This is a genomic window from Branchiibius cervicis (genome assembly GCF_042661605.1).
In the GTDB taxonomy this organism is placed as follows: domain Bacteria; phylum Actinomycetota; class Actinomycetes; order Actinomycetales; family Dermatophilaceae; genus Branchiibius; species Branchiibius cervicis.
In genome coordinates this window covers 1,245,410-1,300,754 of record NZ_JBHSWJ010000002.1, presented here as the reverse complement: position 1 = coordinate 1,300,754, position 55,345 = coordinate 1,245,410, and the positions used below count along the sequence as shown (strand labels likewise).

Genomic DNA, 55,345 nt, shown 5'->3' with positions numbered 1-55,345 from the left:
AACCCAGGTCGCCGAGATGGCTTCTCCGGTACAGCCGTACGTCCCGTCTGACTGCCCGAACACCAATTGGACGATGTACGGCGAGGTGGTGCTCGTGCCGCCGATGATCTTTGGCGTCACCTGCGCGGCGGCGCTCTTGCTCGCAGCCTGGTGGATCTGCAGAACCCGGCCGCCCGGTGCTGTCGTCTGGGTTGGTGCAGCGTGGGCCGATGCCATGACTCCGCTGGACAGGGTCGCTGCCGCGAGGAGGGTCAGGGCTGTTTTCGGCATGGTCTTCATCGTCAGATCGCTCCGTATCGCGTTGCGTAACAAGGGGTGCCTCCCTTGCTATCCGCGCCACACATCGGAAAGCAATGTTCTTGACCAAAGGTTGACAGGGACCTATGCACCTATTGGCGGCCCGCAGACCTTTCCGTCGTTGGTAAGCCTCAGCCCTTGGTCGCTGCTTTCGCAGCCTTCTTGAACTCCCGCACCTTCTGCAGCGACGCCTCGTCAACGACGTCAGCGACCGAACGGAAACTGCCGGGCTCGGCGTACGGGCCGATGACTTCGCGCCAACCGTCAGGTTGCACACCCAGCTGCTTGCCCAGCAGTGCAGCGAAGATGCGGGCTTTCTGATCGCCGAACCCAGGAAGTGCCTTGAGCCGCTTCAACAGCTCCGCCGCCGAAGACGCCGTGGTCCAGATCGAGGCCGCATCGCCGCCGTATTCATCTCGCACCACCACGGCCAGCTGCTGCACCCGGCCGGCCATCGAACGCCCGTACCGGTGGATTGACGGCGGGGTCGCACACAGATCGGCAAATGCGTCGGGATCGGCCGCGGCGATCTTCTCCGGTGACAATGTGCCGAAGCGCTGCTTGATCTTGAACGGCCCCCCGAACGCCCGCTCCATGGGGAACTGCTGGTCCAGCAGCATGCCCACCAGGAGTCCGAAGGGATCGCTTGACAGCACTTCGTCGGCGGCCGGGTCCTGGGCAATCTGCAAAGCCATATCGATCAGCCTAGGACTTGGTCAACGATCCCTCGAGCATCGCTGACGTCGGGCCGGTCGCTGGTAGCGGGAGCATTCGTTGTACCGGTAGCGCAGGCACTGCGGCTCCTCACGTCTGGCGCATTTCTGCTGCTCTCTGCTGCTCGCCACCGGACGGTCGCACCAGACACGTCACAGCGGGGCGCCTCGTTGACCTGCGACAGCACCTGAGACGGAACGAGCAGGCTGGTCGACCAGGATCCAATGCTATCGGATGAGCAGGGAAGCTCTAGCAATGACAACCCGCCGGGCGTTATGTTCCGGTATGAGCAGACGACAGGGAGCCTCGGGCGCTGCGGACATCGCTGCCGTGGGCGATGGCGCGCTACCGCGGCGCAACCCGTTCGACGATCTTCCCCACCTGGGCACGAGCAGCCTGACCGTTCAGCCCGACCCGCGCGCGATCGCCCCTCCCCGGGATCGCACCGACAGGCACTGTCCAGGACGTCACAGCCCGTTCCCGACGTCGATGTGTCCGCTTGCGTGCCGATGATGAGTACTGCGACCGCCGCGAAAGGACGCCTGGTCATGTTGGCCGTTGCCGCAATCACCAGTATTCCGGTGGTGGTGTACTTCGCCATCATGCTGGTGTCCGGCGCGCACGACACGATCAGCGGCTGGTTGCAGTGAACAGTACGCGCACTAACACCGAGTACTCCGGCGCCGCGGCCGAGGTGGCGCGAACGCCGACGCAGCCGCTGCGTCAATGAAGACGGGCACCTGGGCGACCTGCAAAGCCATATTGTCCTGCGCAAGAACGCGGTTGACTGCTGTTCGATACGCTTCACGTCGATCCTGGTAGCGGCCGAGTACCGCTACGACACTGTGCGGATCCAGTGGTCCGGTGGGATCCCGGGACGGCCCGGGACGGGTCGCCGTTCCTCGAACCAACGCTCCGGCCCGAAGGCCGCGTTGGCGACCTGTCGCCAGAACTCCGCTGCGACGATGTTTTCGTGCTGGAAGGTAATCGTCCACTGTCCCGGGTATCGACCAATCACATTCAGCGCAAAACGTTTCCCGACTCGATCGCGGCGTGCGGCGGGTGCCACCCAGAACGCACCGATGGACCTGACCTCGGTGTCGAATCCCTCCACCAGCGCAAACGCGACAGGAGAGTCCTCCCCGGTGTTGGGGTGGGGACGCCACACCAGGTACACGGCCGTGTCCGGGTGAGGCAACCGGTCCACCTTTCTGGCCTGGTAGCGGCCATCGGAGTACGGGAGTGCTCCGACGATCCCGGCCATGTCTGCGCGATAGGCCTGCCACAACCATCTGATCAGCTCCCATTCGTGATCGCCGATCGGACGTACGTCGAGTCGCTCGCTGTTCCCCACAAGCGTTCATTGTGCCGACACTGCTGCCACCGTCCGTCGCAGCACGCTCCTGGACGGCGTCGGATGTGGACGCACCACTCTGAGACACTGGCGCCGCACGGACAGCCGGAGCGGGAGGTAGCGAATGCGTGCGCTGGTGATGGAAGAGTTCCGCGGGCCTCTGGCGATCAAGGAACTCGCTACTCCAGACGTACCGGCGGGCGCGGTGCTCATCGACGTGGTGGCTACCGGTTTGTGCCGCAGCGACTGGCACGCATGGTCCGGACACGACGATGACGTCGTCCTGCCGCATGTGCCCGGCCACGAGTTCGCCGGCGTCGTCAGCGCAGTCGGCGACGGCGTCTCACGGTGGCACGTCGGCGACCGTGTCACCTCTCCGTTCGTCGAGGGTTGCGGCGACTGCGAATGGTGCCGGTCGGGCAACGCCCAGGTCTGCCCGCGCCAGCAGCAACCGGGATTCACCCACGCCGGGTCGTTCGCCGAGCAGGTCGTCATCCATGCCGCCGACACCAACCTGATCGCGATCCCGGAAAACGTCGGCTTCGAGGCGGCAGCGCTCCTCGGTTGCCGCTTCGCGACCGCCTACCGGGCTTTGACCGCCCGAGCCCGCCTGCACCCGCACGAGTGGGTCACCGTGGTGGGCGCCGGAGGCGTCGGCCTGTCCCTCGTCATGATCGCGAAAGCACTCGGTGGGCGGGTTGTGGCCGTGGACCGCTCCCCCGCCCCGCTCGCCACCGCGACCGGTCTTGGGGCCGACGCTGTCATCCAGACCGATGCCGCCGACACTCCAACTGATATCGCGGCCAGGATCCACGACCTGACCGCCGGAGGCAGCCACGTGTCCGTCGACGCGGTGGGGTCGCCAGTCACGGCCGCGACCGCCGTACTCGGTCTGCGCCGCCGTGGTCGGCACGTGCAGGTGGGGTTGCTGCCCAGCGACGACGGCACCAGCCCTCTGCCGATGGCGCGGGTCATCGCGTGGGAACTGGACGTGCTGGGCAGTCACGGGATGGCCGCGGCCGATTATCCGCCGATGCTGCAGATGGTCGCCGCCGGCACGCTCGATCCGGCCGCGCTCATCGCGGGCACGATCGGCCTCGCCGAGGCGGCCTCAGCCTTGCCCGCCATGGCCGCGACGGCCGGCGCGGGTACGACGATCATCGACCCACGCCGGTGAGGCGGCCACCTCACGCGCCGCCTTCCCGTTCAGTTTCAACCCGCCGGGAACCGCTCCCACGCCCGGTGCATCGCCAACCCCGCCAGAACGCCGTCCGTGACCTCATCCGCAGTGCCGACGCTGACGCCGGGCGCATCAGTCGACACACCAGCCACTTCCAGCGCCGTCGGGTCCCCCACTGCCGCGATGGCCTTGCAGTGCCGCCACGTCTCCTGCAGTAGTTTCACGACGCGCGGATCAACCGGTGCCGCGGGTGCCGCGCCGGCCTTCGCGTCCACGCTCGGCTGGGCGTCAGGTGCCGGACCGGGAGCGCCGACGACGACCAACGCGTCGAACTCGATCGACGCAGCGGTGGCGAAGGTCCGCTGCACCGTCGTCTGCGCGACGGTTCCACCGTGAGCAGCAACCACAAGAGGGGTGACCCCGGCGTTGTCGAACGCTGCCAGCACCGTAGATACGTCCTTGGCCGGACTGTCCTCGCCGATCACCACGCCCACCTGACGTCCGTCGAGCGGCCACCTGCCACCGACCTGGGACAGTGCCGGGCTGACTTCCTGATCGGCCGGTGGCACCGTCGCTTCCGGAGCGTCCAACCCCAGACTCTGTGCGACCCGGGCGCACAGCCCAGCGTCGACGTTGGCCAGCGCCGCCAACTGCCGGACTCGGATCGGCTCCTCGAAACACTTGGCCAGCTCGAAGGAGTACGCCGCGACGATGTGGTCCTGCTCGACCGGAGTCATCGAGCGGTAGAACAACGACACCTGCGAGAAGTGGTCGTCGAAGCTCGTGGGTGCCCGCCGCTCCTTGACCGACTCCGCGACCGTCTCCGGCACCTCGATGAACGCCCCATCCTTTGCGCCGGCGGTGAACGGGCAACCCCCGTCAAGAGAGTTGGGCCGGTAGGGCGCCACCCCGCCGTGCACTGCACTCTGGTGGAAGCCGTCGCGCAACATGTCGTTGATCGGCACGTGCGCCCGGTTGATCGGCAACTGGTTCCAGTTAGGTCCGCCGAGCCGGGTCAGTTGCGTGTCCAGGTAGGAGAAGAGTCGGGCCTGGAGCAGCGGGTCGTTGGTGACGTCGATTCCAGGCACCAGGTTCGCCGGGTTGAACGCGACCTGTTCGGTCTCAGCGAAGTAGTTGGTCGGGTTGCGATCGAGCGTCATGGTGCCGATCACCTGCACCGGCACCTGTTCTTCGGGTACGAACTTGGTGGGATCCAGCAGGTCGATGCCCTCGTAGTAGCCGTCCTGGTCGTCCGGCATCACCTGCACGCCGAGATCCCACTGAGGGTAGGCGCCGGCCTCGATGGCATCGGCCAGATCCCGCCGGTGGTAGTCCGGATCGGCACCGCTGGCGAGCTGCGCTTCTTCCCACGTCACGGAGTGCACTCCCAGCCGCGGCTTCCAATGGAACTTGACGAGACTGGTATCACCCTTGGCGTTGGCCAGCCGGAACGTGTGGACGCCGAAGCCCTCCATCGTGCGGAAGGACCGCGGCAGTCCCCGATCGGACATGTTCCAGATCGTGTGCGCCTGGGCCTCGGTGTGCAGCGACACGAAATCCCAGAAGGTGTCGTGCGCACTCTGTGCCTGCGGGATCTCCCGGTCCGGGTGCGGCTTGCCCGCGTGGATCACATCGGGGAACTTGATGCCGTCCTGGATGAAGAAGACGGGAATGTTGTTGCCGACCAGGTCGTAGTTGCCCTCGTCGGTATAGAAGCGTGTCGCGAATCCTCTTGTGTCCCTAGCCAAGTCAGCTGAGCCTCGCGAGCCCAGCACGGTGGAGAAGCGCACGAAGACCGGTGTCGATGCTCCCCTGCGAAGGAATCGCGCTGCGCAGATGTTGCGAGCCGCCCCGTTGGCGACGAAGGTTCCGTGGGCTGCGGCTCCCCGGGCGTGGACGACTCGTTCGGGGATCCGCTCATGATCGAAGTGGCTGACCTTCTCGCGCAAATGGTGGTCCTGCAGCAGCGCCGGGCCACGAGCCCCGGCGCGCAGTGAGTGGTCACTGTCGCGCAGCCGCGTGCCGTGAGCTGTCGTCAGGTACTTCCCCTGCTGGGCGACGGCCTCCGGTGCGACACCGGTCGGCACTCCGGTCGCAGTGACGGTGTCCGGACCGGCTTGATCAGGCTTGGGCGGAAGAGGACCGCGCGGTCGAGCAGGCTCGCTCAGCGCGGGTCGTTCCGAAGCCGGGGCGCCCGGTGCCAATGGTCGGTCGTTCTTCTTGCGAGTTGCCATGATGATCCCTCTCTCGATGCTGACGACGACCGAATGGTCATGCGTCACTGATGAGTTCGCGCGCGACGTACGCCGCGAAGCCACTCGGGGTGCGACCTGCCCGGCGAGCGGACGTGACCACCGGGCTGGCGCCGGTGGCCTGCACAACGAGTCCTGCCGCCCGGGCCCGACGGGTCAGATCGACGTCCTCGTGAACCGGCAACGGCCGGAATCCCCGGTGCGAGCGAGCGTGCGGCGGTTGAACCCCAGGTTGGCGCCGAACACGTGCTGATGCCCATCACCCAGATCGTGGCGAGCCCGCCACCCGGCCAGTTCGACCTCCGTCAGATCTTCCGGGGCAGGTCGCACGCTGCCCAGCAGCAGGTCGGTCCCGTCCCGCGCTGCGGCCAGCTGTGTCATCAACCAGTCCGGCGGCACGGCTGAATCGGCATCGGTGTTGGCAAACCAGTCGGCCCCGGGCACGACGTCGAGCAGATGCCGCAGCCCGCATTGCCGGGCTACACCGACGCACGATGCCTGCACCGCAAGGGCGTTCACCGAAGGGTGGGCCGCGACGATCTCAGCGCTGTCGTCTCGACAGGAATCCAGGACGACCAGGACGTGCACCACCACGGACGGGTCCACCAGGCGCAATCGCACTCTCGCTTCGGCCAGGGCCGTCAGGCACCGTGATAGCAAGCGTGCCTCGTCCTTGGCTGGAACGATGACTCCGATGGTCGTCATCGGCCGCTCCCGGCCGGATCCGCAGCCGGCCCGAAAACCTCGAGCAGCACGTCGTCGTCGGCATCGCTGATCGCGACCGGCAGATCGAGCAGGTCCCGCGCCGCCTGATGGACAGCCGCAGCATCCAACGCCCAGCCGTCAATCGGGTGCCGCCAGTCGCATACGACGACCCAACCACCCTCGCAGAGGCTCTCCCGGACACGAATCAACAGGTGCCTCAGCGCATCCGGCTGCAAGAAGTAACAGATCTCCGACAGCACCACGAGGTCGAACCGGCCGGTGGGCCACCACTGCGGCACCATGCGTTGCTCGATGCGGACAGTGGGCATCGCGCGAGTGCGCTCACGGGCGGCCCGGACCGCTGTCGCGCTGACGTCGACCGCCAACACCTCATCGCACCGATCCGCCAGTGCGGCGGTCAGTTCGCCTACCGAGCAGCCCGGCTCGAAGGCCCGTCGGAACCGACCGGACGGCAACACGGCCAGCGTGCGAGCCCGCTTGTCGGCCTCGAAACGACTGCTGGTGACCGACCAGGGGTCCGCGGCGACGCGATGCAGCCGTTCGAATACGGACTCCCGCCAGGTGTCGCCACTGTCGACGAACGTCTCGAAGGGCCGCTCGAAATGCGCGAGCATCGCGGGGGTGAGCAGCACCTCGTCACCGGGCAGATCCGACAACGGTTCGACCTGTGTGTGATGTTCGCCGAGAGCCGCCCGCTTGGCCAGGCGCGCGGTCACGTCCAGGCTCAGCGTGCGCACCTGCTCCCACGGCAGGTCGGTGTCCTCGGCCCAATGCCAGGCCCACACCGGGTACTCGCCCAACACCGCGCCGGTGCGTTCGGCGCACCGTGCGGCCACCCGCCCGGCGGCCTCGTGGTCCGGGTGCCCGTCGGCCCGCCAGGGCGCGAGCAGCACGCACCCGGCCCCGAGTGGGTCGACGAGTTGCTCCAGAGCCGTGTTGAGTTCGTCCTCGTGTCGGGCGAGTTCACCGTCGGGTAACTGCAGGCGTCGCAGCTCGGCGCTCGGTGCGACACGGTCGAGCGCGCGACGTACCTCTGCAACGCGCAACCGCACCAAACGTTCGGGTGAGTGTGTCGGCGACGCGGGATGCGAAGCTTCGCCGTCGGTGGCAAGGAGGACCACGACGGGGATCCCCGCGGCGTACGCACTGGCCATGGCCCCGCCCGCACCGAGGGTTTCATCGTCAGGGTGGGCCGCTACGACGACCACCGCGCGCACCCCGTGACCGGCGGTGAGTGCAACAGGGCGCGTCAGTGCCCAGCCGGGCGCGTCCGACCAGACGGCCTCGGAGCGCCCGGTGTCGCGGTGATCGAAGAGCGGGGCGCTCATGCCAGCGCCGCGCCGAGCGCTGCGAGGTCGCGTTCAGCGTGGTCCTGGCAGATGTAGACCGACAGGTCTGCCACCCGCCGGGCGTGCTCCTCTTCGAACGTCAGCGGTGCCGGCCCGGTGGCCCGGGCGACCCGGCCCAGGACGTCGTCGCAGACGGCCCGCACGATCGCGCGCACCCGGCGTGCTGTTACCTCGTCGCGATCCCGCGCTGAGCCGTCGTCGACGATCGCCGCCGCCTCCCGCAGACTGCAGCCGGCCGCGTACAGGGCGGCGTCGGCCCCGCCGAGATGCAGCAGCGCGATCTGATCCGGATCCCGTCCGCCCCGGGGGCGAAGACGCTGTGCGACGCCCGCCGCCCCGCCGTACCAGCAGGCTGCGACCCCGATCGCGCCCCACCAGAAGCCCGGACGCCGCAGATACCATCCATCCTCACCGATCGGGTAAGCCCGAACCTGCTCGAAACGCACTGGCGCAGAGACGATTTCGGTGAGTCCACGAGAAACCCACGGGACGTCGAGCACCTGTGTTTCGGACAGCGAGACGGCGAACAAGCGACGAGTGGAGTCGTCGACCCAGGCAGTCACCAGCGCATGTGAGATCTGGCCGGCCAGCGAGCACCACGGCTTGATGCCGTCGACGACCCATCCGCCATTGTCGGGGTAGGCGCTCAATCGACCCGCGGGTCCCTCCGCGGCGTAGACCCCCAGGTGCTGTGTTCCGATGCCCCGACGTCGGCCGGTGAAAGGCCGGCCTGGTCGAGGATCGACAGGGCATCGACGTGCGGTTCCAGGGCACGGGCGGCGGTCAGGTCGTAGGCCGCGACACGGCTGAGCGCGTCCCACAGGCCCAGGGTGTCCCCGCCGCCGGGGAGAGGCAGTGACACTTCCCGCGCGAGACGCAGCGCCCAGGGGACGATGGGCCGGGCCACGGGCACGCTCGGTTCGAAGCCGAAAGTGTTCGGCTGTTCGGCTTCCTGGAGAGCTCCTATCTGTTGCGTCACCTGGCGAGCATGGCAGTGCACGCCCGGTCCTCGAGGCGCCGCGCCCCCTAAGGGACATCACCCCGCGGGGTGAAGTCAACGCGCTGTGAGCCGTTCGCCGTTCAGCCGTACGTCCCCGGGGCCGGGTCCTTCACCTCATCCCGGCAGGGGCGGTCAGGCGTCGATCCGCTCCCGCTCCAGCGAGTCCGCCGACTCGACCAGGAAGTCCCGACGCGGCTCGACCTTCGACCCCATCAGCAGGTCGAAGATCTCCTCGGCCCGGGCGGCATCCTTCAGCGACACCCGCCGCAGGGTCCGATGGCGGGGATCCATCGTGGTGTCCGCCAACTGGTGAGCATCCATCTCGCCCAGCCCCTTGTAGCGCTGCGGTGTCTTGATCGAGCGGCCCTTGCGCTCCAGGTCGCGGATGGTGGTGCGCATCTGCTGCTCGGTGTAGGTGTAGATCACCTCGCCCTTGGCCCGGCCCTGCGCAACGGTCTCGATCCGGTGCAGCGGTGGCATGGCGGCGAAGACCCGGCCCTGCTCGACCATCGGCCGCATGTACCGGAAGAACAACGTGAGCAGCAGCGTGCGGATGTGCGCGCCGTCCACGTCGGCGTCGCTCATCAGGATGACCTTGCCGTAGCGGGCCATCTCCGGATCGAAGGTGCGCCCCGAGCCGGCGCCGATGACCTGGATGATCGAGGCACACTCGGCGTTCTTGAGCATGTCGGCGATGCTCGCCTTCTGCACGTTCAGGATCTTGCCCCGGATCGGCAGCAGCGCCTGATACTCGGAATTGCGGGCTGCGAGACCGGTGCCCAGCGCCGAGTCGCCCTCCACGATGAACAGCTCGGTGCGGGACACGTCGGTGGACCGGCAGTCCTTGAGTTTTGGTGGCAGAGAGGAGGATTCGAGCGCCGTCTTGCGGCGCTGGGTCTCCTTGTGCATGCGCGCGCTGATGCGCGCCTTCATCTCCGAGACCACCTTCTCCAGCACCAGCGACGACTGCGCCTTGTCGTCCCGCTTCGTGGAGGTCAGGCGGGCGGTGAGCTCACGCTCGACGACGCGGGCGACGATCTGTCGCACGGCCGGCGTACCCAGCACCTCCTTGGTCTGTCCCTCGAACTGCGGCTCGGCCAGACGCACGGTGACCACGGCGGTCACCCCGGCGAGGATGTCGTCCTTCTCCACCTTGTCGCCGCCCACCTTCAGGCGCCGCGAGTTGACCTCGAGTTGCTTGCGGAACACCTTCATCAGGGCCTGCTCGAAGCCCGTCTGGTGGGTGCCGCCCTTGGGCGTGGCGATGATGTTCACAAACGAGCGCATCGTGGTTTCGTAGCCGGTCCCCCACCGCAGGGCGATCGACACGCCGCACTCGCGCTCGACCTCCTGGGAGACCATGTGCCCCTTGCCGTCCAGCACCGGCACCGTCTCGGTGAACGTCTCCGACCCGTCGAGCCGCCACACGTCCGTCACGGCCGGATCGGGAGCCAGGAACTCGGTGAACTCGCTGATCCCTCCGTCGTGCTGGAAGCGCTCCTCGACCGGCTCGTCGCCGCGCTCGTCACGCACCGTGATGGTCAGCCCCGGGATCAGGAACGAGGTCTGCCGGGCTCGCCCGAGCAGACCCTCCCAGTCGTAGGTGGCGTTCTTGACGAAGATCTGCGGGTCGGCCCAGTAGCGGATCCGGGTCCCCGAGGTGCCGCGCTTGGCCTTGCCGATCACCCGCAACTCGCTGTTGTTGACGTACGGCGTGAACGGGGCCTGCGGGGACGGCTCACCCTGATCGTCGTACACCCCCGGCTCGCCACGCCGGAAACTCATGGCGTAGGTCTTGCCCGCCCGGTCCACCTCGACGTCGAGACGGGCTGCGAGCGCGTTGACCACCGAGGCGCCCACTCCGTGCAGACCACCGGACGCGGCGTACGCGCCCCCGCCGAACTTCCCGCCGGCGTGCAATTTGGTGAAGATGACCTCCACCCCCGACAGGCCGGTCCTGGGCTCGATGTCGACCGGCAGACCGCGGGCGTTGTCGCGCACCTCGACACTGCCGTCGTGATGCAACACGACCCTGATGTCGTCGCCGAAGCCGCCGAGCGCCTCATCGACAGAGTTGTCGATGATCTCCCACACGCAGTGCATCAAACCGCGTTCGTCGGTCGAGCCGATGTACATTCCGGGGCGCTTGCGGACCGCCTCCAGCCCCTCCAGCACTTGCAGATGCCGGGCGGTGTAGTCCTGGGCCGAAGATGCTGTGGTGGTCACGACCGCAGGGTAAACCCTCCCCGGGGCGGTCCTGTGCACGCCACACAGCGCTACGGACCTGGATGTGTTGGGATGAGGTATGCCGCCAGTGACCTACGACACATTCTCCGGAACCACTGTCCCAACGTGCGTTCCGGGAAGGGTTTGGCGTGATTCACTGTTGGCACCAGCAGGAGATATTGGGCTTTCGAGGAGAGGAAGACCGTCATGACGACTGCACTCGCCCCTACTTTGTCTGTCGCGGACCGTTGCGACCGCTGCGGAGCACAGGCATTCATCCGCGCCCGCCTTGCTGGCGACACTGAACTTCTGTTCTGCGCCCACCACGGGCGTGAGCACCTTCCGAAGCTGCAGGCCGTAGCCGAAGAGGTCATCGACGAAACCGATCGCCTGGTGGAGCCCAAGGAGGGCTGACCGGCGTCGGTGTCATGAAGCGGGACGGACCTTTCGGTCCGTCCCGCTTCGTTGTCGGGACTGTGCTTGGCTAACCGGATGCAGCCCCTCACCGTCCTGTCCGGACTCATGATCGCCGTCGGTATCGTCGGGTTGATCGTGCCGGTATTGCCGGGTCTGGCGCTGAGCCTGCTCGGCGTCCTGCTGTGGGCCTGGTCGACCGGCGGCGCTGCGTGGTGGTTCTTCGCCGCCGCGTGCGTCGTGGCGGTGATCGGCTGGATCGTGCAGTACACCGTCCCCGGCAAACGGATGGCCGCCGCAGGCGTGCCGGGCCGGGTGCTGCTCTTGGGTGCGGTATGCGGGATCGTCGGCTTCTTCGTGATCCCGGTGGTGGGTCTGTTCATCGGCTTCGTGCTCGGAGTACTGCTGGCCGAGCTCGGTCGCACCCGCACCATTGCCGACGCGTGGACCTCGACCAAACATGCGCTGAGAGCGGTCGTGACCAGCGTGGCCATCGAACTCACGGCCGCCGTCGTCGTAGCTCTGATCTGGGTAGCCGGGCTCCTGACGACCCGGTGAGCGATCAGCTGGCCGGCTCGCGGTCCTTGATGCCGGTATAGGTGAAGACCAGGGCGATCAGCGCGACAATGACCAGCAGCATCAGCCCGAAGCCATAGCCGGAGAACACCATGCCGAAGGTGGCGCCCATGATCAGCGGCGGGAAGTAGCCGCCCAAGCCGCCGGCGGCACCGACCAGACCGGTGACCGTACCCACCTCGGCCGCCGGGGCCTGTTTGCCGACGAACGCGAACACCCCGCCGGTGCCCAGCCCGAGGAAGAAGGCCAGCAACACGAAGGCGAGACCGGCCGGCCACTCCAACGGCGGCTGGAAGGCCACCACCGCGGCGAAAATGGCCGTGCCCAGCATGGAGATCGCCACCACCTGGCGCGGCCCGATCCGGTCCGACAGCACGCCTCCGATCGGCCGGGCGACCACCGCGGCGATCGCGAAACCCGCCGTCCGTGTGCCCGCGTCGGTCAGGTTGAAGTCGTAGATGTCCTTGAGGTAGGTCGGTAGGTAGGTGGAGAACGCCACGAAACCGCCGAAGGCCACGGCGTACAGGAACGACATCTGCCAGGTGACCGGCAGCTTCAACGCGGCCTTGAGTTTGGGACCCACCGGAGCGTTGTTGGGCTTCCACAGCGGCGAGTCGCGCATGGCCACCCAGCACAGGATCGCCGTCAGGACCAGCGCGACCGCGAAGATCACATGGGTAGGCACGTAGCCGAACGCCTTCACCATCCGCGGGGTGAAGAACGCCGACAACGCCGTACCGCCCATGCCGGCACCGAAGATCCCGGTGGCGAATCCACGCCGGTCCTTGGTGTACCACTGGTTCACGAAGGGGACGCCGATCGCGAACGTCGTGCCCGCGATGCCCAGGAAGAACCCGACGATCAGCATCATCGGGAACGACTTGGCCTGACCGGCCACCGCGACCAGCAACACGAACGGGACCACCAGCAACGTGACCACGGGGAACATCAGCCGGCCGCCGTACCGGTCGGTCAACGCACCCACCGGGATCCGGCCGACCGACCCGACCAGCACCGGCGTGGCCACCAGAAGTGCCTTCTGGGTGCCCGACAGGTGCATCTCCTCGGTGTAGCGCACTCCCAAAGGACCGATGATGTTCCAGGCCCAGAAGGTGACGGCGAAGGCGAAGGTGGCCAGCGCAAGATTCTTACCCTGCCCGGCCAGCGATGCCTCCGCCGGTTGTTCAGCTGCGCTCATCGGACTCTCCCTCTCGACGGTGACGGTGGGTGGGGATCAGCGGGACCGGTCGCGGTCCGGGGTGCCGACCGGGCTCCAGCCGGGCCGGGCCGAGCGCGCACCGGTGACCTCCTGGTCGCGCGAGCGGTAGACGATGTAGGGCCGGAACAGGTAGTGCAGCGGCGCGGTGAAGGCGTGCACGAGGCGGGTGAACGGCCAGACCGCGAACAGCAACATCCCCACCAGTGCGTGGATGTGGAACTGGATCGGCGCGGCGGCCATCGCGTCCACGTCCGGATGCAGGTAGAGCACCGAGCGGAACCACGGCGAAACCGTCTCCCGGTAGTTGTGCGCGGTGCTGCCGGCACCGACACTGACCAGGGTCGTCCACAACCCGAGCACGATGGCCGCGACCAGCAGGACATACATCAGCTTGTCGTTGCGGGTCGTGGCCATGAAGACCGGCCCGGTGGTGCGGCGGCGATAGATCAGGATGCCGATTCCGACCAGGGTGCAGACGCCGGCGATCATGCCGAAGAACAAGGCGTTGAAGTGGTACATCCCCTCACTGACCCCGAGCGCCTCGGTCCACGATTCCGGGATGAGCAAACCCCCGACGTGACCGAAGAACACCAGCAGGATGCCGAAGTGGAACAGCGGCGACCCGATGCGCAGCAGCCGGGATTCGTACAGCTGGCTGGATCGGGTGGTCCAGCCGAACTTGTCGTAGCGGTACCGCCAGATGGTCCCGCCCACGAGACTGACGATGCACAGGTAGGGCAGCACACCCCACAGCAGCACGTCCATCAGCGACTCCCTCCGGCCACGGCGTGCAACGGCAACTCGGTGCGCCCGTACGGCGCCAGGCCGACCGGTTCGACGCCGGGCGGCCCGTCCAGACCGGCCATCGCCATCACCTCGGCGCGACTCTGCGGGGACTTCCCGGGGAGCGTCGCGCACACGCTCGCTACTGCGTCGGCGTACGGCGAGGCGTGCTCCAGCAGGGCAATCCGCAGCAGCTCAAGGCTGGCTCGGTATGAGGACAACAACTCGCGACCGGCGATCGGATCGGCGATGGCCGCGAACTCCAGGACCATCGGCAGGTAGTCGGGTAGCTCACCGTGGGTGTCCACCAGGAAGCCGCTGCGCCGGTAGACGCTCTTGAACTGGCCCAACACCTCCCCACGCCGACGGGTGTCGCCGTCGGTCCAGTAGGACAGGTAGAGCGCATGTTTGCGCGACAGGTCGAAGGTGTCGACGTACGTCTGACGCAGCTCCTCCAGATCCCGGCCGGCCAGGTGGTCCAGTACGCCGAGGAGCAAGTCCCCGCGACCGTGCGACTGCTCGCCCAAGGCCTGCCGCAACTGCGGAAGGGACTGCAGTAGTGCAGGATTCGGGTATTCCAGCACGCGGCTGGCGACCAGGTACACGACGCGGTCGTCGCGTTGGCCCTTCCCTCGCAGCAGCCTCATCGCGCCTCCCGTTGCGGGAAGACGCCGTCCGGCGGCGTGCCGTTGCCGTCCCAGTTGAGCAGGTTCACCCGGCCGGTCAGGTGGCCCGAGGAGTCCGTCCGCGCGGCAGCATCGGCAGTCTGCCGCTCCTTGAGCGCGTTGAACGTCTCGACGGCCACCGGCGCCGGGCGACCACTGGCCTCACCGAACGGTCCTGACTCGTACATCCCCGGACCTTCGTCGTAGTCCAGCGAACAGCCCAGTTCCTCCAGCTCATGGGCGCGTTCGACGTGAGCGGTGGGCACGACGTACCGCTCGTCGTATTTGGCCACGGCCATCAGGCGGTACATCTCGTACAGCGATTCCTCGCTCATCCCGACCGCAGCCGGGATGCTCGGGTCACCGTCGCGCCCCATGCTCACGTCCCGCATGTAGGAGCGCATCGCTGCGAGTTTGCTGAGCACGCCGGTGATGATGTCGGTGCGGCCGGCAGTGAACAGTTCGGCCAGGTACGCGGCCGGAATGCGCAACGCCTCGATCGCTCCGAACAGGACGTCCTTGTCCTCCGCGTCGTGCCCCTGCCCGGCGAGCAGGTCCACCACCGGCGACAGGGGCGGCACGTACCAGACCATCGGCATCGTGCGGTACTCCGGGTGCAGAGGCAGCGCCACCTGGTACTTCTTGGCCAGCGCGTAGACCGGGGATCGACGGGCGGCGTCCATCCAGTCATCCGGGATGCCGTCGCGTCGGGCCGCCGCGATCACCTCCGGGTCCTCCGGGTCGAGCAACAGATCCAGTTGCGCCTGGTAGAGCTCGCCCTCGTCGGGAGTCGTCGCCGCGTCGGTCACCTTGTCCACGTCGTACAAGAACAAACCCAGATAGCGCAGCCGGCCCACGCAGGTCTCCGAGCACACCGTCGGCAGACCCACCTCGACGCGCGGGTAGCAGAACGTGCACTTCTCGGCCTTGCCGCTCTTGTGGTTGAAGTAGATCTTCTTGTACGGGCAGCCGGTGATGCACTGCCGCCAGCCCCGGCACCGGTCCTGGTCGACCAGCACGATGCCGTCCTCGGCCCGCTTGTAGATCGCCCCGGACGGGCACGAGGCCATGCACGACGGATTCAGGCAGTGTTCGCAGATGCGCGGAAGATAGAACATGAACGTCTTCTCCAGCTCGAACTGGACCGCCTGCTCCGACTCCTGGCGCAGCTTCTCCACCACCGGATCCAGGTGCCCCCAGCGGGTGCTGCCGCCCAGGTTGTCGTCCCAGTTGGCCGACCAGCTGATCTTGGTGTTCTGCCCCGTGATCAGCGACTTCGGCCGGGCCACCGGGAAGTCGTCACCCAGCGGTGCCTTGACCAACGTGTCGTAGTCGTAGGTCCACGGCTCGTAGTAGTCCGCCAGTTGCGGTTGCACGGGGCTGGCGAAGATGCTGAGCAACTTCTGCACCCGGCCGCCGGCCTTGAGCTTCAGGCTGCCCCTGTTGCTCAACGTCCAGCCGCCCCGCCAAGTGTCCTGGTCCTCGTAGCGAGGCGGATACCCTTGTCCCGGGCGGGTTTCCACGTTGTTGAACCACACGTACTCGGTACCCGCCCGGTTGGTCCAGGCCTGTTTGCAGGTCACCGAGCAGGTGTGACAGCCGATGCACTTGTCGAGGTTCATCACCATGCCCATCTGGGCCATGACGCGCATCAGTAGCTCACCTCCTGCGACCGCTTGCGGACCGTGGCGACGATGTCGCGTTGATTGCCGGTCGGGCCGAGATAGTTGAACGTGTAGGACAACTGGGCGTACCCGCCGATCAGGTGGGTGGGTTTGACCAACAGCCGGGTGACCGAGTTGTGCATCCCGCCGCGGCGGCCCGTCGCCTCCGATTTTGGTACGTCGATCGTGCGCTCCTGCGCGTGGTGCACGTAGACGACGTGCTCGGGCATCCGGTGACTGACCACGGCCCTGGCCACCAGCACGCCGTTGGCGTTGACCACCTCGACCCAGTCGTTGTCCTGGACCTCGATGCGTTCGGCGTCCGCGGGACTCATCCACACCGTCGGTCCGCCGCGCGACAGCGAGAGCATCAGCAGGTTGTCCTGGTACTCACTGTGGATCGACCACTTCGAGTGAGGCGTCAGGTAGCGCACGGTCACCTGCGCGGCGCCGTCCTGACCGACGCGCGGTTCGCCGAAGAGCCGGTGCATGTCCAGCGGTGGCCGGTAGACCGGCAGCGACTCCCCCATGTCCTGCATCCAGTCGTGGTCGAGGAAGAAGTGCATCCGACCGGTCAGGGTGTGGAACGGTTTGAGCCGCTCGATGTTCACCGTGAACGGCGCGTACCTGCGGCCGCCGGTCTCCGAGCCGGACCATTCCGGTGAGGTGATGACGGGCACGGGTTGTGCCTGGGTGTCGGCGAAGGTGATCCGCTTCTCCTCCGAACCCTCGGCCAGGTCGTGCAGCGTCTTGCCGACGCGCTTTTCCAGGGTCCGGAAGCCCTGGACCGCCAATTGACCGTTCGTGGTGCCGGAATACATCAGGATGGCCTCGGCCAGGTGGGAGTCGGTGTCGATCGCAGGCCGCCCGGCACCGGCTCCGCTGGGCATCACCCCGTTGATGCCGGCGAGTTTCCGAGACTGTTCGGAGACGTCGAACGTGACGTTCTTGACCGTGAAACCCAGCGAATCCGCCAGCGGCCCAACGGTGGCCAGCTTGTCCGCGATCGCGGTGTAATCCCGCTCGACGACTTGGAACACCGGCATGCCCTTGCCGGGGGTGCCCGGTTCGTTGGAGTCGCGCCAATCCACCACCCGCCCGCCGGGTTGGGAGACCTCGCCGGGTGTGTCGTGTTGCACGGGCACGCTCACCAGGTCCTTGACCACCCCGAGATGGGTTTCGGCCAGCTTCGAGAACCGTTGGGCCAGTAGATGGAAGAGCTCGAAGTCGGACTTGGCTTCCCATGGCGGATCGATCGCCGGAGTGAAGGCGTGCACGAAGGGGTGCATGTCGGTCGAGGACAGGTCGTGCTTCTCATACCAGGTCGCTGCTGGCAGCACGATGTCGGATAGGAGCGTGGTCGAGGTCATCCGGAAGTCGGCCGACAGCAGGAGATCCAACTTCCCGGTCGGCGCTTCGTCGTGCCAGCGGACGTCCTTGGGTCGCGGCGCGTTCGGGTTCTCCGAGCCCATCACGTTGTGATGAGTGCCCAACAGGTGCTTCAGGAAGTACTCGTTGCCCTTGGCCGAGGACCCCATCAGGTTCGAGCGCCACAACGTCAAGGTGCGCGGCCAGTTGCGCGGGTCGTCCACGTCCTCGATCGACGGCTGCAGGCTCCCGTCGTGGAGCGCGCCCGCGACGTACTCCCCCGGTGTGGCAGCGCTTCCGTCGTCGACCGCGCGCTGCGCGTCCTGCGCGACCTGGATCGGGTTGGTCGAGAACTGGGGATAGAAGGGCATCCAGCCCAGCCGGGCCGACTGCGCCAAGGCATCCGCAGTGTGCATCCCGCTCAAATGCCCTTGGGCCAGTGGTGAATTCAGCGAATCGGCGGAATAGCCGTCGTTGCGCCACTGGTCGGTGTGCATGTACCAGAAACCGGTGCCGATCATGGTGCGCGGCGGGCGGCTCCAGTCGAGCGCGTTCGCCAGCGAGATCCACCCGGTGATCGGACGACACTTCTCCTGCCCGACGTAGTGCGCCCAGCCACCGCCGTTGCGACCCATGCAGCCGGTCAGGATCAGCAGGGACAGGATGGCCCGGTAGATCGTGTCACCGTGGAACCACTGACAGATACCGGCGCCCATGATGATCATCGAACGGCCCTCGGACTGCTCGGAGTTCGTCGCGAACTCGCGAGCGATCCGGATGCATTGCTCGGCCGGGACACCGGTGATCTCCGCCTGCCAGGCGGGCGTGTACGGCGCGGCCACATCGTCGTAACCGGTCGGCCACTGACCGGGCAGACCGTCGCGCTGCACGCCGTACTGCGCGAGCATCAGATCGAACACCGTCGTGACCCGGTGACCGCCGACCATCCGGGTGGGCACACCGCGCCGCAGCACCGAACCGGAGCCGTCCGGGTCCACGAACGCCGGCAGCAACAACTCCACCGCTTCGCTGCCGTCACCCTGCATGGAGAGCGCGGGAGTGACACCCTCCAGATCCAGGTTCCACCTCCCGACTCCGGACTCGGCGTACCGGAAACCCATCGAACCGTTCGGTACGACCGGCTCGCCGGTGGCGTCGTCCAGAAGGACTGTCTTCCAGGCGTCTTCAGGCTCGGACGCACCCAGGTCAGCCGCGGTGAGGAACTTGCCCGCGACGTGGGATCCGGCGTACTCCCCTGGCCGGTCTCGACCCGGACCAGGAACGGCAGGTCGGTGTAGGTGCGCACATAATCGGTGAAGAAGTCGACGCTGCGGTCGACGAAGAACTCCTTCAGCAGCACGTGGCCCATCGCCATCGCCAGCGCTGCGTCCGTGCCCGCCTGGGCCGGCATCCACTCGTCGGCGAATTTGGTGTTGTCGGCATAGTCCGGGCTGACCGTGACGATCTTGGTTCCGCGGTAGCGGACCTCAGCCATCCAGTGCGCGTCGGGGGTGCGGGTGACCGGGACGTTGGACCCCCACATCATCAGGTACGTCGCGTCCCACCAATCGCCGGATTCCGGCACGTCCGTCTGGTCACCGAATACCTGGGGGCTGGCGACCGGCAGGTCGGCGTACCAGTCGTAGAAGCTGGTCATCACCCCGCCGAGGAGTTGGTAGAACCGGGTTCCGACGCAGTGCGAGACGATCGACTGGGCGGGGATCGGCGAGAACGCGGCGACCCGGTCCGGGCCGTACTCCTTGATCGTGTGCACGTGAGCCGCAGCGGCGATCTCGATGGCTTCGGCCCAGCTGCTGCGTACCAATCCGCCCTTACCGCGGGCCGATTGGTAGCGACGGCGCTTGTCCGGATCGGTGGTGATCTCGTGCCAGGCCGCCACCGGATCACCCAGCCGCTGGTTGGCCTCACGGAACATCTCCAGGAGCACCCCGCGCACGTAGGGGTAGCGGACTCTGGTCGGCGAGTAGGTGTACCACGAGAAGGCGGCGCCGCGCGGACACCCGCGGGGTTCGTACTCCGGTCGGTCCGGACCGACCGAGGGATAGTCGGTCTGCTGGGTCTCCCAGGTGATGATCCCGTCCTTGACGTAGACCTTCCATGAGCACGACCCCGTGCAGTTCACTCCGTGGGTGGACCGGACGACCTTGTCATGGCTCCAGCGATCCCGGTAGAACACGTCACCGGCGCGGCCGCCGTCGCGGAAAACGACTCTCTCGTCGTCGGTTTCGTTCCACTTGGTGAAGAATCGGCCAGCCTTGAGCAGCGCATCCGTCGCCGGCCCGTCGACTTTCCCGTAGCCGTCTTGTACCGACATCGAGCACCCCGTCCGCCCAGTGGTTGGATCTGCGCCTGCGTTCGACATCGTGGCACAAACCCGCACACCCTAAGGAGATGCTGCCTCGCTGAATCGGCTCTGGAACGAGGCGGTGGGTTGTCAGCCGGTGACTTCGGCAGTCGCCAACTCCTGCTTCCAGACCCGGAAGGCATCCTCACTTCGACCCTGGCGCCAATAGCCGGAGATGGACGCATCCGACCGCGGCACCCCCGCTCCTTGAGGACGTAGGGTCGGACGCCATGCATGATCGCCTGCGCCTCACCGTGCGCGAAAACCTGAACCCGGCCAGGAAGCCAGGGAAGGTCCTGCACGGCCATCACGAGTGCTGCGGGGTCCCCGACGTACTGCACGTCTTGGTCAACCCCCAACGCCAGCGCGGGCTCGTGGTCAGGGCCGGGCACGGCGAGCAGTAACCGCACGGTGGGCTCCGGACCCAGCTCCGCCAGGGCGGCGGCGATCGCCGGTACGGCGGACTCGTCCCCGACCAGCAGGTGCCAGTCCGCACTCGGGTCGGGGCGGTAGCCACCGCCCGGGCCATTGGCGTGCAGCGTCTGACCCGGTTGGGCCTGCGCCGCCCAGGGTCCCGCCACTCCCTCGTCACCGTGAATCACGAAGTCGACCGCGACGGTTCCGGCCGCGACGTCGGGGAACAGCGCCGTGTAGGTACGCACGTCCGGCAACTGCGCGGGCGGTACGCCGTCACGCCGCATTGCCCGCACGTCCACCGACTCAGGCAGCGGCTGGCCATCCTTGGCGAAGATCAGTTTCACGTACCGGTCAGTGTGCGAACTTCCGTCAAAGGCCGTCAGGTCGTCGCTGTAGAACCAGACCCGGCGCAACCCGGGGGTGAGGTCTTCAGTTCGGGTCACCGTCCATCGCATCGTCACGAAGGTAACCCTAAGTCCTTAGGCTGTGAATGCCCGGCTCGGTCCCGTCACCCGGCTCGGCCCCGTCACCAGGAGTCGTCGTGCCGTCGCTTGTCCCAGCGCTCCTCGAGGCGCTGCATGAAGCTGTCGGAACTGGCGGTCTTGGTCTTACCGAACCGGCGTTTGCTGGATCCCGTCGTGCGTTGGGTCGACCCGTCCACCGCTTCGAGCGTCTGGCGGGTGGGCGTGAGCGCGTAGGCGCCGCCCACGACCATGACGACGAAACCGAGAGCACCCAACCACACAAGCTGAGAGGCCACACCGAGCACGACAAGCCCGACGCCGACCAGCAGGACCAACGCTCCGAGCAGCAGGCGGCGGCGTTGTCGGAGGCGGTGCGGGACCGCGGCCATGCTCGAGACGAATTTCGGGTCCTCGGCGTAGAGCGCACGCTCCATCTGGTCGAGCAACCGTTGCTCGTGGTCGGAGAGCGGCACCGTGACCTCCCATGAAATGACGTCGCCCGGCGAAACGGGCGATGATGCAGTTGCTGCTACCTACTTCAAAGGATATGTCGCGCACCAGGAATCCGGTAGCCATACGGACCTACTTGTGTGCCAAGCCCGCTCAGCCCACCACAGGTCGCAGCAGCGGCGGCGGCGAGGTCACTGGCGGAAGACCCAGCCGAGCCGTCACGTCATCGAGGAACAACCCGACCTGTCGCACCAGGTCGTCCGCCTCGCGGGCGCTGACCTGGACCGAGCCCCGCTCGACGGCCGCGCGGCGACGGGCGGTGGCCGCAAAGAACTGGCACCACTCGGCCAGCTCGGGGGCCACCAGCGGAACGATGTCCCAGACACTGCGCAGCCGGGTGCGCCGCGCCGGTAGCGGCCGGGCGGCGAGCATCGCGGCCGCCGCGCGCAACGCCGCCAGATGGGCGGTGGCGAACCGGTCAGCGGCGCTGGTGGCATTACCGGCCGCCAGCAGACCCGTGCGGCAGCGATCCAAGAGATCCCCGACCTGCGGATCGGCCACCGGCGCCGGCACGGGGCGCGCGGTGGTGGTGGAAGTGGGACGCGAAACGGTTGCGGTCATCACGGCTCCTGACAGCGGACGCTCCCGAACGTTTGTTCGAGATGCCGGCTACGCTAGCCGCGGGGTCTGACAACCTCCCGACGACGCACGAAAGCGCAGGTCAGAGGCCGTCCAGCAGGCGGATCAGGACGCCGCCGGCACATCGGCCGTGCGGCGCAGGTTTCCGACGACCTCCAGGCTGGCCGTCGAACGGTTCATGGTGATGAAGTGCACGCCGGGCGCACCCTCCTGCAGCATCCGCTCCGCATGCTCGGTGCACACGGCGATCCCTTCGGCGCGAACCGCAGCCGGATCGTCCCGGACCGCCTCGAGCCGCTCCAGCACGGCTGGGGCCAGCGGCTGACCGTTCAGTTTCGTCATGCGCTCCAGCTGGCCGTACACCGTCACCGGTAGCAGACCCGGAACCAACTGGAAGTCCGGACGCCGGGCCGCGACCTCATCGCGCAGCCGCAGGTAGGCATCGACGTCGGTGACCATCTGGGTGATGGCGAATTCCGCCCCGGCGTCCGCCTTCCGGACCAGCACGTCCACGTCGTCGGCCAACGACGCCGACTCCGGGTGCCGGTCCGGGAAGGCGCCGACGCCCACGGTGAAGTCACCCAGGCCGCGGACCAACCCGACCAGCTGATCGGCATGGTCCAGACCGTCCGGGTGCGGCGTCCACGGGGTGCCCAGGCCTCCTGCCGGGTCCCCGCGCACGGCCAGCACGTTGCGGATTCCGGCGTCGGCGTACGACCCGATCACCGAGCGCAGCTGAGCCACACTCGCACCGACACAGGTCAGGTGGGCCATGGTCGTCAGCGTGGTCCGAGCCTCGATCTCCCCCGTGATGCGCACGGTGCGGTCGCGGGTACTCCCGCCGGCGCCGTACGTCACGGATACGAACGCGGCCACCGGCTCGACCCGCCGGATCGACTCCCAGAGCACCGCCTCAGCGCTGTCGTCCTTCGGCGGGAAGAACTCGAAACTGAACGATGGTTCGGTGCGACGCAGCAGGTGCGGGATCAGCGGGCGCGCCGAGGTCCCGGCGGGTCGATCATCGGCCATGACCGAAGTCTACGGACCCCTCCCCGCTGTCCATTGTTCGTCCGCGATTGGTGAGACACCTCCGGGCTTGCGAGAATGGGCTCGTGGCCGACCCGCTGGAAGCCCGCGAGCTACGCGCCCGCGTCCAAGAAACCCTGGATTCGTTCCGGATCCAGGAGCAGAAAGTGCTCGCGCCCCTCGGCGAGCCCGCCACGGCGCTCCTGGACGCCGTGTTCTCACTGCTGCGCGGCGGCAAGCGGTTGCGGGCGGCGTTCTGCTTCTGGGGCTACCTCGGGGCCGGCGGGCCGGACGGCCAACCGGTCGTGCGCGCAGCCAGCGCGATGGAGGTGTTCCAGGCCGCTGCGCTCCTGCACGACGACGTCATGGACGCCAGTGACATCCGCCGCGGACAGCCCACCGCTCACGTCGCCCTTGCTGCCGCCCACCGCGAGGCCGGCTGGTACGGCGACCCGGGCCGGTTCGGCGAAGCCGGCGCGATCCTGGCCGGTGACCTGTGCTTGAACTGGACCGATCAGTTGTTCGCGACCTGCGGGATGAGCGCGCAAGAGATCGCCCGCGGCCGGGTCTACCTCGACCAGATGCGCACCCAGCTGATGGGTGGGCAGTTCCTTGACATCGTCGAGTCTGCGCGTTCCTGGCAGGACCTGAGCACCCAGGAGCGGGTCGAGTCGGCCCGGACCGTGATCCGTTTCAAGAGCGCGGGCTACACGATCGCGCAGCCGTTGATGATCGGTGCTGCGAGCGCAGGTGCGGATGAGGCAACGATCCGGGCGCTCTCGGACTACGGCTACGCACTGGGCGAGGCGTTCCAACTGCGCGATGACCTGCTCGGTGTGTTCGGTGACCCCGCCACGACCGGCAAACCCGCCGGTGACGACATCCGCGAGGGCAAGCGGACGGTATTGGTCGCCTACCTACTCGACACCGCCAGCCCCAGCGAACTCGAGCGGTTCGACGCGTGTCTGGGCTCCCCCGACCTCACTGAGGACGACGTGCACTGGGTCCGAAAGCTGGCGATCGGCACCGCTGCGGTCGACCGGGTCGAGGAACTCATCCAGCAGCAGGCCGGCGCATCAGCCGTGGCGTTGGAGCGCGCCAGCCTGACCGACGAAGCCAGGGCCCGGCTGACCGAGCTGATCTCGGTGTGTACGGCGCGGGCGGCCTGACCGTCTTACAGCGCCAGTTCCATGGCGCGTTTGCGCACCTCGGCCTTCCGACCGGCCAGCAACATCCCCATGGGGCCACCCTCGATCGGTAGCGTCGGGTCCGTGGTGAACAACCACTCCAGCGCCTCGTCATCGGGCAGTCCGGAGTCGCGCAGCACCGTGATCGTCCCGGTCAATCCCGGCAGTAGCTGACCGTCGCGCACGAACACGGCCGGCACAGCCAGCGCCTGGTTGGGTCCGATGCGTGCGCTGAGAACCACTCGTTCGTCCACCAACTTGCGGCCCTGCCGCTGGGGCAGTCCCAACGCGTCCGCGAACTCCGGGACGGACAGCCAGTCGGTGATGAGAGTCTCGAGATCGGCCACGCCGCCAAGCGTAGACGCGCGATTGCGCCTGACGGCCTCAGGGCGCCGGAGTTCGTACACTCATCGAGTGACCACTGCGCCGCCCAACGCTGCCTTCTCCCTCGTGGGGCGCGTCGTGGACGGTCGCTATCGCGTCATCGCCCACCTGGCCGACGGCGGCATGGGCAGTGTGTTCGTCGCGGTCGACGAGCGACTCGACCGCGAGGTCGCACTGAAGATCATGCGCCCGGACCTGGCCCGCGACGCGGCCTTCGTCGCCAGATTCCGCCGCGAGGCCCGCAACGCCGCCCGCCTGTCGCACCCCGGGGTCGTCGCGGTCACCGACCAGGGCCAGGACGGCCCGTACGTGTTCATCGCGATGGAACTGGTGCGCGGCCGCACGCTGCGGGACGTCCTGCGCGCGGACGCTCCGTTGCAGATCGATCGCGCCCTCGGCATTCTCGAGCCGGTGCTCGCGGCGCTCGCCGCCGCCCACGCGGCCGGCATCGTGCACCGGGACGTGAAACCGGAGAACGTCCTGATCGCCGCCGACGGCACCGTCAAGGTCGCCGACTTCGGTCTGGCTCGCGCGGTCAGCACCCAGACGCTCACCGCGGACAGCGACATGCTGCTGGGTACCGCCGCCTACCTGGCCCCGGAGCAGGTCGAGTTCGGCACCGCGAGCGAGCAGACCGACGTCTACGCCGCCGGACTGCTGTTGTTCGAAATGCTCACGGGCCGCAAGGCGTTCCCGGGCGACGTGCCCATCCAGGTCGCCTACCAACACGTCCACGGCCGACTGCCGCTGCCCAGCGAGCACGCTGAGGGCGTCCCTGCCGCCCTGGACGACCTCGTCGAGTGGGCCGGTGCGAAAGACCCCACCGAGCGCCCCGCGGACGCCGACGAACTGCTGCGGACCGTGCGCGACGTACGCCGGGCCCTCCCGGCCGCCGCACTGTCGGCTACCCCGGTGGTGCATGAACCGCTCGCCCGGCCCGCGCCCCCGCGCCCGGACGGTGCCACCGACCGGTTACAGGCAGCCTCTACCAGGACCATCGGGCCACGGCCACCGGATCGGCCGGCGAGCACCCGTCGCAGTGGTGCGCGGCGCTGGTGGATCACCGCCCTCCTGGTGCTCGCACTGATCGGTGGTGCGGCGGGCTGGACCTTCACCGCGGGGCCGTTGGGCACGGTCGCGATCCCCGAGGTGGCCGGCAATACCCAGGGCGCGGCGGTGAGCAAGGTCGTCGATGCCGGATTCACCACCACGATCCGCCAGGAGTTCAGCGAGACGGTGCCGGCCGGTTCGGTGGTCTCGACCAGCCCTTCCGGTTCGACGCGCCGGGGCAGCGCGATCACCCTGACCGTCTCCAAGGGCAAGGAGCGGTTCAGCGTGCCCACGCTGAACGGGCTGACCCAGGACAAGGCCACTGCCGCGGCGGCCGCGCAGAACCTGAAGATCGGCACCATCACCCAGCAGTACGACGATTCCGTGCCCACCGGCCAGGTGATCAGCAGCTCCCCGGGCGCTGGGGCGTCGGTGAAACGCGACAGCACCGTCGACCTCGTGGTCAGTCAGGGGCCGCAACCGGTCGGCGTGCCCAACGTGACCGGTCAGCCGCAGAACGCCGCGGAGAAGTCATTGGCGGACGCCGGCCTGAAGGTGGCCTACGGGGCGGCCCAGAACAGCGACACCGTCGCCAGCGGCAGTGTGATCAGCCAGGACCCGCCCGACGGGCAGCAGGCCCACCACGGCGACACCGTGACCCTGGTCCTGTCCAAGGGGCCGAACGTGGTCACCATGCCCGATGTCACCGGCAAGGACACCGCGACCGCGACGCAGATGCTGCAGAACCTGGGCCTGAAGGTGACCGTCGACCGTTACTTCGGCGGCATCTTCGACACCGTCCGCAGCCAGAGCGAGGACGTCGGCAGCAAGGTGAAGGTGGGCACGACCATCCGTCTGGCGGTCGTGTAGGACCTCAGGCCAGGGCGCGCTTCTTGCGGTCGCTGAGCATCTCGGCCACCAGGTAGGCCATCTCCAGCGACTGCTGATGGTTCAGCCGCGGGTCGCAGGCCGTCTCGTAGCGCTTCTCAAGGTCGGCGTCCAGGATCTTCGCCGAACCGCCGACACACTCGGTGACGTCGTTGCCCGTCAGCTCGACGTGCAACCCGCCGGGAATGGTCCCCAACGCTTCGTGCACCTCGAAGAAACCGCGCACCTCATCGATGACCTGGTCGAACTCACGGGTCTTGTAGCCGGTCGAGCTCTCGTAGGTGTTGCCGTGCATCGGGTCGCACACCCACACCACCGGAGCACCGCTGGCGGTGACCTTCTCCACGATCCGTGGCAGTTTGTCGCGGATCTGCCCCGCGCCCATCCGGGTGATGAAGGTCAACCGGCCCGGCTCCCGGTCGGGGTCGAGGCGGTCGATCATGGTCAGGACCTCGTCGGTATCCGCGTTCGGGCCGAGCTTCACCCCGATCGGGTTGTGGATTCGCGCCGCGAAGTCCAGGTGCGCGCCGTCAAGCTGCCGGGTGCGTTCGCCGATCCACAAGAAATGCCCGGACACGTCGTACCGGTTGCCGGTGCGAGAGTCGATGCGAGTCAGCGGCTGCTCGTAGTCCAGCAGCAGCGCTTCGTGGGCCGCGAAGAATTCGACCGTGCGCAACTCATCGAAGTCCACCCCGCACGCGGCCATGAACTTCATCGCGCGATCGATCTCGGCGGCGGTCGTCTCGTAGCGGGCGTAGGCGGCGTTGGCGATGAAACCCCGGTTCCACTCGTGTACGCGGCGCAGATCGGCGAAACCGCCCGTGGTGAACGCACGTACGAGGTTCAGTGTCGCCGAGGAGGTGTGGTAGGCCCGCAGCAACCGGTTCGGGTCGGGTCGGCGCGCCTCGTCGGTGAAGGCGAAGTCGTTGACGATGTCACCGCGGAAGGCCGGCAGCGTGACCTCGCCCCGCGTCTCGGTGTCTTTGCTGCGGGGCTTGGCGAACTGCCCGGCCATCCGGCCCATCTTGATGACCGGGGTCGACCCGCCGTAGGTCAGGACGGCACTCATCTGCAGGATCGTCTTGATCCGGTCCCGGATGTTGTCGGCGGTGGCCTCGGCGAACCGCTCGGCGCAGTCGCCACCCTGTAGGACGAAGGCCTCACCGGCCGCGGCGCGAGCCAACTGGGTGCGCAGGTCATCGCATTCCCCGGCGAACACCAGGGGCGGCATCGTCGCCAGCTCGGCGCGGACCTGCTGCAACGCACCTTCGTCGGGCCAGGTGGGCTGCTGGGCAGCCGGCAAGGCCGGCCAGTCGAGGTGGCCGCCGACGGATCCGTCCGTCACCTGTTCAAACATGAAAGCCTCATCGCCGCGTACGTCCAGGGCACTTCTCACACCCAGCAGGGTACGGCGACCGCGGGCGGGCAGCGAATCCCCGCTACCGGTCGCTCAGAAGGTGGGACTGCCGCTCAGCCTTCGCGGACCGCTTCGACCGACACAGGAAGCGGTTCGCCGTCGGCTTCGCCGGTGGATTCGTCACCGGTACGCGCCGCATGGATCTTCTCGTTCAGGTTGGTCGCCACGGCCGCGGCACCCTCACCGATGTTCGTGGCCACGGTGGCGGCTCCCTCACCGATGTTGCGAGCCACTTGGGCGAGTTTGCTCTTGGCCTTGGCCGCGTAGATGTCCACGTACTCCTGCCCGGACAACAACATCAGCTGGTACATGATCTCGTCGGTGATGGACCGCAGCACGAAGCGGTCGTCCTCCATCCCGTAGTAGCGGGAGAAGTCCATCGGCTTGCCGAACCGGACCTGCGGGCGCACCAACCGGCCGAACACCTTCCCGGGCGGGGCGATCTCGTCGGTACCGATGACGGCCACCGGAATGACCGGGACCTGGGCGGCCAGCGCCATCCGGGCCACCCCGGTCTTGCCCTTGTAGAGACGCCCGTCGTGTGAGCGGGTGCCCTCGGGGAAGATGCCGAACAACTCTCCCCCGGCCAGGATCTGCAAGCCGGTGTTCAACGCACCGGCCGCGGCGTCGCCGCTGGACCGGTCGATCGGAACCTGCCCGGTGTTGGAGAAGAACCACTTCTGGAACTTTCCCTTGACGCCTTCGCCGACGAAATAGTCGGCCTTGGCCACGAAGGTGACCCGCCGAGAGATGACCAGAGGCATGAAGAGCCAGTCGGTGTACGACAGGTGGTTGCTGGCAAGGATCGCCGGGCCACGATCGGGGACGTGCTCGACGCCTTCCACCTCAGGCTTGAAGATCCATCGCAACCATGGACCCAGCAGCACGTGCTTGAGCAACCAGTACATCGGACCTCCTTGGACGACGAGTCGAACAATACCCAGCCGACGGTACGTCGAACGTTCGGTCGGTGACACAATGACGGCATGTCGCGAGCCGGTGCGCAGAAGGCAGCACGCCGATGAGCTCCGACCCGCGCGACGACGAGCAATCCGAGTTGGCTGCGCAGGCCGACTACGACCTGAAATTCGCGCAGATCGTAGCCGCGATGAACGCCGAGCAGGATGACGCCCCGGACACTGATGGTGAAGGTCCCGTCGTCCCGCCCGTGCAACTACCGACAGCGTGGCGGGTACCCGACTCCGGCTCCCACTCACTCCTGGACGACCGGTTCGAACCACCCGAGCTGGAGGATCTCCCCGAGGAGGACATGCAGTTGTGGGCGATCGTGGGTGCGCTGGTCGGCGCACCGTTGTGGATCGCCTACCTGTTGTTCTTCGACCCGTACGCCGGATGGCTGTGGTGGACGTTGGCCTGCCTGTTGTTCGGTACCGGTCTGGTGTTGTTGGTGATGCGCCAACCGTGGTCGCGCGACCCGGACGATGACGACGACGGCGCGGTGCTTTAGCCGGTCAGCCCAGCGGGGGCAGTCGCACGTCGATCACCACGGGGAGGTGATCGCTGGCCGTGGCCCGATCACCCGGCGTACCGCACGTGGCGGGGTCGGCCACCTCCACCGGCAACCCCGGACTCGACCAGAAGGCGTCGATCTGGCGGTTCGGCCCTGCCGCAGGGAAGGTGTCCCCCGGGTCCGGCGCCGTCAGCAGAAGCGTGCCCAGTTGCTGCCAGCTCGGCCCACCGGCCCGCTCGTTGACGTCGCCGCCGACGACAAGGGGCCCCTCGACGCGGCGCAACCGGTCGACCAGGGCGCGCGATTGCGCGGCCCGGTCGGCGGCAGGCAGACCGAGGTGGGTGCCGACCGCGGTCAGCGGTCGGTAGCCGGGCAGGGCGACCCGGACCGCGGCGTACCCGCGCGGCTCACTGAACCGGGGGTGGGCAGCGACTCCCGCCACGCCGCCAACTGGTCCACCCGCAGACTGGTCATCGCCGTCGTGCTCGTGCCACCGCGGGAGCCGCCGGACCAGGTCAGCCCGAAACCGGCCGCCAACGCCGCGATCCGGTGCGACGAGAACGGATGGCGTGGAACCTCTTGCAGCAGTAGCACATCCGGCGAGATGGCCAGGACCACCCGACGCAGGGCCGCTCGATCGTCCTTCAGGGCATGGATGTTGTAACTGGCCACCCGTACAACGCCCGCAGGACGAGTCATCGCACATTCCGTCGCGCGAGATCCGCGGCGCCGACCAGACCCGCCTCATTGCCCAGCGCAGCCGCGGTCAACCGAGCCTCGGGCCGGTACCCCCGGCCGGTCAGGTGCCTCCGGAACGACTGGTGGGCCGGCTCGATGAGCAGATCGCCCGCGGCGCTCACCCCGCCGCCGATCACGAAGAGCGCCGGATCGAACGCATTGGCGAGCCCGGCGATTCCGACCCCCAGCCACTCACCTACCTCCGCCAGCAACTCCGCGGCTGTCGGGTCACCGTCCCGAGCGGCTTGCGTGATCATCGGCCCGGTCAGTGCCGCGGGATCGTCACCGCATCGCGCCGCGAGATCGGCGGCGATGGGCGCCTTCGCTTCGACCAGTGAACGCGCCTCTCGCACAAGGGCGTTGCCGCTCGCATACCGCTCCCAGCAGCCCCGATTGCCGCATTCACAGCGGTGCCCGCCGGGGACGACCTGCATGTGGCCGAACTCCCCGGCGATGCCGAACTCGCCCCGGCGCAACGTGCCGTCGATCAGGACAGCACCACCGATGCCTGTGCCGAGGTTGACCATCACGACGTTCCGCTCCCCGGACGCGGCACCGAAACGGTGCTCCGCCCAGCAGGCGGTGTTGGCATCGTTGTCCACGAACACCGGGACCGGCAGCCGCGCGGAGAGTCGTTCACCCAGCGGTTCATCCCGCCAGGACAGGTGCGGTGCGAACACCACCCGGCCGGTCATGGAGGACACGAACCCCGCGGCACCGATCCCCACGGCGGTCACATCAGGCGTGAGCAGTTCCTCGACCGCCTCGACGATGACGTCCTCGACGACCTCGGGGCGGGTGGACCGGTGCGGCGTGTCCCGGCGCGCACGTGCGGTGACCTCACCATCGAGCGTCACCAGACCGGCTGCGACCTTGGTGCCGCCGATGTCGACGCCGATCGCCGTGACCGCGGTGGTCAACCCCGGGCCGCCTCTGGCGTGCCGTCGGGTGCCGGGAGTTCCGCGGCCAGTGCGGCCGCCCCGATCACGCCCGCGTCGTTACCGAGTTCGGCTTTGACGAACTTTGCCTCCGGGCGGTATCCGCGACCGGTCAGCTGGGCGGCGAAACCGGCATGGATCGGTTCCAGCAGGAGGTCGCCGGCGTCGGCGACGCCGCCACCGATGACGAAGAGTTCGGGGTCGAACAGCGCCGCCAGGGATGCGCAGGCCTCGCCGATCCAGCGACCGAGTTCGGACAGCAACTCCTGACTGGCGGGGTCACCCTCCTGGGCGGCCTGGGTCACCTGGGCGCCGATGAGGGTGCTCGGGTCGTCATGGCACAGTTCGGCAAGGCGCGCGGCGTAAGCGCTGCCGGAGATGACCATCTCGCGGGCCTCGCGCACCAGCGCGGTGCCGCTGCCGTAGGCCTCCAGGCAGCCTCGGTTGCCGCAACCGCAGCGGGTGCCGCCGGGTACGACGCGCATGTGGCCGATCTCCCCGGCAAGCCCGAACGCGCCGCGCAGCAACCGGCCACCGATGACGATCCCGCCCCCGACGCCCGTGCCGACGGTCACCATGATCATGTCGTCGATGTCCCGGCCGGCGCCATGCCGGAACTCCCCGAAAGCCGCTGCGTTGGCGTCGTTTTCGATCAGAACGGGAAGATCGGTGTAGGCGGCCAACCGGGCCTTGAGCGGCTCATCGCGCCACGCCAAGTTGGGTGCGAACAACACCGTCGAGCCGATCTTGTCGATGTAGCCGGCAGAGGCGACACCGGCACCGGTCAGCGGCTGCGGGCTTTGCTCGGCCAACCGCTGGATGAGGCCACCGACGGCCACGACGATGTTGTGCGGGTCCGTCGCGGGCGTTGCGACTCGCTCGTGCTGCACGATCCGGCCACTTTCATCGACCAGGCCTCCGGCGATCTTGGTGCCGCCGATGTCGATGCCGATACTCCAAGCCACGCTGCTGTTCCTTCTGGATCGGGGTCGCGCTGACCGGTCAGCGCGACTCGACGCGCTGCTTCAGACCGCGCAACGCGGTGTCGATGATCATCCGCTCGGCCTTGCGTCGCAACATGGTCACGACCGGGATGGTCACGGCGACCGAGAGCTCGTACACCACGTCGGTGCCCTCGGGCACCGAACGGACGGTGTACGAACCATCCATCGACTTCAGCAGGTTGGACCGCTCCAAAGACCAGCGCACGATCCCCTCGCCGTTCTCGTCGACCTGCCAGTCGTAGTTCAGAACGTAGGTGTCCTTGATGACCCCGGCGTCGAGCACGAATTCCACCTGCAGGGGCCAACCCCCTCATCTTCGGACAGGACGGTGGCGCGCTTCACCTGCTCGGCCCAAGCGGGGTACTCATCGAAGTCGGCGATCACGTCCAGGACGGTGGCACTGGGTGCTTCGATCACGACACTGGCTCGTGTGCTGTCGCTCATGGGCCAGACCCTACGCGCTCGGCCGCACTACGCCGAAGGTCGTCCGCTGGAACTGTTGGTAGGCGTCGCTGAGCGCTGCGATGGACGACCCGTAATGCGCCTCGAAGATCGTCGCTAGCTGTGCCGCCGATTGGCTGGTGGCGTCGATGACGAAGGCCGTGAACCTCGCCGCTGTCGAGTGCTGGACCAGGAAGGTGCACCAGACGAATGCGCTCTGGTACGCCGCTTGCAACGGCCCGTCGGTGAATGCGGCGTCCGCGGGTGGGCCGGAGGCCGGATGGCCGGCTCTGACCGCCTCAGCCGGTTGTGGGGCGATCACCGGCAACGACAACGAGGTGTCGTGATAGGCGGTCCACTCCGGCGGTCCTTCGACCAGCCATCGTGCCGAGGCGCTGGTCTGGCTGTGGAGTACGACGTGGGTCAGTTCGTGGGCGATGACCACGATCCGGCCCTCCCGGGTGGTTCCGGTCCACAGATCGGGTGCCAGGACGATCGTGCCGTCGGCGCGGGTGGTCGCGGCGACCGCCTGGGCGCTCCCGCCGCCGAGCGCCACGAACTGGTCGTGGGTTGCGCTCACCTGCACGCTGCGGGGGTTGTCAGGGAACCTCCGGCGGCAGCCACGGGCGCGGCCCACACCGACCGCACCCGGCTCATCGCCGCGTCGACCAGCGCGGGCACCTGCGTCCGGATCGTCTCGCTGACGCCCGGCTGGTTCTCGATCCGGATCCCCGCCGGCGACACCTCGATCCGCACGCCGTCGGACGCGAACGATGACCGGCGGCTGCCACGGGGGTCGGGTCATCGCCGGAGCGGGTGCAACCAGCCAGCGACGTCGCCGCAGCGGCCGCAGGAAGCAGGCTGATGGTGCGCAGCACCGACCGCCGGGAGACCATGCGCCGATCCAACCACCCGCAGTGGTGAGCGGCGCCGGTCAGCCGACGCCTCGGCGTACCCGCTCGTCGTGGACCCGGGCGTCCGCGGCTGCGGTGACGCTCACCAGCCCGTGTCCGACCAGCAGATCCACGGCCGCCCGTTCGCGTTCATCCAAGCGTTGCGGGACAGGTAACTGCCACAGGGCGGTCACCATGCACTCCGCGCAATGTGTCTGTCGCACAGGGCAATTACGGCACTCGACGAGCACTTCGCCCGGGTAACCTCTCGAGGACATCGCGATCCTCCTTTCCTTGACGGACACGACGCTAGGTGCAGCCACCGACAACCTCCGCTTCGCGTGTCGCGACGGGAGGTTGTCGGACCCGCCTCCTACGTTGACGACATGACCATCACCGCCAGTCGTGACTTCGTGCAGGGGACGTTCGAGGACCTTGGACGCCCTTTGTCGGACGTGACGTTCGTGGTGGTGGACCTGGAGACGACCGGGGGCGCGCGTCGACCGATGGCATCACCGAGATCGGCGCGGTGCGGGTGCGTGGCGGGCAGGTGCTCGGAGAGTTCCAGACATTGGTCAACCCCGGGCAGAGCATTCCAGCGTTCATCTCGGTCCTGACGGGGATCACCGACTCGATGGTCGCCGGCTCGCCGCGCATCGACCAGGCGCTCCCGGCGTTCCTCGAATTCGCCCACGACAGCGTGCTGGTCGCGCACAACGCACCCTTCGACGTGACCTTCCTCAAGACCGCAACGGCGGGTCTCGGACTGACCTGGCCGGGCTTCCCGGTGATCGACACGGTGCATCTGGCTCGGCAACTGGTGAGCAACGATGAGGCGCCGAACCGCAAACTCAGCTCTCTCGCAACCCTTTTCGGTGCCACCCAGACGCCTGATCACCGGGCGCTACACGACGCCCGGGCGACCGTTGACGTCCTGCACGCTTTGATCGCCAGGGTCGGCAACCTCGGGGTCCACACGCTGGAGGAGTTGCAGTCCTACACCAGCCGGGTCACCCCCGCGCAGCGTCGCAAACGCGTCCTGGCGGCGGGGCTGCCCAACAAACCGGGTGTCTACGTGTTCAAGGACGCCACCGGCCGACCGTTGTACGTCGGCACATCAGTGGACATCCGCCGGCGCGTCAGCAGCTACTTCACCGCCAGCGAGCAACGCAGCCGGATGGCCGAAATGGTGGCCATCGCCGCCGAGGTCACCCCGATCGTGTGCGGCAGCGGACTGGAAGCGGGCGTGCGCGAGCTACGTCTGATCGCCGAGCACAAGCCGCCCTACAACCGCCGCTCGAAGCGGCCGGAGAAGGCGGTGTGGGTCAAGCTGACCGTCGAGCGTTTCCCCCGGCTGTCCATCGTGCGCGCGGTGCGCGACGACGGCGCCACCTACGCCGGGCCGTTCGGCAGCCGCGCTCAAGCCGAGGCCGCGCTGGAAGCGCTGCACGACGTACTCCCCTGCGTCGATGCACCGGCGCGTTGGTCCCTGGTCGCCGATCCGCCTGTGCCCTGGCCGAACTCGGCAAGTGCGGCGCACCGTGCACGGGCCAGCAGAGCCACCGGGAGTACGTCGAGATCGCCGACCGCGCGCACCACGCCCTGAGCGCCGACGCAGCCGCGATCATCGAGGCGCTGCAACACCGGATGGCGGGCCTGAGCGCACAGGAGCGCTACGAGGACGCCGGCCTGGTGCGCGACCGCATGCTGAGCCTGGTGCGGGCACTGGCCCGCACGCAACGGATCGCTCCCCTTGCCGCGATCGCGGAGTTGGTGGCCGCGCGGCGCAGTGCGACCGGCGGCTGGGAGGTCGTGTGTGTGCGGCACGGCCGTCTGGCCGGCACCACGGTGACGCCCGCGCGGGCCGATCCCACGCCGTACATCCAGGCGATGGTCGCTGCGGCGGAGGTGGTCAGCGAGCCCATCCCGCCGATGCCCGCTGCCCATCCGGCAGAGACCGAGCAGATCCTGGATTGGCTCGAACAACCCGGGGTGCGGCTGGTGGACATCGTCGGCTCATGGACCTGCCCACGGGGCGGTGCCGGGCGGCAGCGCGAACTCCTCGCGGCCCGGGCGATATCCTGACCGGGTGCTTTCCGCGATTGTGATGATCAAGGCCGACGTCCAGCGCATCCCCGAAGTGGGTCAGGCGATCGCCAACCTGGGGGTGTTTCGGAGGTCTACTCCGTCACCGGTGACGTCGACCTGATCGCTGTCGTCAAGGTCGCCTCCCACGACGAGATCGCCGAGATCGTTTCGGACAAGCTGAACAAGGTGCCCGGTGTGCTCGATTCCGAGACGCACATCGCCTTCCGTGCGTATTCCAACCAGGACCTCGACGCGGCATTCGCGCTCGGCCTGGACGAGGACGCGTCCTCCTGACCCCTGGGCCTCAGCCGGCGTCGGCGGAGGCCGCGACCCAGCGTTCCAGCGCCGCCAGCGCCGCGCCATCGTCGATCGAGCGAGCCGCGCGTTCGATGCCGGCGGCCAGTGCCGCATCGAACGTGTCGAAAACGCCGAACCGGCCGGCCGCGTCCGCGTCGAGCACCGCCAGCGCGATTCCGGCGTTCAACAACACCGCATCGCGTACGGCGTCCTTCCGGGCTCCGCTGAAGACCTCCCGGGCGATCTCGGCGTTGGTCACGGCATCGCCGCCGCGCAACGCGTCGACCGGGGCGGCGCCGATCCCGAAGCGGGCGGGATCCACCTGGTGCTGGGACACCTCGCCATCACGTACCCACCACACGGTCGAGGTTCCGGTCACCGTGAGTTCGTCCAACCCGTCGTCCCCGCGGAACACCGCCGCCTGGGTGCCACGGTCGGCGAAGACCCGGGCCATCAGCCCGGCCACCCGTGCGTCGGCCGCGCCCACGGCCGCGTGCGTGGCCCGCGCCGGGTTGGTGAGGGGGCCGAGGACGTTGAACGTGGTCGGCACACCCAGGCCACTGCGGGTGGTCGCGGCGTACCGCATCGCCGGGTGGAAGGTCTGGGCGAAGCAGAAGGTGATCCCGGCCTGTTCGGCCACCGCCTGCACCGCTGCGGCAGGAAGGTCCAGGCGAACCCCCAACGCCTCGAGGACGTCGGCCGAGCCGGACCGGCTCGAGGCCGCCCGGTTGCCGTGTTTGACGACGCGCGCGCCGGCTCCGGCAGCCACCACCGCGGACATCGTCGAGATGTTGACGGTGTGCGCCTGATCGCCCCCGGTTCCGACGATGTCCAGCGTCGGCCCGGCCACCTCGATCGGCACGGCATGATCGATCATGCTGGCTGCCAGGCCACCCAACTCCGCCGGCGTCTCGCCCTTGGCGCGCAGCGCGACCAGAAAACCGGCGATCTGCACCTCCGTCGCGGTGCCGGACATGATCTGGTCCATCGCCCAGGCGGTGTCCTCGTGGCTGAGATCCTCTCCACCGAGCAGCGCACGCAGCAGGACCGGCCAGGTGCGGCCGGTCCCCGTGGTGGAAGTCACGCGATGTGGGTGCGGACGACCTCGGCGATCGTCGCGCACAACTGCAGCGGGTCCAGGGGTGCGGCACGGCCGCCTCCGCCTGCGACCACGACGCCAGCCACCCGTCGGCGGGTCGTCCGGTCAGCACGATCACCGGCGGGCAGTTGAAGATCTCGTTCTTGAGTTGCTTGGTCAGGCCCAGACCACCGGCGGGCGATGCTTCGCCGTCCAGGATGAGCAGGTCGTGTCCTCCGGCGTCGGCCTGTTCGATGACTGCCTCGGGGGTCGCGCACTCGTGCCAGGCGACGATCTCCACGTCCTTGGCGGGGCGTTTGCCGACTCCGACGCGGACCGCATCACGGGTCGCCACGTCGTCGCTGTAGAGCAGTACGCGCACCGGCGTCACGGCACTCGCCGCCGAAGAGGCGTCAGCGGCGGGAACGGAAGAGGGACTAACCACGTCGGGCGATGAGGCGGACATATCCCGATGCTATCGGTGCTCTGATCACAATTAGGGGGCAACCTCGGGGGTCGGAACGACGTACCAACCTGTGGGGGTCCATAATGCTTCCGTGGCGACAGCAACGAGTGCGAGCGCACCCTCCGCGATTCCGACCGGACACGGACCGGTCACCCGGCCGAACATGACTGCAGTCGGCACCATGGTGTGGCTGGCCAGCGAGTTGATGTTCTTCGCCGGCCTGTTCGCGATGTACTTCACCATCCGCTCGACCGCACCGGACCTCTGGCACGAGCGCACGTCACACCTGAATGTGCCGTACGCCGCGGTGAACACCCTGATCCTGGTGATCTCGTCGGTCTGGTGTCAGTGGGGCGTCTTCAAGGCCGAGCAGGGCCAGCCGGCTCGCACGGGCTCGCTGCTGGACTTCCGCAAGTGGGGTATGCGCGAGTGGTACATCCTCACCTACATCTTCGGCGCGATCTTTGTCGCCGGTCAGGTGATGGAGTACTCCGAGATGTTCGGGGAGGGCATCTCGATGAACTCCGACGCCTACGGCTCGATGTTCTACATCACGACCGGCTTCCACGGCCTGCACGTGACCGGCGGTCTGATCGCCTTCCTGCTGATCATCGGCCGCACCTTCACCAGCCGTCGATACACCCACCACCAGGCCACCGGCGCGATCGTGACGTCGTACTACTGGCACTTCGTCGACGTGGTCTGGATCGCGCTGTTCTTCACCATCTACCTGCTCAAGTAGGCGGGTCCGCCGATTTGCCGGGTTTCCGGCGCACAATTGCATTGTTCGACAACGACGACAGGATTGACTTGTGAGCTTCCTCGCCGCACGACGACGGCACCCGGCCGCGTTGCTGCTCGTGTTGCTCCTTGCATTGGTGATCACCGGCGGTCTGTACGCCGTGCTGGCACCCAAGGATGCCGACGCTGCTGCTAGTACCGCCGATGACGTGGCGGCCGGTAAGGCGCTGTTCTTGTCCAACTGCGCCACCTGTCACGGACTGAGTGGCACGGGCACCAACGAAGGTCCGTCGCTGGTCGGCGTCGGTGCTGCCGCCACCGACTTCCAGGTCGGCACCGGTCGGATGCCCTTGGCGCAGCCGGGCACGCAGGCCCAGCGTGGTGAGGTCCAGTTCTCCGACGACGAGATCAAGCAGCTCGCGGCCTACGTCGCTTCGCTCGGACCGGGTCCGGCGATTCCGGACAGCAAGTACACCAGCGGGAACGGCGACATCGCCCGGGGCGGAGAGTTGTTCCGGGTCAACTGCGCCATGTGCCACAACTTCGCCGGTTCCGGCGGCGCGCTGACCCGCGGCAAGTACGCGCCTTCGCTGATGGACGTCTCCGGCAAGCACATGTACGAAGCGATGCTGACCGGGCCGCAGTCGATGCCGGTCTTCAGTGACGAGAACCTCTCGTCCCAGGACAAGGCCGACATCATCAGCTACCTCAAGAACGTCAAGGACGAGCCCAGCCAGGGCGGCCACACCCTGGGCAACCTGGGCCCGGTCCCCGAGGGCCTGTTCGTCTGGACCTTGGGTATCGGCATGTTGATCGCAGCAGCGGTCTGGCTGGGAAAGAAGGCCGCCTGATGAGCAGCGACGTCACGCACTCCCCGAACAACGAGCACGGCACCGAGCTCGAGCAGGCGTCTTCTTCCGAGGTTTTCACCAACCCGGGCCTGCCGCCGCACGTGCACCGCTTCGGCGACGACGATGCCAAGGCGGCCCGTCGTTCGGAGCGTCAGGTCGCCAGCCTGTTCGTGCTGTCGATGATCGCCACCGTGCTGTTCGTGGTCTTCTACTTCGCCGTGGGGGACGACGACCTCATCACATTGCCGCTGATCGGCCCGATGAAGGCGCTGCACTTCGCGCTCGGCGTCACTCTCGCGGTCTCCCTGCTCGGCATCGGATTCGGCGCCGTGCATTGGGCCAAGACGATCATGTCCGACGAGGAAGTCGTCGAGGAGCGTCACGAGTTGCGCTCCAGCGACGAGGCTCGCGCCGGCGCGGTCGACGTCCTCGCCGAGGGTGCCGAGGTCTCGCAGATCAACCGCCGACCGTTGATCAAGTACACCCTCGGCGGTGCCCTGGGTCTGTTCGCCATCCCGCTCGGCGTGCAGCTCGTCGGCGGCCTCGGCCCGCTACCGGGCAACGACCTGTCGACGACGCTGTGGGACACCAAACTGCCCAACGGCAAACCCCGCCGGTTGATGCGCGATCCCGAGGGCACCGCCATCCGCCTGAGCGACGTTTCGATGGGGTCGGCCTTCCACGTCCTGCCCGAGGGCATCGACGACACCGAGCACCCGCTGAACCAGAAGGTCAAGGCCTCGGTCCTGCTGGTCAAGCTCGAGGAGTCCCTGATCCGCAGCGCGCGGCAGAAGGAGTGGGGCATCGGCGGCGTCGTCGCCTACTCCAAGATCTGCACCCACGTGGGTTGCCCTGTCGGTCTCTACGAACAGCAGACCCACCACTTGCTGTGCCCCTGCCATCAGTCGACGTTCGACATGACCAACGACTGCGAGGTCATCTTCGGGCCCGCCAAAAGGCCATTGCCCCAGTTGAAGATCGCGGTTGATGATGATGGCTATCTGATCGCCACGCAGGGCTTCCAGGAGCCCGTCGGCCCGTCCTTCTGGGAGCGTTCATGACAACCGAATCCACGGTGCGACCCGACCAGCTGGGTCCGGAGTCGTTGCGCACGTCCGACGTCAAGGACGAGAAGGCTGCCGCGGCCAAGAGCGGTGGAGCCGTCGGCTCGGTCGCCAACTGGTTCGACGAGCGCACCGGTGCGGCCGGTGGCGTGAAGTTCCTGATGAAGAAGGTCTTCCCCGACCACTGGTCCTTCATGCTCGGCGAGATCGCGATGTACTCGCTGATCATCCTCCTGCTGACCGGTACCTTCCTGACCTTCTGGTTCGTACCCAGTGCCGGCCACGTGGTCTACAACGGCGACTACATCCCGCTGCGCGGCATCCAGATGAGCGAGGCCTACAGGTCCACGGTCGACATCTCGTTGTCCGTGCGCGGCGGCCTGCTGATCCGTCAGATCCACCACTGGGCGGCGCTGCTGTTCATCGTGGCGATCATGTTGCACATGTTCCGAGTGTTCTTCACCGGCGCATTCCGCAAGCCCCGCGAGATCAACTGGATCATCGGCCTGCTGCTGTTCATGCTCGCCCTGGTGGAAGGCTTCGCCGGCTACTCGCTGCCCGATGACCTGTTGTCCGGAACCGGTCTGCGCGCCGCGCAGGGCTTCATGTTGTCGATCCCGATCGTGGGTTCGTACATCTCCTACTTCCTGTTCGGCGGCGGATTCCCCGGTGAGGCGATCATCCCGCGACTGTTCACCGTGCACGTGCTGTTGCTGCCGGCGATCATCGTGGGTCTGTTCACCGCGCACATCATTCTGGTGATGGTGCACAAGCACACCCAGTACCCCGGCCCGGGGCGCACCAACAAGAACGTTGTCGGCTTCCGGCTGATGCCGGTGTACACCGCCAAGGCGGGCGGCTTCTTCTTCATCGTCTTCGGGTTCACGGCATTGATCTCCGCACTGGTCACGATCAACCCGATCTGGATGTACGGCCCCTACGAGCCCACCCAGGTCACCGCCGGCTCCCAGCCGGACTGGTATATGGGCTTCGCGGACGGCGCGTTGCGGCTGTTGCCCGGGTTCCTGGAGTTCACACTCCTGGGTCACACCTGGTCGTTCAACGTGATGATCGGTGCGATCCTGCTGATCCCGGCTATGTGGACGATCGCGGGTGTTTATCCGTTCCTCGAGTCCTGGGTCACCGGCGACAAGCGCGAACACCACATCCTCGATCGGCCGCGCAACGCCCCGACCCGCACCGGGCTGGGGATGGCGATGCTGACCTTCTACGGTGTGCTGTTCTTCGCCGCGGGCAACGACATCATGGCGATCAAGCTGCACCTGTCGATCAACGACATCACCAATGTCTTGCGCGCGATGGTCTTCATCGGCCCGGTCGTTGCCTACTGGGTGACCAAGCGGTTGTGCCTGAGCTTGCAACGCAAGGACCGCGAGACCGTGCTGCACGGTCGGGAGACCGGCCGCGTCGTGCGGACCGCCGAGGGTCGCTTCTTCGAGGCCCACGAGCCGCTCAACGCCTACGATCGCTGGCCTCTGGTGTCCTACGACACCCCGTCGCCGCAGGAGTACCTGGCACCGGTCGACGAGAACGGCGTGCGCCGCAAGGGTGCCGGTGCGGCGAAGTTGCGCACCAAGCTGTCCAGCTTCTACTTCAAGGACCGTGTCCCCGCGGTGACCCCGGCAGAGTTGGAGGCCGCTCATCACGACCACCACGACCCGGATCACGCCCTCGAGGAGGCCGTGATCGTGCAGAGCCACTCCCCTGAGTTCGGTGGCCACTTGCACGGCGGAGCTGAGGAAGTCGACGACGAAAGCGTGGCGATGCTCTCCTCCTCCGGGGCGGGATCTGGCGACAGTTCGCCGTACGACGCGGAGACGGACAAGTAACCGCACACCGTTCCACCGGTAGTTCCCTGGCCGACGCATTCGGCCAGGGAACTTTCCGTATCCGCTGCGAGTGGGGTTTGGCGGGCGCCCGGCAGCTCCTGCAGACCTCATCGGCCGCTCACTGCGTCGTCGTGGTCGTCGACGTGCTGAGTTTCAGTACGAGCACCTCCATTGCGGTCAACCGTGGCGCCGCGGTGTTCCCCTATCGCTGGCACAGCCGAGGTCAGCAGTTGGCGGCGTACGCCCAGCGGCAGAACGCCGTACCTGCCGTGGGTCGGTTGGAGGCCCGACGACCGGACGCCCCCCACGACGCCTTCTCGCTGTCGCCGGCACGGCTGGCGCAGTTGCCGGGTTTGCCCGCTCGGATCGTCCTGCCTTCCCCCAACGGCGCCACGATCAGCGTGTGGTGCGCGGGCCATGCCGATGAGGTGTACGCCGGGTGCTTGCGCAACGCCGGCGCACTGGGCGGGTTGCTCGGCAAACGGCTGCACGAAGAGCCGCAACTGTCCGTAGCGGTGATCGCCGCGGGCGAGCAGTGGCCCGATGGGGCACTTCGGCCTGCGGTGGAGGACCTCTGGGGAGCGGGTGCGATCATCGCCGCCATCGGCGCACCCCGCGCTGACGTGTCGTACGAAGCGCGTGCGGCGGCGGATGCCTTCCTCAACGTCCGTCCCGAGCTACGGACGGCGCTGCCCGCCTGCGGCAGCGGTATCGAGCTGGCTCAGCGGGGATTCGAAGACGACGTGCGGTACGCCGCGGAACTGGACGCCGACGGGCTGGTCCCCCAACTGTTCAACGGCGCGTTCCGGTCTCATGTCGGACCGAACATAATTGCGGAATGACCTTTTGGGCGGTTATGGGCAGTTGCCTGGTGGCCATCGGGTGCCTGCGCCTGGTGGCCAACGGCGTCCGGGTCAGGAGGATCCGCGAATCAGCATCTACGGGGCGTTTCCACGTCACCCGTGTGACCTACCGGTGGAGCCCGATCAGCCAGGTCCGGTTCGACATCGAGGGTCCCGAGAAGTCGCACCAACCGGGACCGGTTTCCTTGGCGTCGCACGTGAGCTGCACGGCTGGGTGGATCAACACCTACGTCAGCGGGTACTGGGCCGGCCGCGCCGAGGCGGCCCGCGAGTTGGGCGGATACTCCCCCGGGCAGCCCAACCCCGGTGACCGCTGATCCCCTCCCCTGCGAGACACCCGGCCTTCCCAGCACAACCGACGGCTATGCGATGGCGCGATGCTGCTCAGTGCGGTCACGACCGACCGGTGTCAGGTTCCTGACCCGACCAACTGCTGGGTCAGCGGATCGAGCTGGCCGCCGTAGAAGCGATCCAGCACCTGCTGGTACACCGGCTGCGCCGGGTCGGTGATCGCAAAAAGGGTCATCGAGGATCGGACCTTGACCGCGTCGATCGCACCGAGGATGGCCACGGCGTCGTCGCCGGGGATGGTTGCCAATGTGCGGCTGGCTTCTCGCAGCCGGGGCCCGAGGACCGGGTGGGCCAGGTAGGCCTGTGCTTCTTCGCGAAAACTGATCGCGTAGTGCCGGGAGGTCGGGCTCTGGCCCAGTCCGGCGATCTGCGGGAAAACCCACCAGATCCAGTGCGACGTCTTGCGGCCGCGACGCAGCTCCTGCAGCGCACCCTCGTAACTGCCGCCGGCGTCCTGGGCCGCGACGAACCGCTCGAGATCGAAATCCACCACCTGCTCAAGTATCCGGCAGATGAGAGAGTGTCACCATGCACTCCGGGATGTCACGCGCGCAGTTCGAGGAGATCGTCTCCGACGCCCTGGAGGACATTCCGAAGGACCTACTGGACCAGATCCACAACGTAGCGATCGTGGTCGAGGACGAACCGCCCGTCGACTGGCAGGCGCGCGGTTGGGACGGGCACGAGCACAGCGCGGCCGATGGCCGCAGCGAACTCCTCGGGCTCTACACGGGCATCCCGCTGACCCAGCGCGGCGACTTCTACGGGTTCGGTGGAGCAACGCCCGACACCATCCAGATCTTTGCCGGGCCGCTCTCCAGGATCAGCCGCGACGCGGCCGATCTGAGGCATCAGATTCATACCACGGTTATTCACGAGGTCGGCCACTACTTCGGGATCGACGACGCGCGGCTACACCAACTCGGCTGGAGCTGACATCGGCACCTGAGCACACTGGGCGTGCGCGACCGCATGCAGGCCGTGGTACTCGCGTTCGAGTCCGGTTTCGCCCGGTGAGGTCCGAACGGGCTCAGATGGCGTCGTCGCCCCGGAAGTACTCGAACACCCAGCCAACCAGGGCGACAGCGCCGAACGGGATGGCGATGATCACCAGCCACCAACCGACGGCCGCACCTAGGAAGATGAGCGCGGCAGCCAGCGCTAGGAACAGCGGCCACCACGAATACGGCGCGAAGAAGCCGAAATCGCCTTCGATCTGGTCGATCTCGCCGTAGGGGTCGTCATCGGGCCGGGGGTCGAGCTTCGCACCGGTACGCCACAGGTAGAAGGCGATCATGGCGCACAACCCGCCGGTCAAGAACAGCGCGACCGGGCCGACCGGCTCCTCCCAGTGCGTGAAGTGCCCGTAGATGAAGCCCATCACGACGGCGAAGACGCCGATGATCGTGAACAGCTTGGATTCGACCTTCATCGGCTCTGCCCCGCATCCTCGCCACCGAACGTCTGACCACCCCGGTCTGCCGGACCGACGATCTGGGATACCAGATCCGGTGCCGGCACCACCGAACTGGCGGCGGCCTCCGGGTGGTGCAGATCGAACGCGGGACGCTCCGAGCGGATCCGCGGAATGCGGTCGAAGTTGTGCCGCGGCGGCGGGCAGGAGGTCGCCCACTCCAGGGATGCGCCGTACCCCCACGGGTCATCGACGGTCACCAACGGAGCCGTCCGCCAGGTCTTCCACACGTTGTACAGGAAGGGCAGCATCGACAGGCTGAGGATCAACGCGCCAGCGCTGGAGATGTCGTTCATCCACTGGAAGCCGTCCTCCGGCAGGTAGTCCGCGTAGCGACGCGGCATACCGGCGACACCCAGCCAATGCTGGATCAGGAACGTCATGTGGAACCCGACGAACAACATCCAGAAGTGGATCTTGCCCAACTTCTCATCGAGCATGCGGCCGGTGAGCTTGGGCCACCAGAAGTACCAGCCGGCGAACATCGCGAACACCACGGTGCCGAAGACCACGTAGTGGAAGTGCGCCACCACGAAGTAGGTGTCGGACAGGTGGAAGTCCAGCGCCGGGCTGGACAGGATGATCCCGGTCAAGCCGCCGAACAAGAACGTGACCAGGAAGCCGATCGCCCACAGCATCGGCGTCTCAAAGGTCAAGGAGCCGCCCCACATGGTGCCGATCCAGTTGAAGAACTTGACCCCGGTGGGCACCGCGATCAGCATCGTCATGATCGCGAAGAACGGCAGGAGGACCTGGCCGGTGGCGTACATGTGGTGCGCCCACACACTCACCGACAGCGCGGCGATCGCGATGGTCGCGAAGACCAGCGTCTTGTAACCGAAGATCGGCTTGCGGCTGAAGACGGGCAGCACTTCGGAGATGATCCCGAAGAAGGGCAAGGCGATGATGTAGACCTCCGGGTGCCCGAAGAACCAGAACATGTGTTGCCACAGCAGGGCGCCGCCGGTCTCCGGGTCGAAGACGTGAGCTCCCATCACCCGGTCCAGACCCAGGCCGAACATCGCGGCGGCCAGCACCGGGAAGACGATGATCGCCAGCAAGGAAGTGATCAAGATGGTCCAGGTGAAGATCGGCATCCGGAACATGGTCATACCGGGAGCGCGCAGGCAGATGATCGTGGTGATGAAGTTCACCGAACCGAGGATGGTGCCGAAACCGGTCAGGGCCAGACCGAAAACCCATAGGTTGCCGCCCAGTCCCGGGCTGAAGGTCGTGTCCGAGAGCGGTGCGTAGGCGAACCAGCCGAACGCGGCAGCGCCTTGCGGCGTGAGGAAGCCCGCCGATGCGATCAGACCGCCGAAGAGGTAGAGCCAGTACGCGAACATGTTCAGCCGCGGGAACGCCACGTCGGGCGAGCCGATCTGCAGCGGGACCAGAGCGTTGGCGAAGCCGGCGAACAGCGGCGTCGCGAACAACAGCAACATGATCGTGCCGTGCATCGTGAACAACTGGTTGAACTGCTCAGGGTTGTCCACGACCTGCAGGCCCGGTTCGATCAGTTCGGCGCGGATCAGCAGGGCGAGCAGACCGCCGACCAGGAAGAACGAGAACGACGTGATGAAGTACAGGTTGCCGATCACCTTGTGGTCGGTGGTGGTGATGTACTTCACGAAGGTGCGGCCGACGCGCTCCTCACGAGGAACGTGGGGTGCCGGGATGGTACCGGTGGCTGGATCGAGAGTGCTCGTCATGATTGCGCGTCCTCCTTGATGTCGGACTCCTTGACGCCTTCGGGCAGGTACTGCTGCTGGCCCGGCTCCAGCGTGGAGCGGTTCAGCGCGTTGGACAGGAAGCCGACCTGGCCGCGGTCACGTAGTGACTGCAGGTGGGCGTCGTAGTCCGCCTTGGAGACGACCTTGACGTTGAAAAGCATGTCTGAGTGGTAGGCGCCGCACAGTTCGGCGCACTTGCCGCGGAACGTTCCGATCTGGGTGGGCGTCACCTGGAACTTGTTGACCTTGCCCGGGATCATGTCCATTTTCTGCAGGAACTGCACGACCCAGAAGGAGTGGATGACATCACGGGTGGTCAGAACGAATTCGACGCGCTCGTTGACCGGCAGGTACAGCGTGGGCAGGCTCGCCTCCTGGCCGGGTTTCCCGCTCTGCAGGTCGGCCTGGATGCCGGTGTCGTAAACATCGGAGCCGACATAGTTGAAGTCCCACGCCCACTGCTTGCCGACCACGTTGATCGTCACGTCCGGCTTGGGCGAGGTGTCGAGCATCTTGTTCTCGAGCTCGACGGTCTTTCCGAAGAGCACGGCGACCATGAAAACCGGCACCACGGTGTACAGGATTTCGATCGGCACGTTGTAGGCCAGCTGCGGCGGCAGCCCGGTGTCGGACTTCTTGCGGCGGTAGCGGACCACGCAGTACAGGGTCAGACCCCACACCAGGACACCGACGCCCAGACCCCACAGCCAGGTGGCTTTCCAGAACTCCGTGAGCTCCGGGGTCACGGCGGTCACACCCTTTGGAAGGAAGCCGCGGTCGACGGTCGCGTTGCAACCGGTCAGTACCACCGTCGCAACCGCAAGCAACGCACCGAAGGCGATGCGCGAATAGCGGTGTCCGGCGGGCGTTTTCTGCTGGTCGCTGCGTGAGCCCAGGGCTGGCTCGTCAGCTTCGCGATGATCGGTTCCGTGCACGGGGAAACCCTATCCCAGTCCCATTCGTTCTTGCCGGGAGGTCGCCCCTAGTCACCGATCACGAGTCGGCATCAATCCTGCCTCCGCGGGCTCGCCGCGCAACAACAGCGGCACCGGGGCCCCGAGGGCCGCCGGCAACAACTCGAGGTACCGCTGACGGGACACCTCCCGGACGCCCTGGGTCTGCAGGTGCTCGGTCTGCCACTGCACGTCGATGAGACCGTCCGGATGGGCCAGGACCGCGTCCGCCAACGCCCACAACGCCACTTTGCCGGCGTCGGTGCGCCGGTGGAACATCGACTCCCCCGCAAAGAAGCCACCGATGCTGACGCCGTAGAGGCCACCGGCCAGTTCGGCGCCGGACCAGACCTCCACCGAGTGAGCCCAGCCCAGGTCGTGCAGGGTGCGGTAGGCGTCGGCGATGGCCGGGGTGATCCATCGACCCTCCCGGGAGGAGTCGGCGCAGGCCGCGACCACCTCATCGAATGCTTCGTCGACGCTGACCCGGAACCGGCGCGCGGTGCGGCGCAGCGACCGTTGCACGTGATGGTCCCCCGGTGTCAGTACGCCGCGGCGTACCGGTGACCACCAACCGATCGGCTCCGCGCCCTGGGGGCCAAGACCCATCGGGAACAGGCCCAACCGATAAGCCGACAGCAACGTGCCCGGCGCGAGGTCGGCGCCGCTGGCCAGCAGATCCTGATTCCGGTCCACAGCCTCCGCCAGCCGCCAGCCGGTGGGCGGCGGCTCGATCGGCGGGTAGGGCGGTCGCGCCGGCATGGCCCTTCTCAGCGCACGTGCAGGTGCGGTGCCACCGCTGTTGCCGTTTCCGCGCCGTACGCCTCCTCCACCCGGCGCAGGAAGTCCGGGCCGGTGAGGCGGTACTCCTGGGTACCCACCGTTTCGATCACGTACGTCGCGAGCATCGACCCGACCTGAGCGCACACCATCGGCTCGAGGCCCCAGGACAGGCCGCACAGGTAACCCGCGCGGAAGGCGTCGCCGACCCCGGTCGGATCGGCGCGGCGTACCTCCCCGGCGACGGGCACGTAGATCTCCGGTTCGCCGGCGCGCTGGATGACCGCGCCCTTGCTGCCCTTGGTGACCACGCGGGTACCGACCCGGTCCAGGATCTCCTCGGCGCTCCAACCGGTCTTCTGCTCGGTCAGGTGGGCTTCGTACTCGTTGGTGAACAGGTAGGCCGCACCGTCGATGAGTTCACGGATGAACGGGCCGTCGGCGAAGGCCAGTTGCTGCGAAGGGTCCGCCACGAAGGGGATGCCCCGGGTGCGGCACTCGCTGGTGTGCCGGCGCATCCCCTCGGGGTCGTTGGCGCCGATCAGCACCAGGTCCAGACCCCCGACGCGGGCGGACACCGGCGCGAGTTCGATCTCGCGTGCCTCGCTCATGGCGCCTGCGTAGAACGTCGCGATCTGGGCCATGTCGTCGTCGGTCGTGCACACGAACCGGGCGGTGTGCTGGGTCTCGGAGACGTGCACCGAATCACAGTCGACACCGTGTCGCTCCAACCACGAGCGGTAGTCTTCGAAGTCCTCGCCGACCGCGCCGACCAGGATCGGGCGCTGCCCCAGGCGGGCCATCCCGAAGCTGATGTTCGCGGCCACACCGCCCCGGCGGATCTGAAGGTCCTGCGCCAGGAACGACAACGAGACCTTGTCCAATTGTTCAACGACGAGCGAGTCGGCGAAGCGACCGCTGAAGGTCATCAGATGATCGGTCGCGATGGACCCGGTGATGGCAATCCGCATGGGGAAAACCTACGGCAACGACCCCCGCCGCGGGCGCGGTCGGGGGTCGTTGGAGAGTGTCGCAGCGATCAGCTGAAGGAGTCACCGCAGGCGCAGGAGCTGCCCGCGTTGGGGTTGTCGATGGTGAAGCCCTGCTTCTCGATGGTGTCGGCGAAGTCGATGGTCGCACCATCCAGATAGGGCGCGCTCATCCGGTCGACGACGACTTCGACGCCGTCGAAGTCGCGGACCAGGTCCCCGTCGAGGGTGCGCTCATCGAAGTACAGCTGGTAGATCAGGCCGGAGCAGCCGCCGGGCTGCACGCCGACGCGCAAGCGCAGATCGTCGCGGCCTTCCTGCTCGAGCAGGCTCTTGACCTTCGCGGCAGCCACGTCGGTCAGCAGGACAGCGTGGGTCTCGGACTGGGTCTCGATCCCGGTGTCGGTCGATGAGGTCATTGGTGAATCCTTCGTCCGTCTGATGGATATCCGTATGGATCTGGTCGTGCCGTGCTCGGCGTCAACTCGGTCAACACGAGGCGCCCGCCGAATCTTCCCGTTGTTTCACGATAACCCTTCGACCCCCCTGCGGCTCTCATCCTCCGGGGGTGCTGTGGGTGGGTGTCCAGGTGCCCGCCACCCGACGGGCCAGGTGCTCAGCCGCCGCCACGAGCTGTGCAGGTGCGGCAGGAAGCGGTGTGCGCGGGGTCTGCACCACGCCGTACCCGCCGGAGAAGCCGAGGCTCATCAGTTCGCGCCGCCCCACGTCGACCCGGCCGGCGAGAATCAGCGCCGGCCGGGCTGCCGATAGCGCCCGCGCGCCGACCTGCGACACGACGCTGTCGGTGAGTTGCCGCCAATCGAAGACAAGGGTGCCGGTCACGACCAGGTCGCCGGCCGCGAGCGCGTCGGCCAGTCCGGTGGCCTCGGCCACCACCTCGGCGGCGGGGCGTAGTTCGGCGCCCAGGGAGGCCAGGGCGAATCCCGCTCCCCCGCCGGCCCCGGATCCCGCAGCGCGATCGTGGCGGTGCGGCTTACCGGTCAACAGATCGGCTCGGCCCGGCAGCACCTGCGCCAGTTCCCGGGCCCACCGGCTCATCCGGGACTCGGCCTCCTGCGCCGCGTAAGGGTCCAGCCCGAGGGTGTCCTGCGCGGCTGCGGCCGCTCCGGTCAGGCCCAGTAGCGGGATGGAGGTGTCGTAGGCGGCAATCAATCGCACGTCCCGGCTGCGCAGCAGATCCCGGGCCGCCACGGCATTGCCCGCCCCCGGCGGCTCGTGCGGGTCGGCCCCGGCCAGCGCGGCGATCAGCCCTGACCCACCGTCCAGAGTCCCGCTGTCGGCCAACCCGATCACCACCCGTCGAGCGCCCGCGGCGATGAGTTTGCCGATCGCGTGCCCGGTTCCGTAGGAGCTGCCGGGTTTTCCGGGCGGCGTACCCGAATCCATCGCCAGGTACGCCGTGGGCAGACCCTCATCCTCGACTTGAGCGTAAGGGACGAGGACCGGAGACCCCGTCGACCCGGGCACCTCGAGCACCCCCGTCGTCACCGCCGGATCAGCGCCCGCCACTGCATCGACCAGCCCGGCATCGCCGTTGGATTGCGGACAGACGCGAACGTCGACGGACGGGTTCCGCGCCCGCCAACCGCGCGCCATGGCCTCGGCGATCTGCGGGGAGGAGACCGGACCCCAGCGGTCCGGGGCTATGACGACCCGGGCAGTCACGACCGGCCGGGATACACCAGCAAACCGTCCGGTCCGGAGAACGGGTTGTCCGCCGCAGCGACGCGTTCGCCGGGTGCGATCGGACCGGGTGCACTTCCGTTCCCGAACGGGCTGCCGCCCAATGCCTCCCGGCCGTGCGGCGCGGCCCAGTTGGCCAGATCCGGACCGCCCGGCACGACTCCGGTCGGGTTGATGTCGCGGTGCACGCGGTAGTAGTGCTGTTTGATGTGGGTGAAATTCACGGTGTCGCCGAAGCCCGGTGTCCAGAACAGGTCGCGGGCGTAGGCCCACAGCACGTCCATCTCGGACAGTTTGCTGCGGTTGGCCTTGAAGTGCCCGTGGTAGACGGGGTCGAAACGCACCAACGTGGTGAAAAGACGGATGTCGGCCACCGTGATGTGCTCCCCCATCAGGTAGCGCCGGGTTCGCAAATGATCAGTCAACCAGTCCAGTGCGGTGAAGAGGCGCTGGTAGGCATCGTCGTACGCCTCCTGCGTTCCGGCGAACCCGCATCGGTACACGCCGTTATTGACCTCGGTATAGATCCGCCGCATCAACGGGTCCATGTCATGACGTAGTGCCTCGGGATACAGATCCGGCGCACCGGTCCGCTGGAAGTCCCGCCACTGGGTGATCAGATCAAGCTCCATCGGGGCGAAGTCGTTGGTGACGACCTTGCCGCTGGATACCTCGACGATCGCGGGGACCGTGATGCCGCGCGGATAGCCCGGTTCGCGTTTTTCGTACGCGTCCTTGATCCGCGGGATCTTCAGCACCGGATCGAGGCCGCCCGGGTCCAGGTCGAAGGTCCAGCTGTCCGCGTCATGGGTAGGCCCGCAGACGCCCATCGAGATAGCGTCCTCCAGCCCGAGTAACCGGCGAGTAATGACCAGACGGCTGGCCCACGGACACGCACGGCTCACCACCAAGCGGTACCGGCCCGGTTCGACCGGCCACTGGCCGGAACCGTCGGCGGTGATGCGGTCGTTGATGTAACGGGTGTCGCGTTCGTACGACTTCTCCACGTAACTGCCCTGCGCCATCAGTCCTCAGCCTTTCCGTCGGCGCCCAATTGCTCCAGCAACAACGCCTCCGCGAGGCATACCCGCTCGAACTCCCCCAGGTGCAGGCTCTCGTTCGCGCCGTGGGCCCGGGTGTCCGGGTCCTCGACACCGGTGACGAGGATGGCCGCTTGCGGGAAGCGCTCGGCGAACGCGGCGACGAACGGGATCGATCCGCCGACGCCGATGTCGACGGGGTCGGTGCCGTCCCAGGCCTGGCTGAAAGCAGCTCGCGTCGCGTCGTAGACCGGGCCTTTGGTGTCCGCGCTGAAACCGGGACCGACGTCATCCAGGTCGATTTCGATCTGAGCGCCCCACACGTCCTGCGCGAGGACGAAGTCGCGCAGTGCCTCCCAGGCGGCCTGCGGGTCCTGGCTGGGGGCGATCCGCATCGACAGTTTGGCCCGGGCCGAAGCGACCAGCGTGTTGGACGCGGTCGCGACACTCGGTGCGTCGATCCCGATCACGGTCATCGTGGGCTTACCCCACAGCCGCTGCAGGATCGATCCGGTGCCGATCAACCGGGTACCCGGCAGAGCGCCGGATTCGGCACGCAGCCGCTGCTCGTCGTACGCCAATTCGGTCACCTCATCGGTGACCAGGCCGGGTACGGCGACGTCCCCCTTTTCGTCGTGCAGCCGGGTCAGCAGCTGGGCCAGCGCGGTCAGGGCATCGGGCACCGGTCCACCGAACATCCCCGAATGCACGCTGTGCGACAGGGTGCGGACGGTGACCACGGCCCGCACCAGGCCGCGCAGGGTGGTCGTCAGCGCCGGGATGCCGATCTGCCAGTTCTGCGAGTCGGCGAGCACGATCGCGTCGGCCGCGAGCGCGTCACCGTGCTTGTCGAGGATGGTCGGCAACGACTCCGAACCGGCCTCTTCCTCTCCCTCGACGAAGATGTTCACCCCGACCGGCAGGTGGTCTGCGTGCGCACGCAGCGCGGCGATGTGTGCCATAACCCCCGCCTTGTCGTCGGCGGCACCTCGTCCGTAGAGCCGTCCGTCGCGTTCAACCGGTTCGAACGGCTTACTGTCCCAATCTGACTCATCGCCAGGTGGTTGTACGTCGTGGTGCGCGTAGAGCGTGACCGTGGGAGCGCCGGCGGGTCCGGCTTTGCGGGCGAGGACGGCGGGTGCGCCGCCCTCCCGGACGATCTGCACCTCGAGCCCTTCCGCGCGCAGGAGCGCGGCGACGGCTTCTGCACTCTGGTCGACGTGACTCTGGTCGAAGGAACCGAGGGACACGCTGGGGATGCGCGTCAGCGCTTCGAGGTCACGGCGGACCCCGGGCATCTCGTCCTGAATCCGTCGGGCGAGTTCTGCCCGACGCGGGGCACTGATGGGGCTGCTAGGAGACGTCACCTTGTTCAGCCTACGGGTGTGGGAAAATAGCGCCGTGTTCGGTCGTAGCAAAGACAGTGCTGTTGAAACCCCGGAGCCCGCGCCGGAGGTGAGCGAGGTCTTGGCGACCGGTGAAACGGCCAAGAAGGGCCGGCCGACGCCGAAGCGCAAGGAGGCCGAGGCGGCATTGCGCCGGCCCTTGGTTCCGGAGGACCGCAAGTCGGCCAAGAAGGACGCCCGCAGTCAGGCTCGTGAGGAGCGGGCCCGGATTCGCGCGGCGCAGCTGGCCGGTGACGAAAGTGCTCTGCCACCCAAGGACCGCGGGCCGGTCAAGAGCTACATCCGCGACATCGTCGACTCCCGGCTCAACGTCGGCGAGCTGATCCTGCCGTTGATGCTGGTGGTGCTGGTGCTGACCTTCCTGCCGATCCGCGCTCTGCAGTTCGGTGGGCTGCTGATCGTCTGGTTGATCCTGGTGGCCGGCGTCATCGACTCGGCCCTGTTGTGGCGCCGGGTCAAGCGCAAGGTCACCGACCGGTTCGGTGCGCCGCCGCCCAAGGGCAGTGCGTTCTACACCGTCATGCGCTCGTTCCAGATGCGGATGTCCCGCATTCCACGCCCGAAGGTCAAGCGCGGCGCCGCGATCGATTGACCGGCGAGGTCAACTGCCGTCGGTCAGACCCATCGGGCCGTACACCTTGGCCCCGTCGAGGTACAACGTCACGCTGTTGACCCCCTGTGCGCGCAACTCCTGCCACGTCTCGCCCAACCACGACTCAGCGTCACTTTGGGTCGGGTAGCTGGTGCGCGGCAACGTCGGATCGGTCACCGGGGCACCGGCCGCGTCTTCATAGGTCCAGGTCCACGATTCGCTCACGGAAACAAACCTAGCCGCGGCAAGCGCGCGAACTCGAACATCCGCTGGCTCAAGGCGGTTGCCAGTGGGTAGGTTCGATGCCAAGGGGTACCCAACTGGTTACCCGCGGGAGAGCCGTACGGTTCCGAACGACAGGACATCCCATGAGTGACCTCGATGAAATTCTTTCGCAACTTCCGATCGATCAGATCGCCAGCTCGCTCGGCACCGATCCCGACCAGATCCGCGACGCGGCCAGCAAAGCAATTCCGGCTCTCGTCGGCGGTATGCAGGCCAACGCCGCAGACGGCGGTGAGGAATCGTTGGCCAACGCTCTTCAACAGCACGCGGGCAACGCCCCGGAGAGTCTCGATGACGTCGACGTCGCAGACGGCAGCAAGATCGTGAACAACGTCTTCGGCGACAACTCCGACCAGGTCATCCAAAAGCTGGGCGGAACCACCGCCGGTGGCGGCGATCTGTTGAAGAAGCTGCTGCCCATTCTGGCGCCGATGGTCATGGCCTTCCTGGCCGGCAAGGTCTTCTCCGGCAGCCACACGCCCGCACCGGCCACCACGAACACCGGCGCCGCGACCGGCGGCGACGGTTCCGGGCCGGTCGACGTGCCGGGGAACCTCGGAGGCAGCGGCGAAGCATCGACCACGACTGCAGACGCCGGCAGCGGCGGGCTCGGGGACATCCTGGGCAGCGTTCTGGGCGGCGGCAGCACTGCCGGCGGCGCCTCGAGCTCCGGCGGCGGCCTCGGCGACATCCTGGGCAGCATCCTGGGCGGCGGCAGCACCGCCGGCGGCGCCTCGAGCTCCGGCGGCGGCCTGGGCGACATCCTGGGCGGCCTGCTCGGCGGCGGCAAGAAGTAACGCCACGACGTACCGGCGCGGGCGGTGCGCTCAGGCGTGGGCTGCCACGGCCGCCGCCACGGCGGGAGCAACCCGCTCGTCGAACGGCGACGGCACGATCTGCTCGGGGGTGGGGTTCTCCACCAAACCAGCGATCGCCTGCGCTGCAGCGATTTTCATCCACTCGGTGATGGCCGGGGCACCGGAGTCGAGGGCACCGCGGAAGATCCCGGGGAAGGCGAGCACGTTGTTGATCTGGTTCGGGTAATCCGACCGGCCGGTGGCCACCACACTGGCGTATTTGTGCGCGATGTCCGGATGCACCTCGGGGTCGGGGTTGGCCAGCGCGAAGATGATCGGCTTGGGTGCCATGGCCGCGATGTACTCCTCGTGCACGGTGCCGCC

Annotated in this window: 59 protein-coding genes and 3 pseudogenes (2 of these 62 cut by a window edge); 19 read left to right on the top strand and 43 right to left on the bottom strand. The window is 67.5% G+C overall.

Annotation, left to right across the window (positions count from 1 at the left end):
- Positions 1-270 carry the 5' portion of a S1 family peptidase gene (locus ACFQBT_RS06915; protein ID WP_377821439.1) on the bottom strand. The gene continues 510 nt to the left of window position 1, outside the view, so 270 of the gene's 780 nt are visible here — the first part of the coding sequence; it begins with the start codon at positions 268-270; the stop codon falls past the left edge of the window.
- Between the two features lie 158 nt (positions 271-428).
- Positions 429-992, bottom strand: a complete 564-nt coding sequence (locus ACFQBT_RS06910) for an HhH-GPD-type base excision DNA repair protein (protein WP_377821437.1) — start codon at positions 990-992, stop codon at positions 429-431.
- Positions 993-1,523: 531 nt separating this feature from the next.
- Here ACFQBT_RS06910 and ACFQBT_RS06905 point away from each other — a divergent pair.
- Positions 1,524-1,661: a hypothetical protein gene (locus tag ACFQBT_RS06905; RefSeq protein ID WP_377821435.1), complete on the top strand. Its 138-nt coding sequence runs from the start codon at positions 1,524-1,526 to the stop codon at positions 1,659-1,661.
- Positions 1,662-1,846: 185 nt separating this feature from the next.
- On the opposite strand, the gene ACFQBT_RS06900 is transcribed toward ACFQBT_RS06905, so the two are convergent.
- The gene (locus ACFQBT_RS06900; protein WP_377821433.1) at positions 1,847-2,365 is read right to left on the bottom strand and encodes a hypothetical protein; all 519 of its coding nucleotides are present in this window, start codon (positions 2,363-2,365) and stop codon (positions 1,847-1,849) included.
- A 124-nt stretch (positions 2,366-2,489) separates the two neighbouring features.
- Between ACFQBT_RS06900 and ACFQBT_RS06895 the strand changes: the two genes are divergently transcribed.
- Positions 2,490-3,542, top strand: a complete 1,053-nt coding sequence (locus tag ACFQBT_RS06895) for an alcohol dehydrogenase catalytic domain-containing protein (RefSeq protein ID WP_377821431.1) — start codon at positions 2,490-2,492, stop codon at positions 3,540-3,542.
- Positions 3,543-3,577: 35 nt separating this feature from the next.
- On the opposite strand, the gene ACFQBT_RS06890 is transcribed toward ACFQBT_RS06895, so the two are convergent.
- The 6 genes from ACFQBT_RS06890 to ACFQBT_RS06865 form a co-directional block, all read right to left on the bottom strand.
- On the bottom strand, positions 3,578-5,779 hold the full coding sequence (locus ACFQBT_RS06890) for a catalase (protein ID WP_377821429.1): 2,202 nt from the start codon (positions 5,777-5,779) through the stop codon (positions 3,578-3,580).
- 174 nt (positions 5,780-5,953) lie between these two features.
- On the bottom strand, positions 5,954-6,502 hold the full coding sequence (locus tag ACFQBT_RS06885) for a glycosyltransferase family 2 protein (protein ID WP_377821427.1): 549 nt from the start codon (positions 6,500-6,502) through the stop codon (positions 5,954-5,956).
- On the bottom strand, positions 6,499-7,851 hold the full coding sequence (locus ACFQBT_RS06880; RefSeq protein ID WP_377821425.1) for a PIG-L family deacetylase: 1,353 nt from the start codon (positions 7,849-7,851) through the stop codon (positions 6,499-6,501). The genes ACFQBT_RS06885 and ACFQBT_RS06880 overlap by 4 nt, the downstream gene beginning before the upstream one ends.
- Positions 7,848-8,522 (bottom strand): hypothetical protein, encoded by a 675-nt coding sequence (locus ACFQBT_RS06875; RefSeq protein ID WP_377821423.1) that lies wholly within the window; start codon positions 8,520-8,522, stop codon positions 7,848-7,850. The genes ACFQBT_RS06880 and ACFQBT_RS06875 overlap by 4 nt, the downstream gene beginning before the upstream one ends.
- Positions 8,519-8,851: a hypothetical protein gene (locus tag ACFQBT_RS06870; protein ID WP_377821421.1), complete on the bottom strand. Its 333-nt coding sequence runs from the start codon at positions 8,849-8,851 to the stop codon at positions 8,519-8,521. Before ACFQBT_RS06870 ends, ACFQBT_RS06875 begins: the two co-directional genes overlap by 4 nt.
- Positions 8,852-9,004: 153 nt before the next feature.
- Positions 9,005-11,098, bottom strand: a complete 2,094-nt coding sequence (locus ACFQBT_RS06865; RefSeq protein ID WP_377821419.1) for a DNA gyrase/topoisomerase IV subunit B — start codon at positions 11,096-11,098, stop codon at positions 9,005-9,007.
- 207 nt (positions 11,099-11,305) lie between these two features.
- On the opposite strand from ACFQBT_RS06865, the gene ACFQBT_RS06860 reads away from it, so the two are divergent.
- Both ACFQBT_RS06860 and ACFQBT_RS06855 read left to right on the top strand, forming a co-directional pair.
- The gene (locus tag ACFQBT_RS06860) at positions 11,306-11,512 is read left to right on the top strand and encodes a DUF7455 domain-containing protein (protein WP_109684337.1); all 207 of its coding nucleotides are present in this window, start codon (positions 11,306-11,308) and stop codon (positions 11,510-11,512) included.
- Positions 11,513-11,590: 78 nt separating this feature from the next.
- Positions 11,591-12,070 (top strand): DUF456 domain-containing protein, encoded by a 480-nt coding sequence (locus ACFQBT_RS06855; RefSeq protein WP_377821417.1) that lies wholly within the window; start codon positions 11,591-11,593, stop codon positions 12,068-12,070.
- Between the two features lie 4 nt (positions 12,071-12,074).
- Here ACFQBT_RS06855 and ACFQBT_RS06850 read toward each other — a convergent pair whose 3' ends face one another.
- The 9 genes and pseudogenes from ACFQBT_RS06850 to ACFQBT_RS06810 form a co-directional block, all read right to left on the bottom strand.
- Positions 12,075-13,286: a nitrate/nitrite transporter gene (locus tag ACFQBT_RS06850; RefSeq protein WP_377821415.1), complete on the bottom strand. Its 1,212-nt coding sequence runs from the start codon at positions 13,284-13,286 to the stop codon at positions 12,075-12,077.
- 36 nt (positions 13,287-13,322) lie between these two features.
- A complete protein-coding gene (gene narI, locus ACFQBT_RS06845; protein ID WP_377821414.1) occupies positions 13,323-14,072 on the bottom strand; it encodes a respiratory nitrate reductase subunit gamma in 750 nt (249 codons plus the stop codon).
- Positions 14,072-14,737, bottom strand: a complete 666-nt coding sequence (narJ, locus tag ACFQBT_RS06840; protein WP_377821412.1) for a nitrate reductase molybdenum cofactor assembly chaperone — start codon at positions 14,735-14,737, stop codon at positions 14,072-14,074. The genes narI and narJ overlap by 1 nt, the downstream gene beginning before the upstream one ends.
- Positions 14,734-16,407 carry a nitrate reductase subunit beta gene (narH, locus tag ACFQBT_RS06835; RefSeq protein WP_377821411.1) on the bottom strand — a complete coding sequence of 558 codons (1,674 nt, stop codon included), beginning with the start codon at positions 16,405-16,407 and terminating at the stop codon, positions 14,734-14,736. The genes narJ and narH overlap by 4 nt, the downstream gene beginning before the upstream one ends.
- Positions 16,407-20,122 (bottom strand): annotated as a pseudogene (locus ACFQBT_RS06830) (nitrate reductase subunit alpha). The gene narH and the pseudogene ACFQBT_RS06830 overlap by 1 nt, the downstream one beginning before the upstream one ends.
- Positions 20,123-20,406: 284 nt before the next feature.
- Positions 20,407-21,024, bottom strand: a pseudogene (locus ACFQBT_RS06825) (siderophore-interacting protein); the annotation flags it as partial.
- A 71-nt stretch (positions 21,025-21,095) separates the two neighbouring features.
- On the bottom strand, positions 21,096-21,506 hold the full coding sequence (locus ACFQBT_RS06820; protein WP_377821409.1) for a DUF3040 domain-containing protein: 411 nt from the start codon (positions 21,504-21,506) through the stop codon (positions 21,096-21,098).
- A gap of 130 nt (positions 21,507-21,636) precedes the next feature.
- A complete protein-coding gene (locus ACFQBT_RS06815) occupies positions 21,637-22,104 on the bottom strand; it encodes an SAV_6107 family HEPN domain-containing protein (RefSeq protein ID WP_377821408.1) in 468 nt (155 codons plus the stop codon).
- A 123-nt stretch (positions 22,105-22,227) separates the two neighbouring features.
- Positions 22,228-23,151: a methylenetetrahydrofolate reductase gene (locus ACFQBT_RS06810; RefSeq protein WP_377821406.1), complete on the bottom strand. Its 924-nt coding sequence runs from the start codon at positions 23,149-23,151 to the stop codon at positions 22,228-22,230.
- A gap of 83 nt (positions 23,152-23,234) precedes the next feature.
- Between ACFQBT_RS06810 and ACFQBT_RS06805 the strand changes: the two genes are divergently transcribed.
- A complete protein-coding gene (locus ACFQBT_RS06805) occupies positions 23,235-24,317 on the top strand; it encodes a polyprenyl synthetase family protein (RefSeq protein ID WP_377821404.1) in 1,083 nt (360 codons plus the stop codon).
- 5 nt (positions 24,318-24,322) lie between these two features.
- On the opposite strand, the gene ACFQBT_RS06800 is transcribed toward ACFQBT_RS06805, so the two are convergent.
- On the bottom strand, positions 24,323-24,682 hold the full coding sequence (locus ACFQBT_RS06800) for an Rv2175c family DNA-binding protein (RefSeq protein ID WP_377821403.1): 360 nt from the start codon (positions 24,680-24,682) through the stop codon (positions 24,323-24,325).
- 67 nt (positions 24,683-24,749) lie between these two features.
- On the opposite strand from ACFQBT_RS06800, the gene pknB reads away from it, so the two are divergent.
- Complete coding sequence (gene pknB / locus ACFQBT_RS06795; RefSeq protein ID WP_377821401.1) at positions 24,750-26,639, top strand: Stk1 family PASTA domain-containing Ser/Thr kinase; 1,890 nt, start codon at positions 24,750-24,752, stop codon at positions 26,637-26,639.
- Positions 26,640-26,643: 4 nt separating this feature from the next.
- On the opposite strand, the gene ACFQBT_RS06790 is transcribed toward pknB, so the two are convergent.
- Together ACFQBT_RS06790 and ACFQBT_RS06785 are read right to left on the bottom strand one after the other, a co-directional pair.
- The gene (locus ACFQBT_RS06790) at positions 26,644-28,014 is read right to left on the bottom strand and encodes a class II 3-deoxy-7-phosphoheptulonate synthase (protein ID WP_377825391.1); all 1,371 of its coding nucleotides are present in this window, start codon (positions 28,012-28,014) and stop codon (positions 26,644-26,646) included.
- Positions 28,015-28,127: 113 nt separating this feature from the next.
- Positions 28,128-28,982: a lysophospholipid acyltransferase family protein gene (locus tag ACFQBT_RS06785; protein ID WP_377821400.1), complete on the bottom strand. Its 855-nt coding sequence runs from the start codon at positions 28,980-28,982 to the stop codon at positions 28,128-28,130.
- A gap of 113 nt (positions 28,983-29,095) precedes the next feature.
- On the opposite strand from ACFQBT_RS06785, the gene ACFQBT_RS06780 reads away from it, so the two are divergent.
- Complete coding sequence (locus tag ACFQBT_RS06780; RefSeq protein WP_377821398.1) at positions 29,096-29,542, top strand: hypothetical protein; 447 nt, start codon at positions 29,096-29,098, stop codon at positions 29,540-29,542.
- A 4-nt stretch (positions 29,543-29,546) separates the two neighbouring features.
- Here ACFQBT_RS06780 and ACFQBT_RS06775 read toward each other — a convergent pair whose 3' ends face one another.
- The 9 genes from ACFQBT_RS06775 to ACFQBT_RS06735 all read right to left on the bottom strand — a co-directional run bounded on the left by ACFQBT_RS06775 (position 29,547) and on the right by ACFQBT_RS06735 (position 33,756).
- Complete coding sequence (locus ACFQBT_RS06775) at positions 29,547-29,987, bottom strand: endonuclease/exonuclease/phosphatase family protein (protein ID WP_377821396.1); 441 nt, start codon at positions 29,985-29,987, stop codon at positions 29,547-29,549.
- On the bottom strand, positions 29,900-30,244 hold the full coding sequence (locus ACFQBT_RS06770; protein ID WP_377821394.1) for an endonuclease/exonuclease/phosphatase family protein: 345 nt from the start codon (positions 30,242-30,244) through the stop codon (positions 29,900-29,902). Before ACFQBT_RS06770 ends, ACFQBT_RS06775 begins: the two co-directional genes overlap by 88 nt.
- Positions 30,241-31,203 (bottom strand): ROK family glucokinase, encoded by a 963-nt coding sequence (locus ACFQBT_RS06765; protein ID WP_377821392.1) that lies wholly within the window; start codon positions 31,201-31,203, stop codon positions 30,241-30,243. Before ACFQBT_RS06765 ends, ACFQBT_RS06770 begins: the two co-directional genes overlap by 4 nt.
- Positions 31,200-32,186: an ROK family glucokinase gene (locus ACFQBT_RS06760; RefSeq protein ID WP_377821390.1), complete on the bottom strand. Its 987-nt coding sequence runs from the start codon at positions 32,184-32,186 to the stop codon at positions 31,200-31,202. The genes ACFQBT_RS06765 and ACFQBT_RS06760 overlap by 4 nt, the downstream gene beginning before the upstream one ends.
- Before the next feature lie 37 nt (positions 32,187-32,223).
- Positions 32,224-32,508, bottom strand: a complete 285-nt coding sequence (locus tag ACFQBT_RS06755) for an SRPBCC family protein (RefSeq protein WP_377821388.1) — start codon at positions 32,506-32,508, stop codon at positions 32,224-32,226.
- A complete protein-coding gene (locus tag ACFQBT_RS06750; protein WP_377821386.1) occupies positions 32,469-32,669 on the bottom strand; it encodes an SRPBCC family protein in 201 nt (66 codons plus the stop codon). The genes ACFQBT_RS06755 and ACFQBT_RS06750 overlap by 40 nt, the downstream gene beginning before the upstream one ends.
- Before the next feature lie 10 nt (positions 32,670-32,679).
- A complete protein-coding gene (locus ACFQBT_RS06745) occupies positions 32,680-33,246 on the bottom strand; it encodes a hypothetical protein (protein ID WP_377821384.1) in 567 nt (188 codons plus the stop codon).
- A complete protein-coding gene (locus ACFQBT_RS06740) occupies positions 33,243-33,422 on the bottom strand; it encodes a hypothetical protein (RefSeq protein ID WP_377821382.1) in 180 nt (59 codons plus the stop codon). The genes ACFQBT_RS06745 and ACFQBT_RS06740 overlap by 4 nt, the downstream gene beginning before the upstream one ends.
- Positions 33,423-33,600: 178 nt before the next feature.
- A complete protein-coding gene (locus ACFQBT_RS06735; protein WP_377821381.1) occupies positions 33,601-33,756 on the bottom strand; it encodes a hypothetical protein in 156 nt (51 codons plus the stop codon).
- 332 nt (positions 33,757-34,088) lie between these two features.
- Between ACFQBT_RS06735 and ACFQBT_RS06730 the strand changes: the two genes are divergently transcribed.
- The 3 genes and pseudogenes from ACFQBT_RS06730 to ACFQBT_RS06720 form a co-directional block, all read left to right on the top strand.
- Positions 34,089-35,165, top strand: coding sequence for a DEDD exonuclease domain-containing protein (locus tag ACFQBT_RS06730; RefSeq protein WP_377821380.1), 1,077 nt, complete (start codon positions 34,089-34,091; stop codon positions 35,163-35,165).
- Positions 35,166-35,206: 41 nt separating this feature from the next.
- On the top strand, positions 35,207-35,644 hold the full coding sequence (locus ACFQBT_RS06725) for a hypothetical protein (RefSeq protein WP_377821379.1): 438 nt from the start codon (positions 35,207-35,209) through the stop codon (positions 35,642-35,644).
- A gap of 120 nt (positions 35,645-35,764) precedes the next feature.
- Positions 35,765-35,815: pseudogene (locus ACFQBT_RS06720) on the top strand (hypothetical protein); the annotation flags it as partial.
- A gap of 136 nt (positions 35,816-35,951) precedes the next feature.
- Here ACFQBT_RS06720 and trpD read toward each other — a convergent pair.
- Positions 35,952-37,028, bottom strand: a complete 1,077-nt coding sequence (gene trpD / locus ACFQBT_RS06715; protein WP_377821377.1) for an anthranilate phosphoribosyltransferase — start codon at positions 37,026-37,028, stop codon at positions 35,952-35,954.
- Positions 37,029-37,579: 551 nt separating this feature from the next.
- Between trpD and ctaE the strand changes: the two genes are divergently transcribed.
- The 6 genes from ctaE to ACFQBT_RS06685 all read left to right on the top strand — a co-directional run bounded on the left by ctaE (position 37,580) and on the right by ACFQBT_RS06685 (position 43,174).
- Positions 37,580-38,230: an aa3-type cytochrome oxidase subunit III gene (gene ctaE / locus ACFQBT_RS06710; RefSeq protein ID WP_377821375.1), complete on the top strand. Its 651-nt coding sequence runs from the start codon at positions 37,580-37,582 to the stop codon at positions 38,228-38,230.
- Between the two features lie 70 nt (positions 38,231-38,300).
- The gene (gene qcrC / locus ACFQBT_RS06705; RefSeq protein WP_377821373.1) at positions 38,301-39,080 is read left to right on the top strand and encodes a cytochrome bc1 complex diheme cytochrome c subunit; all 780 of its coding nucleotides are present in this window, start codon (positions 38,301-38,303) and stop codon (positions 39,078-39,080) included.
- Positions 39,080-40,141, top strand: coding sequence for a cytochrome bc1 complex Rieske iron-sulfur subunit (gene qcrA, locus ACFQBT_RS06700; RefSeq protein ID WP_377821371.1), 1,062 nt, complete (start codon positions 39,080-39,082; stop codon positions 40,139-40,141). Before qcrC ends, qcrA begins: the two co-directional genes overlap by 1 nt.
- Entirely contained in the window at positions 40,138-41,994 is a 1,857-nt protein-coding gene (gene qcrB / locus ACFQBT_RS06695; RefSeq protein WP_377821369.1) for a cytochrome bc1 complex cytochrome b subunit, read from the top strand. Before qcrA ends, qcrB begins: the two co-directional genes overlap by 4 nt.
- Before the next feature lie 77 nt (positions 41,995-42,071).
- Positions 42,072-42,836 carry a 2-phosphosulfolactate phosphatase gene (locus ACFQBT_RS06690; RefSeq protein WP_377821367.1) on the top strand — a complete coding sequence of 255 codons (765 nt, stop codon included), beginning with the start codon at positions 42,072-42,074 and terminating at the stop codon, positions 42,834-42,836.
- The gene (locus ACFQBT_RS06685) at positions 42,833-43,174 is read left to right on the top strand and encodes a hypothetical protein (protein ID WP_377821365.1); all 342 of its coding nucleotides are present in this window, start codon (positions 42,833-42,835) and stop codon (positions 43,172-43,174) included. Before ACFQBT_RS06690 ends, ACFQBT_RS06685 begins: the two co-directional genes overlap by 4 nt.
- 92 nt (positions 43,175-43,266) lie before the next feature.
- Here the strand turns inward: ACFQBT_RS06685 and ACFQBT_RS06680 are convergent, their stop codons facing one another.
- Complete coding sequence (locus ACFQBT_RS06680; protein ID WP_377821363.1) at positions 43,267-43,701, bottom strand: DUF1810 domain-containing protein; 435 nt, start codon at positions 43,699-43,701, stop codon at positions 43,267-43,269.
- A gap of 47 nt (positions 43,702-43,748) precedes the next feature.
- Between ACFQBT_RS06680 and ACFQBT_RS06675 the strand changes: the two genes are divergently transcribed.
- Positions 43,749-44,144, top strand: coding sequence for a metallopeptidase family protein (locus tag ACFQBT_RS06675; protein ID WP_377821361.1), 396 nt, complete (start codon positions 43,749-43,751; stop codon positions 44,142-44,144).
- 94 nt (positions 44,145-44,238) lie between these two features.
- On the opposite strand, the gene ACFQBT_RS06670 is transcribed toward ACFQBT_RS06675, so the two are convergent.
- From ACFQBT_RS06670 to ACFQBT_RS06630, 9 genes are all read right to left on the bottom strand, one after another.
- A complete protein-coding gene (locus ACFQBT_RS06670) occupies positions 44,239-44,640 on the bottom strand; it encodes a cytochrome c oxidase subunit 4 (protein WP_377821359.1) in 402 nt (133 codons plus the stop codon).
- Positions 44,637-46,394 carry an aa3-type cytochrome oxidase subunit I gene (ctaD, locus tag ACFQBT_RS06665; RefSeq protein WP_377821357.1) on the bottom strand — a complete coding sequence of 586 codons (1,758 nt, stop codon included), beginning with the start codon at positions 46,392-46,394 and terminating at the stop codon, positions 44,637-44,639. Before ctaD ends, ACFQBT_RS06670 begins: the two co-directional genes overlap by 4 nt.
- A complete protein-coding gene (gene ctaC / locus ACFQBT_RS06660; RefSeq protein ID WP_377821355.1) occupies positions 46,391-47,350 on the bottom strand; it encodes an aa3-type cytochrome oxidase subunit II in 960 nt (319 codons plus the stop codon). The genes ctaD and ctaC overlap by 4 nt, the downstream gene beginning before the upstream one ends.
- A 51-nt stretch (positions 47,351-47,401) precedes the next feature.
- A complete protein-coding gene (gene aat, locus ACFQBT_RS06655) occupies positions 47,402-48,130 on the bottom strand; it encodes a leucyl/phenylalanyl-tRNA--protein transferase (RefSeq protein ID WP_377821353.1) in 729 nt (242 codons plus the stop codon).
- Positions 48,131-48,138: 8 nt separating this feature from the next.
- The gene (locus tag ACFQBT_RS06650; protein ID WP_377821351.1) at positions 48,139-49,119 is read right to left on the bottom strand and encodes a carbohydrate kinase family protein; all 981 of its coding nucleotides are present in this window, start codon (positions 49,117-49,119) and stop codon (positions 48,139-48,141) included.
- A 68-nt stretch (positions 49,120-49,187) separates the two neighbouring features.
- Positions 49,188-49,556 (bottom strand): iron-sulfur cluster insertion protein ErpA, encoded by a 369-nt coding sequence (erpA, locus tag ACFQBT_RS06645; RefSeq protein WP_377821349.1) that lies wholly within the window; start codon positions 49,554-49,556, stop codon positions 49,188-49,190.
- A 136-nt stretch (positions 49,557-49,692) separates the two neighbouring features.
- Positions 49,693-50,823 (bottom strand): glycerate kinase, encoded by a 1,131-nt coding sequence (locus ACFQBT_RS06640; RefSeq protein ID WP_377821347.1) that lies wholly within the window; start codon positions 50,821-50,823, stop codon positions 49,693-49,695.
- A complete protein-coding gene (locus tag ACFQBT_RS06635; RefSeq protein ID WP_377821345.1) occupies positions 50,820-51,866 on the bottom strand; it encodes a glutathione S-transferase family protein in 1,047 nt (348 codons plus the stop codon). Before ACFQBT_RS06635 ends, ACFQBT_RS06640 begins: the two co-directional genes overlap by 4 nt.
- Positions 51,866-53,179: a dipeptidase gene (locus ACFQBT_RS06630; protein WP_377825389.1), complete on the bottom strand. Its 1,314-nt coding sequence runs from the start codon at positions 53,177-53,179 to the stop codon at positions 51,866-51,868. The genes ACFQBT_RS06635 and ACFQBT_RS06630 overlap by 1 nt, the downstream gene beginning before the upstream one ends.
- A 157-nt stretch (positions 53,180-53,336) precedes the next feature.
- Here ACFQBT_RS06630 and ACFQBT_RS06625 point away from each other — a divergent pair, with 157 nt between their 5' ends.
- Positions 53,337-53,879, top strand: coding sequence for a DUF3043 domain-containing protein (locus ACFQBT_RS06625; protein ID WP_377821344.1), 543 nt, complete (start codon positions 53,337-53,339; stop codon positions 53,877-53,879).
- A 9-nt stretch (positions 53,880-53,888) separates the two neighbouring features.
- Here ACFQBT_RS06625 and ACFQBT_RS06620 read toward each other — a convergent pair whose 3' ends face one another.
- The gene (locus tag ACFQBT_RS06620; RefSeq protein WP_377821341.1) at positions 53,889-54,104 is read right to left on the bottom strand and encodes an SGNH/GDSL hydrolase family protein; all 216 of its coding nucleotides are present in this window, start codon (positions 54,102-54,104) and stop codon (positions 53,889-53,891) included.
- Between the two features lie 143 nt (positions 54,105-54,247).
- Between ACFQBT_RS06620 and ACFQBT_RS06615 the strand changes: the two genes are divergently transcribed.
- Positions 54,248-54,961 carry a DUF937 domain-containing protein gene (locus tag ACFQBT_RS06615; RefSeq protein ID WP_377821339.1) on the top strand — a complete coding sequence of 238 codons (714 nt, stop codon included), beginning with the start codon at positions 54,248-54,250 and terminating at the stop codon, positions 54,959-54,961.
- A 30-nt stretch (positions 54,962-54,991) separates the two neighbouring features.
- Here ACFQBT_RS06615 and ACFQBT_RS06610 read toward each other — a convergent pair whose 3' ends face one another.
- Positions 54,992-55,345 carry the 3' portion of a malic enzyme-like NAD(P)-binding protein gene (locus ACFQBT_RS06610; protein WP_377821336.1) on the bottom strand. Its footprint extends 78 nt past the window's final position, so the window shows 354 of its 432 coding nt (coding positions 79-432); the start codon falls outside the window, past its right edge; its stop codon occupies positions 54,992-54,994.

Excerpts from the sequence above, each read along its gene's own strand:
- narH (WP_377821411.1), bottom strand. The coding sequence starts at position 16,407 with ATGCGCGTCATGGCCCAGATGGGCATGGTGATGAACCTCGACAAGTGC.
- ACFQBT_RS06750 (WP_377821386.1), bottom strand. The coding sequence starts at position 32,669 with ATGAGCGACAGCACACGAGCCAGTGTCGTGATCGAAGCACCCAGTGCC.
- qcrA (WP_377821371.1), top strand. The coding sequence starts at position 39,080 with ATGAGCAGCGACGTCACGCACTCCCCGAACAACGAGCACGGCACCGAG.
- ACFQBT_RS06860 (WP_109684337.1), top strand. The coding sequence starts at position 11,306 with ATGACGACTGCACTCGCCCCTACTTTGTCTGTCGCGGACCGTTGCGAC.
- ACFQBT_RS06905 (WP_377821435.1), top strand. The coding sequence starts at position 1,524 with ATGAGTACTGCGACCGCCGCGAAAGGACGCCTGGTCATGTTGGCCGTT.
- ACFQBT_RS06850 (WP_377821415.1), bottom strand. The coding sequence starts at position 13,286 with ATGAGCGCAGCTGAACAACCGGCGGAGGCATCGCTGGCCGGGCAGGGT.
- ACFQBT_RS06885 (WP_377821427.1), bottom strand. The coding sequence starts at position 6,502 with ATGACGACCATCGGAGTCATCGTTCCAGCCAAGGACGAGGCACGCTTG.
- qcrB (WP_377821369.1), top strand. The coding sequence starts at position 40,138 with ATGACAACCGAATCCACGGTGCGACCCGACCAGCTGGGTCCGGAGTCG.
- ACFQBT_RS06770 (WP_377821394.1), bottom strand. The coding sequence starts at position 30,244 with ATGACTCGTCCTGCGGGCGTTGTACGGGTGGCCAGTTACAACATCCAT.
- ACFQBT_RS06785 (WP_377821400.1), bottom strand. The coding sequence starts at position 28,982 with ATGTACTGGTTGCTCAAGCACGTGCTGCTGGGTCCATGGTTGCGATGG.
- aat (WP_377821353.1), bottom strand. The coding sequence starts at position 48,130 with ATGCCGGCGCGACCGCCCTACCCGCCGATCGAGCCGCCGCCCACCGGC.
- ctaD (WP_377821357.1), bottom strand. The coding sequence starts at position 46,394 with ATGACGAGCACTCTCGATCCAGCCACCGGTACCATCCCGGCACCCCAC.
- narI (WP_377821414.1), bottom strand. The coding sequence starts at position 14,072 with ATGGACGTGCTGCTGTGGGGTGTGCTGCCCTACCTGTGCATCGTCAGT.
- ACFQBT_RS06910 (WP_377821437.1), bottom strand. The coding sequence starts at position 992 with ATGGCTTTGCAGATTGCCCAGGACCCGGCCGCCGACGAAGTGCTGTCA.
- ACFQBT_RS06895 (WP_377821431.1), top strand. The coding sequence starts at position 2,490 with ATGCGTGCGCTGGTGATGGAAGAGTTCCGCGGGCCTCTGGCGATCAAG.
- ACFQBT_RS06670 (WP_377821359.1), bottom strand. The coding sequence starts at position 44,640 with ATGAAGGTCGAATCCAAGCTGTTCACGATCATCGGCGTCTTCGCCGTC.
- ACFQBT_RS06815 (WP_377821408.1), bottom strand. The coding sequence starts at position 22,104 with ATGACCGCAACCGTTTCGCGTCCCACTTCCACCACCACCGCGCGCCCC.
- ACFQBT_RS06650 (WP_377821351.1), bottom strand. The coding sequence starts at position 49,119 with ATGCGGATTGCCATCACCGGGTCCATCGCGACCGATCATCTGATGACC.
- ACFQBT_RS06780 (WP_377821398.1), top strand. The coding sequence starts at position 29,096 with ATGAGCTCCGACCCGCGCGACGACGAGCAATCCGAGTTGGCTGCGCAG.
- ACFQBT_RS06855 (WP_377821417.1), top strand. The coding sequence starts at position 11,591 with ATGCAGCCCCTCACCGTCCTGTCCGGACTCATGATCGCCGTCGGTATC.
- ACFQBT_RS06890 (WP_377821429.1), bottom strand. The coding sequence starts at position 5,779 with ATGGCAACTCGCAAGAAGAACGACCGACCATTGGCACCGGGCGCCCCG.
- ACFQBT_RS06635 (WP_377821345.1), bottom strand. The coding sequence starts at position 51,866 with ATGGCGCAGGGCAGTTACGTGGAGAAGTCGTACGAACGCGACACCCGT.
- ACFQBT_RS06810 (WP_377821406.1), bottom strand. The coding sequence starts at position 23,151 with ATGGCCGATGATCGACCCGCCGGGACCTCGGCGCGCCCGCTGATCCCG.
- ACFQBT_RS06685 (WP_377821365.1), top strand. The coding sequence starts at position 42,833 with ATGACCTTTTGGGCGGTTATGGGCAGTTGCCTGGTGGCCATCGGGTGC.
- ACFQBT_RS06880 (WP_377821425.1), bottom strand. The coding sequence starts at position 7,851 with ATGAGCGCCCCGCTCTTCGATCACCGCGACACCGGGCGCTCCGAGGCC.
- ACFQBT_RS06615 (WP_377821339.1), top strand. The coding sequence starts at position 54,248 with ATGAGTGACCTCGATGAAATTCTTTCGCAACTTCCGATCGATCAGATC.
- ACFQBT_RS06725 (WP_377821379.1), top strand. The coding sequence starts at position 35,207 with ATGGCGGGCCTGAGCGCACAGGAGCGCTACGAGGACGCCGGCCTGGTG.
- ACFQBT_RS06630 (WP_377825389.1), bottom strand. The coding sequence starts at position 53,179 with ATGCCCGGGGTCCGCCGTGACCTCGAAGCGCTGACGCGCATCCCCAGC.
- ACFQBT_RS06735 (WP_377821381.1), bottom strand. The coding sequence starts at position 33,756 with ATGGTGACCGCCCTGTGGCAGTTACCTGTCCCGCAACGCTTGGATGAA.
- narJ (WP_377821412.1), bottom strand. The coding sequence starts at position 14,737 with ATGAGGCTGCTGCGAGGGAAGGGCCAACGCGACGACCGCGTCGTGTAC.
- ACFQBT_RS06675 (WP_377821361.1), top strand. The coding sequence starts at position 43,749 with ATGTCACGCGCGCAGTTCGAGGAGATCGTCTCCGACGCCCTGGAGGAC.
- ACFQBT_RS06790 (WP_377825391.1), bottom strand. The coding sequence starts at position 28,014 with ATGTTTGAACAGGTGACGGACGGATCCGTCGGCGGCCACCTCGACTGG.
- erpA (WP_377821349.1), bottom strand. The coding sequence starts at position 49,556 with ATGACCTCATCGACCGACACCGGGATCGAGACCCAGTCCGAGACCCAC.